At 47.9% G+C, this 57,671-nt stretch carries 55 protein-coding genes and 2 riboswitches (2 of these 57 only partly in view); of the genes, 9 read left to right on the top strand and 46 right to left on the bottom strand.

Going from position 1 to position 57,671, the window contains the following annotated elements; translation table 11 throughout:
- The 24 genes from nrfD to SATMO3_RS08120 all read right to left on the bottom strand — a co-directional run.
- Positions 1-269: the 5' end (the start) of an NrfD/PsrC family molybdoenzyme membrane anchor subunit gene (nrfD, locus tag SATMO3_RS08235; protein WP_371379946.1), read on the bottom strand. 697 nt of this gene lie to the left of the window's left edge; 269 of the gene's 966 nt are visible here — the first part of the coding sequence; it begins with the start codon at positions 267-269; its stop codon lies beyond the left edge, outside the window.
- An 11-nt stretch (positions 270-280) separates the two neighbouring features.
- Positions 281-823: a 4Fe-4S dicluster domain-containing protein gene (locus SATMO3_RS08230; protein WP_371379944.1), complete on the bottom strand. Its 543-nt coding sequence runs from the start codon at positions 821-823 to the stop codon at positions 281-283.
- Positions 823-3,018, bottom strand: coding sequence for a molybdopterin-dependent oxidoreductase (locus SATMO3_RS08225; protein ID WP_371379942.1), 2,196 nt, complete (start codon positions 3,016-3,018; stop codon positions 823-825). Before SATMO3_RS08225 ends, SATMO3_RS08230 begins: the two co-directional genes overlap by 1 nt.
- A gap of 35 nt (positions 3,019-3,053) precedes the next feature.
- Positions 3,054-4,004, bottom strand: a complete 951-nt coding sequence (locus SATMO3_RS08220; protein WP_371379940.1) for a DUF169 domain-containing protein — start codon at positions 4,002-4,004, stop codon at positions 3,054-3,056.
- A gap of 19 nt (positions 4,005-4,023) precedes the next feature.
- Positions 4,024-5,112, bottom strand: a complete 1,089-nt coding sequence (locus SATMO3_RS08215; RefSeq protein ID WP_371379939.1) for a (Fe-S)-binding protein — start codon at positions 5,110-5,112, stop codon at positions 4,024-4,026.
- A 40-nt stretch (positions 5,113-5,152) separates the two neighbouring features.
- The gene (locus SATMO3_RS08210; protein ID WP_371379937.1) at positions 5,153-5,983 is read right to left on the bottom strand and encodes a DUF2064 domain-containing protein; all 831 of its coding nucleotides are present in this window, start codon (positions 5,981-5,983) and stop codon (positions 5,153-5,155) included.
- 470 nt (positions 5,984-6,453) lie between these two features.
- Positions 6,454-7,527, bottom strand: coding sequence for a DUF362 domain-containing protein (locus SATMO3_RS08205; protein WP_371379935.1), 1,074 nt, complete (start codon positions 7,525-7,527; stop codon positions 6,454-6,456).
- Between the two features lie 66 nt (positions 7,528-7,593).
- Positions 7,594-8,919: an MFS transporter gene (locus SATMO3_RS08200; protein WP_371379933.1), complete on the bottom strand. Its 1,326-nt coding sequence runs from the start codon at positions 8,917-8,919 to the stop codon at positions 7,594-7,596.
- Between the two features lie 276 nt (positions 8,920-9,195).
- The gene (locus tag SATMO3_RS08195) at positions 9,196-10,449 is read right to left on the bottom strand and encodes an OFA family MFS transporter (protein ID WP_371379931.1); all 1,254 of its coding nucleotides are present in this window, start codon (positions 10,447-10,449) and stop codon (positions 9,196-9,198) included.
- 613 nt (positions 10,450-11,062) lie between these two features.
- Positions 11,063-12,439: a hypothetical protein gene (locus SATMO3_RS08190; RefSeq protein WP_371379929.1), complete on the bottom strand. Its 1,377-nt coding sequence runs from the start codon at positions 12,437-12,439 to the stop codon at positions 11,063-11,065.
- 139 nt (positions 12,440-12,578) lie between these two features.
- The gene (locus SATMO3_RS08185; protein WP_371379927.1) at positions 12,579-12,914 is read right to left on the bottom strand and encodes a hypothetical protein; all 336 of its coding nucleotides are present in this window, start codon (positions 12,912-12,914) and stop codon (positions 12,579-12,581) included.
- A gap of 29 nt (positions 12,915-12,943) precedes the next feature.
- Positions 12,944-15,184 (bottom strand): molybdopterin-dependent oxidoreductase, encoded by a 2,241-nt coding sequence (locus tag SATMO3_RS08180; protein WP_371379925.1) that lies wholly within the window; start codon positions 15,182-15,184, stop codon positions 12,944-12,946.
- 752 nt (positions 15,185-15,936) lie between these two features.
- Positions 15,937-16,077 carry a hypothetical protein gene (locus SATMO3_RS08175; protein WP_371379923.1) on the bottom strand — a complete coding sequence of 47 codons (141 nt, stop codon included), beginning with the start codon at positions 16,075-16,077 and terminating at the stop codon, positions 15,937-15,939.
- 369 nt (positions 16,078-16,446) lie between these two features.
- Positions 16,447-18,591, bottom strand: coding sequence for a sigma-54 interaction domain-containing protein (locus SATMO3_RS08170; protein WP_371381688.1), 2,145 nt, complete (start codon positions 18,589-18,591; stop codon positions 16,447-16,449).
- A gap of 333 nt (positions 18,592-18,924) precedes the next feature.
- The gene (locus SATMO3_RS08165) at positions 18,925-19,107 is read right to left on the bottom strand and encodes a hypothetical protein (protein ID WP_371379922.1); all 183 of its coding nucleotides are present in this window, start codon (positions 19,105-19,107) and stop codon (positions 18,925-18,927) included.
- A 384-nt stretch (positions 19,108-19,491) separates the two neighbouring features.
- On the bottom strand, positions 19,492-19,743 hold the full coding sequence (locus tag SATMO3_RS08160) for a hypothetical protein (protein ID WP_371379920.1): 252 nt from the start codon (positions 19,741-19,743) through the stop codon (positions 19,492-19,494).
- A gap of 257 nt (positions 19,744-20,000) precedes the next feature.
- A complete protein-coding gene (locus SATMO3_RS08155) occupies positions 20,001-20,834 on the bottom strand; it encodes a replication initiation protein (RefSeq protein WP_371379918.1) in 834 nt (277 codons plus the stop codon).
- A 72-nt stretch (positions 20,835-20,906) separates the two neighbouring features.
- Positions 20,907-21,026, bottom strand: a complete 120-nt coding sequence (locus SATMO3_RS08150; protein WP_371381687.1) for a rhodanese-like domain-containing protein — start codon at positions 21,024-21,026, stop codon at positions 20,907-20,909.
- A 151-nt stretch (positions 21,027-21,177) separates the two neighbouring features.
- Complete coding sequence (locus tag SATMO3_RS08145) at positions 21,178-22,278, bottom strand: GTP-binding protein (RefSeq protein WP_371379916.1); 1,101 nt, start codon at positions 22,276-22,278, stop codon at positions 21,178-21,180.
- Positions 22,279-22,358: 80 nt separating this feature from the next.
- Positions 22,359-23,165: an MIP/aquaporin family protein gene (locus tag SATMO3_RS08140; RefSeq protein ID WP_371379914.1), complete on the bottom strand. Its 807-nt coding sequence runs from the start codon at positions 23,163-23,165 to the stop codon at positions 22,359-22,361.
- 58 nt (positions 23,166-23,223) lie between these two features.
- Positions 23,224-24,192: an arsenosugar biosynthesis arsenite methyltransferase ArsM gene (gene arsM / locus SATMO3_RS08135; protein WP_371379913.1), complete on the bottom strand. Its 969-nt coding sequence runs from the start codon at positions 24,190-24,192 to the stop codon at positions 23,224-23,226.
- A complete protein-coding gene (locus SATMO3_RS08130) occupies positions 24,189-24,980 on the bottom strand; it encodes a molecular chaperone (protein WP_371379911.1) in 792 nt (263 codons plus the stop codon). The genes arsM and SATMO3_RS08130 overlap by 4 nt, the downstream gene beginning before the upstream one ends.
- Complete coding sequence (locus tag SATMO3_RS08125) at positions 24,917-25,462, bottom strand: 4Fe-4S dicluster domain-containing protein (protein ID WP_371379909.1); 546 nt, start codon at positions 25,460-25,462, stop codon at positions 24,917-24,919. Before SATMO3_RS08125 ends, SATMO3_RS08130 begins: the two co-directional genes overlap by 64 nt.
- 27 nt (positions 25,463-25,489) lie before the next feature.
- Positions 25,490-27,691: a molybdopterin-dependent oxidoreductase gene (locus SATMO3_RS08120; protein WP_371379907.1), complete on the bottom strand. Its 2,202-nt coding sequence runs from the start codon at positions 27,689-27,691 to the stop codon at positions 25,490-25,492.
- A 423-nt stretch (positions 27,692-28,114) separates the two neighbouring features.
- Positions 28,115-28,200, top strand: a riboswitch (cyclic di-GMP riboswitch).
- A 109-nt stretch (positions 28,201-28,309) separates the two neighbouring features.
- Between SATMO3_RS08120 and SATMO3_RS08115 the strand changes: the two genes are divergently transcribed.
- From SATMO3_RS08115 to SATMO3_RS08100, 4 genes are all read left to right on the top strand, one after another.
- The gene (locus SATMO3_RS08115) at positions 28,310-28,447 is read left to right on the top strand and encodes a hypothetical protein (RefSeq protein WP_371379905.1); all 138 of its coding nucleotides are present in this window, start codon (positions 28,310-28,312) and stop codon (positions 28,445-28,447) included.
- 230 nt (positions 28,448-28,677) lie between these two features.
- Positions 28,678-29,589, top strand: coding sequence for a LysR family transcriptional regulator (locus SATMO3_RS08110; RefSeq protein ID WP_371379904.1), 912 nt, complete (start codon positions 28,678-28,680; stop codon positions 29,587-29,589).
- Between the two features lie 299 nt (positions 29,590-29,888).
- Positions 29,889-30,893, top strand: a complete 1,005-nt coding sequence (locus tag SATMO3_RS08105; protein WP_371379903.1) for a methyl-accepting chemotaxis protein — start codon at positions 29,889-29,891, stop codon at positions 30,891-30,893.
- A gap of 204 nt (positions 30,894-31,097) precedes the next feature.
- Positions 31,098-32,342, top strand: coding sequence for an EAL domain-containing protein (locus tag SATMO3_RS08100; RefSeq protein WP_371379901.1), 1,245 nt, complete (start codon positions 31,098-31,100; stop codon positions 32,340-32,342).
- Positions 32,343-32,349: 7 nt separating this feature from the next.
- Here the strand turns inward: SATMO3_RS08100 and SATMO3_RS08095 are convergent, their stop codons facing one another.
- Positions 32,350-32,976: a LysE family translocator gene (locus SATMO3_RS08095; protein ID WP_371379900.1), complete on the bottom strand. Its 627-nt coding sequence runs from the start codon at positions 32,974-32,976 to the stop codon at positions 32,350-32,352.
- 16 nt (positions 32,977-32,992) lie between these two features.
- The gene (locus SATMO3_RS08090; RefSeq protein WP_371379899.1) at positions 32,993-33,907 is read right to left on the bottom strand and encodes a DMT family transporter; all 915 of its coding nucleotides are present in this window, start codon (positions 33,905-33,907) and stop codon (positions 32,993-32,995) included.
- A gap of 303 nt (positions 33,908-34,210) precedes the next feature.
- Here SATMO3_RS08090 and SATMO3_RS08085 point away from each other — a divergent pair, with 303 nt between their 5' ends.
- Positions 34,211-35,071, top strand: a complete 861-nt coding sequence (locus SATMO3_RS08085; RefSeq protein ID WP_371379898.1) for a helix-turn-helix domain-containing protein — start codon at positions 34,211-34,213, stop codon at positions 35,069-35,071.
- 23 nt (positions 35,072-35,094) lie between these two features.
- On the opposite strand, the gene SATMO3_RS08080 is transcribed toward SATMO3_RS08085, so the two are convergent.
- Complete coding sequence (locus SATMO3_RS08080) at positions 35,095-36,507, bottom strand: PLP-dependent aminotransferase family protein (RefSeq protein WP_371379896.1); 1,413 nt, start codon at positions 36,505-36,507, stop codon at positions 35,095-35,097.
- A gap of 172 nt (positions 36,508-36,679) precedes the next feature.
- Here SATMO3_RS08080 and pdxK point away from each other — a divergent pair, with 172 nt between their 5' ends.
- Positions 36,680-37,489 carry a pyridoxine/pyridoxal/pyridoxamine kinase gene (gene pdxK, locus SATMO3_RS08075; RefSeq protein ID WP_371379894.1) on the top strand — a complete coding sequence of 270 codons (810 nt, stop codon included), beginning with the start codon at positions 36,680-36,682 and terminating at the stop codon, positions 37,487-37,489.
- 86 nt (positions 37,490-37,575) lie between these two features.
- On the opposite strand, the gene SATMO3_RS08070 is transcribed toward pdxK, so the two are convergent.
- On the bottom strand, positions 37,576-38,409 hold the full coding sequence (locus SATMO3_RS08070) for a Cof-type HAD-IIB family hydrolase (protein WP_371379892.1): 834 nt from the start codon (positions 38,407-38,409) through the stop codon (positions 37,576-37,578).
- A 172-nt stretch (positions 38,410-38,581) separates the two neighbouring features.
- On the opposite strand from SATMO3_RS08070, the gene SATMO3_RS08065 reads away from it, so the two are divergent.
- Positions 38,582-39,037, top strand: a complete 456-nt coding sequence (locus SATMO3_RS08065; protein WP_371379890.1) for a chemotaxis protein CheX — start codon at positions 38,582-38,584, stop codon at positions 39,035-39,037.
- Here SATMO3_RS08065 and SATMO3_RS08060 read toward each other — a convergent pair.
- On the bottom strand, positions 39,029-39,604 hold the full coding sequence (locus SATMO3_RS08060; protein WP_371379889.1) for a flavodoxin family protein: 576 nt from the start codon (positions 39,602-39,604) through the stop codon (positions 39,029-39,031). The genes SATMO3_RS08065 and SATMO3_RS08060 overlap by 9 nt on opposite strands.
- A 313-nt stretch (positions 39,605-39,917) precedes the next feature.
- Here SATMO3_RS08060 and SATMO3_RS08055 point away from each other — a divergent pair, with 313 nt between their 5' ends.
- A complete protein-coding gene (locus tag SATMO3_RS08055) occupies positions 39,918-40,118 on the top strand; it encodes a hypothetical protein (RefSeq protein WP_371379887.1) in 201 nt (66 codons plus the stop codon).
- Positions 40,119-40,192: 74 nt separating this feature from the next.
- Complete coding sequence (locus tag SATMO3_RS08050) at positions 40,193-41,233, top strand: EFR1 family ferrodoxin (protein WP_371381686.1); 1,041 nt, start codon at positions 40,193-40,195, stop codon at positions 41,231-41,233.
- Between the two features lie 25 nt (positions 41,234-41,258).
- Here the strand turns inward: SATMO3_RS08050 and SATMO3_RS08045 are convergent, their stop codons facing one another.
- From SATMO3_RS08045 to SATMO3_RS07965, 17 genes are all read right to left on the bottom strand, one after another.
- On the bottom strand, positions 41,259-41,951 hold the full coding sequence (locus tag SATMO3_RS08045; protein ID WP_371379885.1) for an HAD family hydrolase: 693 nt from the start codon (positions 41,949-41,951) through the stop codon (positions 41,259-41,261).
- Between the two features lie 240 nt (positions 41,952-42,191).
- Positions 42,192-44,033, bottom strand: coding sequence for an APC family permease (locus SATMO3_RS08040; RefSeq protein ID WP_371381685.1), 1,842 nt, complete (start codon positions 44,031-44,033; stop codon positions 42,192-42,194).
- A gap of 344 nt (positions 44,034-44,377) precedes the next feature.
- Positions 44,378-44,513, bottom strand: a riboswitch (cyclic di-AMP (ydaO/yuaA leader).
- Positions 44,514-45,172: 659 nt separating this feature from the next.
- On the bottom strand, positions 45,173-45,745 hold the full coding sequence (locus tag SATMO3_RS08035) for a nitroreductase family protein (protein WP_371379884.1): 573 nt from the start codon (positions 45,743-45,745) through the stop codon (positions 45,173-45,175).
- A 43-nt stretch (positions 45,746-45,788) separates the two neighbouring features.
- Positions 45,789-46,964 carry a CaiB/BaiF CoA transferase family protein gene (locus SATMO3_RS08030; protein WP_371379882.1) on the bottom strand — a complete coding sequence of 392 codons (1,176 nt, stop codon included), beginning with the start codon at positions 46,962-46,964 and terminating at the stop codon, positions 45,789-45,791.
- A gap of 109 nt (positions 46,965-47,073) precedes the next feature.
- A complete protein-coding gene (locus SATMO3_RS08025; protein ID WP_371379880.1) occupies positions 47,074-47,526 on the bottom strand; it encodes a HutP family protein in 453 nt (150 codons plus the stop codon).
- 403 nt (positions 47,527-47,929) lie between these two features.
- Positions 47,930-48,703, bottom strand: a complete 774-nt coding sequence (locus tag SATMO3_RS08020; RefSeq protein ID WP_371379878.1) for a hypothetical protein — start codon at positions 48,701-48,703, stop codon at positions 47,930-47,932.
- Between the two features lie 42 nt (positions 48,704-48,745).
- The gene (locus SATMO3_RS08015; RefSeq protein ID WP_371379877.1) at positions 48,746-49,297 is read right to left on the bottom strand and encodes a BMC domain-containing protein; all 552 of its coding nucleotides are present in this window, start codon (positions 49,295-49,297) and stop codon (positions 48,746-48,748) included.
- Positions 49,298-49,318: 21 nt separating this feature from the next.
- Positions 49,319-50,650 carry an SLBB domain-containing protein gene (locus tag SATMO3_RS08010; protein ID WP_371379875.1) on the bottom strand — a complete coding sequence of 444 codons (1,332 nt, stop codon included), beginning with the start codon at positions 50,648-50,650 and terminating at the stop codon, positions 49,319-49,321.
- A 31-nt stretch (positions 50,651-50,681) separates the two neighbouring features.
- Entirely contained in the window at positions 50,682-52,121 is a 1,440-nt protein-coding gene (locus SATMO3_RS08005) for an aldehyde dehydrogenase family protein (protein WP_371379873.1), read from the bottom strand.
- A gap of 32 nt (positions 52,122-52,153) precedes the next feature.
- On the bottom strand, positions 52,154-53,131 hold the full coding sequence (locus SATMO3_RS08000) for a cob(I)yrinic acid a,c-diamide adenosyltransferase (RefSeq protein ID WP_371379871.1): 978 nt from the start codon (positions 53,129-53,131) through the stop codon (positions 52,154-52,156).
- Positions 53,132-53,137: 6 nt separating this feature from the next.
- Complete coding sequence (locus SATMO3_RS07995) at positions 53,138-53,422, bottom strand: EutN/CcmL family microcompartment protein (RefSeq protein ID WP_371379869.1); 285 nt, start codon at positions 53,420-53,422, stop codon at positions 53,138-53,140.
- Positions 53,423-53,557: 135 nt separating this feature from the next.
- Positions 53,558-54,358 (bottom strand): flavoprotein, encoded by an 801-nt coding sequence (locus SATMO3_RS07990; protein WP_371379867.1) that lies wholly within the window; start codon positions 54,356-54,358, stop codon positions 53,558-53,560.
- A 12-nt stretch (positions 54,359-54,370) separates the two neighbouring features.
- Positions 54,371-55,021 carry a phosphate propanoyltransferase gene (gene pduL, locus SATMO3_RS07985; protein WP_371379865.1) on the bottom strand — a complete coding sequence of 217 codons (651 nt, stop codon included), beginning with the start codon at positions 55,019-55,021 and terminating at the stop codon, positions 54,371-54,373.
- Between the two features lie 190 nt (positions 55,022-55,211).
- A complete protein-coding gene (gene eutM, locus SATMO3_RS07980; protein ID WP_371379863.1) occupies positions 55,212-55,493 on the bottom strand; it encodes an ethanolamine utilization microcompartment protein EutM in 282 nt (93 codons plus the stop codon).
- 2 nt (positions 55,494-55,495) lie between these two features.
- Positions 55,496-56,086, bottom strand: coding sequence for a BMC domain-containing protein (locus tag SATMO3_RS07975; RefSeq protein ID WP_371379862.1), 591 nt, complete (start codon positions 56,084-56,086; stop codon positions 55,496-55,498).
- A complete protein-coding gene (locus tag SATMO3_RS07970) occupies positions 56,068-56,559 on the bottom strand; it encodes a glycerol dehydratase reactivase beta/small subunit family protein (protein WP_371379860.1) in 492 nt (163 codons plus the stop codon). Before SATMO3_RS07970 ends, SATMO3_RS07975 begins: the two co-directional genes overlap by 19 nt.
- A 5-nt stretch (positions 56,560-56,564) precedes the next feature.
- A protein-coding gene (locus tag SATMO3_RS07965) for a diol dehydratase reactivase subunit alpha (protein ID WP_371379858.1) crosses the window boundary here: on the bottom strand, positions 56,565-57,671 show its 3' portion. The gene runs 717 nt beyond the window's last position; only the last 1,107 of its 1,824 coding nucleotides appear in the window; its start codon lies off the right edge, out of view; the stop codon is at positions 56,565-56,567.

Here is a 57,671-nt window from a genome sequence, read left to right as displayed (position 1 = left end):
ACTAACGAACCAAAACTCATGACCGAGGCAAAGGGGCGTGCGTTTACCAAATGCCCTCTGCTCTTATGGGTCAGTTCCACCAATAATAGCAGCGCGCCAAAAGCGGCCATAACAAAAGCTACGATACTTACCCAGCCGTTAATTTGTCCGGCGATGGGATTTCCCAATAAATCGGTCACTGCAGCTGTGACAAACATCATGGCCCCCATTGCGGCCAGGAAAAAATACCACGCCGGCAGACTTGCCCAATATTCTTGCTGCTTTTCCATGCTAACCCCTCCTATGGCATGATATAGTAAACTGATGGTTTCGTTCCTAAATGCGGGTACAACGGCTGCGCATTATTTTTGCGGATCAGCTTGACAATTTCACTGTCCGGATCATCGAGATCACCGACATGCCGGGCCTTTAACTGGCAGGTTTCCACACAGCGTGTGACCATGCCCTCCTCCAGCCGGCTGAAGCACATGGTGCACTTCTCCACAACGCCGTTTTCCTCATTTAACTGCCGTACGCCGTAAGGGCAAACCACCATACAGAACAGACAACCGACGCATTTTTCCGGATCAATAGACACTATGCCATCTTCCCGGTGATGGCTGGCACCTGTGGGGCAGCCATCAACACAAGGAGCCTCCTGACAATGCATACAGCCTAAGGTAATATTGTAGGACGTTAAATTCGGGTACTCCCCAATTGGCCCGACTTTGGCAACCTTGCAATATTTCATATCAAAAGGTAAATTGTTTTCATTTTGACACGCAATCGTGCAGGCATAGCAACCAGCACATTTTTTTAAATCAATTAGCATTCCCCAATGCATTAGTCGTTCCCCTCCACTTTCGAAATCCGGCACATAACGCCGCGAGAGCAAAAGCTGCCGCAAAGCTCATCTAAAGTGTCCGGATCGTCATCCACACATACGTTTATATTGGATTCAAATACACCCATTAAGCTGGGAGCTTTCATTTCCTTTTCAGGGAACCACCAACCACGTTCTGCCTGAATAACATTAGGGGCTACGGCTGTGGTAATAAAAGCGGTCTGCTTAACCTTGCCGATTGGCGTTTCAATCCAAACCCACTCGCCTTCCTGGATGTTCATCTTTTGGGCCAGCGCCGGATTAATGGCCACCCGTGGATAGGGCCGTAATAGTCTGATCCTTGTTATTTCCCGGTGTTCCGAATGGAAGAAAGGCATAAAACCACCGCCGGCCACGAGAGTTACCGGATACTCTTTGGCTAACTCCGGCTTGGCTTCTGCACTAAACGGCGGCTCAACATAATGAGGCAATGGATCATAACCGAGTTGCTCAAAAAGGGAAATTTTTAATTCAATTTTGCCTGAAGCCGTAGCTACGCCACGAGTTTCAAATTTGCGGTAATCACGCTCAGCAAAATGCATCCGATAGCATTGAACAAATTCTTCATAGCTATCAACTTCTAAGCCGATCGGATCAATACGGTATTTAAATATTTCTTCATCCGATTTCCAGGGCCAATATTCGCCTTGCCCCATTCTATGCCCAAGTTCAGCCCAGAAATCGGTGTCAGACTTACGTTCATACATCGGCTCAATGGCTTTCTCAGAGGCAATCAACCAGTCAGAAACCCCATACGTTGTAGTCATAACCGGTCTTTCCAACCAGCCTGCAGCCGGCAAAACATAGTCAGCCAGCATAGCCGACGGAGTCATCCAATACTCCATCACAACGTAAAAATCAAGATTCTTTAAGCCTTCATAAACGAGTTTGGAGTTAGCGTACGATACAAGCGGGTTATTGGCCAAGGTGATACAGGCCTTTACCGGATAGGGATCACCTGTCGCCATGGCTCTAAACAGTGACGAAGGGTTGGCTTCACAGAACCATTCCGCCGGGATACTTTTACCCCATACACGGAGCATATTCTCGGTTAAGAGTTTATAGCCCGGCCAGGAATTCAGTTTAAACCGATCTGACCCCAATTGTTTCGCCCGCTGCTCTTCCGGCAGCATATCGTTTAATTCCATTTCCCAGTCAGTAATAAAGGTCGGGTGAGGGCCGGGCATGACATCGCCGCCCGGAACATCTAAATTACCGCAAATAATCCGCAGAGCTACGCGTGTTTGCGCTGAAGCCGCACTACCTCTTCCCAGTTGGTCAGCAGCAACTCCCCAAACGATACAAGCCGGCTTGCTCATCGCATACATTCTGGCAGTTTCAATAATCAATTCGGGCGAAAGACCGGTTTTTTCGGCTGCCCACTCGGGCGTGTATTCCTGTACCCTGTCACTTAATTCTTCAAAGCCCTCGGTCCAATTGTAAACAAAATCATAATCACATAAGCCTTCATTAATAATAACGTTCAGCCAGGCAAGTCCCAGAGCGTTGTCCGAACCTGGTTTTAACGGCAGCCAGATATCCGCTTTCGAAGCTGACTCAGTAAAGTTAGGATCAACGACGATAATTTTGGCTCCGTTAGCTTTAGCCGCTAACAAGCCGCGCATTTCCGGCAAGTAAGAAGAGCCGGGATTATGGCCCCAAAAAACAATACATTTTGCGCCGGCTATTTCGGGTTCAGAAGCGCACCAGCCGTAGGATGAGGCCTCGGTGAGAAAGGTAGGGATCCAACATACAGGCGCTGTATGCACAACATTAGGACTGCCTAAAAGATTGAAAAAACGTCTCCGGGCAAAATCGTCGGTTCGGTTGGTTCCCCCGGTAGTAGCAATGGTCTCGGCGCCATGTTGCTCTTTTAAAACTGTTAAACGTGCCGCAATATCATCTAAGGCCTCTTCCCAGGATACACGTTTAAACTGGCCTGAACCCCGCTCGCCTACCCGTTTCAGCGGGTAGTTAATCCGGTTCGGATGATTCAAATGATCTAAGGCCGAAGCTCCCCGGGGACACTGCGCCCCGGCATTAAAAGGATGCTCCGGGTCTCCCACTACTTTGGTAACTGCTCCATTTTCGACTGTTGCCAACATACCGCAATTCATGTGGCAGAAATGGCATGCCGCTTTTTTGATTTCGCTCATCCTCTATCCTCCATTTTTTTGAATGTTCTTTGTTTTTATCTGACAGTCAGCTGTATGGCTTTTTGCGGACATTGACCGACACAGGTATAACAGGCGCAGCAGTTCTTGGCTGTCGGCGCACTTGCCTTGGCTGCATCATTGACCGTGGTCATTTTAATTACGGCTTCCGGGCAAAATGCCTCACATAACCCGCAGCCGGTACAACGCTCTTCATCGATGCGAAGCTCGACTTGGTTAGCCGCTGTATCGCCCGGAGTGGCTGTTTTATCTATAACCGGCGGCATATAAATCTTGCGCCGGGCTTCGGGAATGCTTTTGACAGCCAGTTTCTTTAGCGCCTCCACCAATGTGCTCAATTGCTTAAAGGGCACTGACATATAGGCTTCAAAATCACTAAGATCACTTATTGCTCTGGCTCCATAACAGCCAAAGGAGATATTCATCTCTTGGTTTTTCATAACTTGCACCGTCAGATCGGCACAGGTTGAATTGTAGCCGGAGGTATGAAAGGTATGCCGCTCGCCGGTGGCGTAGCTGGCCGCACAACACAGCCACATCATCTGCTCAGGGTAAATAGTAAAGATAACTACATCCGGTTCAAATTCCGCCTCTTCCAGCGGCGCCAGCACAGTGGCATGATAAATACCCGGTTCGAATTCCTGACGGGAGGCAATCATTTTTTGCGCACATTCAATCGTCGGTAACTTTTTAAATAATAAGTACAGTTCACCTGACCTGAGTTTCGGCGACATCGGGATCAAACCCATAATGGCCGCGCCGTCCGGGCAGGCGTGTTTGCGGGGCGGCATATACAGACTGTTGCCCCGCCTGGCAATCGTAATGGCCTGACAATGCCTCAGCGGCACGGAAGGCTCATATACATTCGCCGGGACTTCTTCGCCCGGTTTTAACAGTTTTACCGCCACCGGCGACCACCTGAGTGTCAGCATTTTGTTTAGTACAGCAGCTAGTTCTTTGTACTTCAATGTCGCGATCTCCCTTCCGTCAATCTGCCATAATTTCTCGCCAAATTTTTTCCCCGTCAGTGCCGCTGAGCATCCTGGCAACCCGGTCTTTGGCTCCCCGGTAATCTTCACTTTCGTTCAGCAACAAATTCAAGGCATGAGTCACGGGAATGGGCGAACCATGGTTATCAAACTTCAAAACACAGCTAAGACAATAACCTACCAGTACTTCGGCAGCCGACTCCCGGACTTCAGCTAATCTTACCTGCACAAGCTGCTCGGTAAAATCAGGCCGGAAATGAGAGATTTGACCGCCACTGCCACAGCAAATGGCCTTTTCTTTGTTGTGCTTCATTTCCGCAAGCCTGAAGCCGCAGTGCTTCAATGCCTGCCGCACCTGACTGCCAAATTTGCCGGTAAACCGGTCTGGACAGGAATCATGGATTGTGCATATCTTTTTACCGGACAAAGCCCGCCGGGTAAAGTCCAAAGCTTCATATACTGTCTGAATGATTAGCTCACTCTCTTTGAAGACTTCCTGCAATTCATAATAACAGCCGGGACAGGCGGTAATAAGTCTGTCGATCTTATGTGCCTGCCGGAATTTTTGCAAACTTTCCCGCATACTATCATGCCTGCGCTTTAGCCCCAGCTGTTGTAGCGGCTTGCCGCAGCAGTCGGTCCATATTCCGCCGCAGTCCAAGCTCTCCTGCAAGCGGCAAAAGACAGCCCGGGTTAATTGCGGCGAATATGTCAGCAGGGTGCAGCCGGGGAAAAACCATGTCCCGGCACCTTCCTGCCCCTGCACGTCCTGGTAGTCAATGCCGAATTGACGGCGATATGTATTCATAATATTGTTTGTGCGGTCCGGAAACAGATAACGGTAATCAGCTATGTCAACTTCGCCATGCTCTACCGCTTCATAACGGCGGGCGGCAAACAAATTCCCCGGATTTAACCTTTGCGGACAGGCGGCTTCACAGGCACCGCACAAGGAGCAGCTAAATGCCGCCATCACGTCAACGCCCTGCCGCGCTAATTGCAGCGGCGACTGCCCCAGTTCAGCCAGCAAAGGGCAACTCTCGGCGCATTGCCCGCATTCCAGGCAGCTGTCGTCTATTGCTTTCATCCAATACTCACCATCGATTCAGATTGTTAAAGTCACGCAATTAACGGTTTGGCGGCAAAGCTGAGCTTTCCAGGCCGATTTGCGTTAAGACGGCTAACGTGTTTACCGGCACCTGGATGCTTTTCTCATAGCGTGCTGCCAGCTCAAGCGCCCTAATAACCGGAATCATACTGGCCAGATCCACCGGAATATCAACATCCGGCGCGGCTTCTACCACACCAAAAGGAATTTCTTCTTGTACAGCTTTCATAACTAACATATCCAGCGCCGTTATCCCATCCATGTTGTAAAATACCCGGTCAAAACCAAACGGTGTTGTACAGGTATAGGCAATAAGGGAAAAACCGCCTTCCTGACAAGCGCCCTCTACTAAGGCGGCACCAATGTCCGCGGCTGGAACTGCCGACTTTTGGGCTACTTTCTGACCGACAGCAGTAGCTGCCAGATATTCCATTTTCCGGGCAGCGTCCTGCAGAATCGAAGGCTGCAAACTGGGAAGATCACCACCGACAATCATAACACTGTCAGCCAAACGATCTACGCCTCCCTTCTGCAAAATATAATCAGCGGCATATTGCATACATTGATCAAAATTACCGCCCTGGTCGGCATACACTTCTTTAATCATGGACCGGTCCGAAGACTTGCTGAGTAAGTGTTCAAGATAATCGCGGTCACCATCGTGGTTATAACAAACATAAATTTCACCAATGTTAGCCGTCAGACAAACATTAATGACATCAAGTACACAGCCTTCATAAAAAATCATAGCCTCTTCCGGGGTCAAAACACCGCCCCGATTGGTTGTAAGACGTGTTTTCGTCTCTCCTGCCTTGGGAACTTTCGTAAAAACAACTACTGCGTTGCGCATTATAACTGCCTCCCATAAGTTAATGTTAAGTAATGGTAACAAATACCGGCAGCGATTAGCTCAGCTTGCACCGGTCCGCCGGTAGCCTCTCAGTAATTTTATTAAATTCTGAACATATATCCTCTTGCCATAAATAGTTATTGCATAATCCGTGCCAACATTTCGATCTGCAAAGCAAAGCTGCAAACCCTTATAAATCAAGCATTTATAATTCATGGTAAATACTGGTATCGAAGTTTTATTTTTTCATTTTGGGAACGGTTCGGTTTGTTTCGTCTCATTTTAAAATTGCACTTAGTTTTCCCCTAAGCTAATTGATGTATCGAAGCTGGATTTGACTGTGCCACTGCGGCAAAAAATCAGCCCGCACAGCAAAAAAATGACTGGCAATGTTAAAAAAACACTGTCAGTCAGCAAAAATTGAAGTCCAATATCCATATACTCATAAATTCTATAAAAAAATACTGCTATTATATCTCAATTAATTCATAATCAAGTAAACCCATCCCAATTTGCGCCGCATGTTCAATCTGAATACCGGAATTCCGTTCCGGGAAAGCCAGTCGTCCTAAAGTTGAACCATAAGCGGCTGCCGTCAAATCCTGTGTCGCCTTATCAATGGCAACAGGGTCGCTGGACGCGAGAATACCAAGATCAGGGACCAACTTTACAGCCGGATGTTTCACAAGGCAGTCACAGTTTTTTGTCATGTTCATCAATACATTGAAATAAAAACATTTGCCCGGCTTGCCAATAACTGCCCCATAAGCATGTTCTGCCATACTCTTCTGCAGAAACCCTTCATCAGCACCAAAATCATATTTTACAGCATCAAAACGGCAAGTGGCAATACACTCTCCACAGCCAACACATTTGCTCTCTACAATACTGGCTTTGCCATTTTGTTCAACAATAGCGTCTGCCGGACACCACTTCCGGCATTTTTGGCAGTTTGTACACAAGGTGTTCTCAATTGCAGGCAGTACAGCCGAATGCTGCCGCCGTTTTCCTTTACGGCTGGCTAAACCCATACCAAGGTTTTTAATACAGGCCCCCAGTCCGGTGGAAATACAGCCGGTAGCATGAGAAATGACGAGTAGTACGTCAGTTGCAACAATTTCTCTGGCAACATGCACTGTTTTATGGAGTTCGCCCGGAATCGCCACCTCAAACTCGGTATTGCCCAATAATCCGTCAGCCATCAAAAAAGGCGCCCCGACATTCTCAATGCCAAAGCCTTGGCGGTGAGCCTGCAGGAGATGTTTGACCGCATTATGCCGTTCTCCCTTGTACAATGTTGAAGTTTCGGTCAAAAAGGGCAGGCCGTTTCCGGCTTTAACCCTTTCCACCAATTCACGTATTAACTCCGGCTTAATGCGGGTATTATTCGTCCCTTCGCCAACATGTAACTTAATGGCCACAAAATCATTTGCTGAAAGGATTGCAGAAGCGTGTGCGGCGTCATAGACCCGTCTTAAAGCTTCTGCCTGTTGCCCGGCTGCGGCATCGTCCGCCAATTTTACAAAATAGACGCTGGCCTTCAAAGCTCTCTCCCCTTGTATCGCATAGTAGCTGCCATACTTATCCAATGTCGAAGCACACACGAATGTTCACACTTTCCTTAGCCACAGCATAATCATGGCCACAGCACCCAGCAAACAAAAAAGCACCAGACACATCAGGCCCCCCATAAAGCTGCCGGTTGCATTGATAAAGTAACCGACAACCATCGGCGTTATAGCCCCGCCAAGACTGCCCAGGCAACTTTCAAAGCCGCTTCCGGCCCCCAATGCACTAACTGGCACAACCTTTTGGATAATAGACCAGTGACCCGGTTGTCCAATAAGCAGTGAGGCAACAGCCAGAACAAGCCACAAAGCCGCTTCCACCTGTCCGGTGGCATGAGCCGCAAAATAAATACCTACGGCCGCCCCCAGCATATGTAAGATGCCAAAAGTAGACTTTCGCTCAATTTTATCGGTCAGATAGCCGGCAATAATGAGGGCAATTATGCCGGCAGCATAGGGAGCATTAGCCCAAAAACCCATACTCTTCCAGGAGAAGCCCATAGCCTGTTTTAGATAGGATGGAATCCACGTTGCTAACCCCCACCAGGCAGATGTGCTGAATACATAGAAAATAACACATAGCCAGTAGTCAAAATTTAGTAAAAAGCCTTTCCAGTTAGCCCAATTTGAAACAGGAGCGGCCACATCCCCGGTGGCCACGGCCTCTGCCTCTACGCGTAAGCCGCTCTCAATATACTCCAGTTCCAGATGGTTAATTTTTTTGCTCTCACGGGGATAGTCGGTCGTAAAAAACCAAATCAGCGCCAATGGTATAAGCCCAATAGCCGCTAAGGCAAAGAAGCTGATCCGCCAGCCCCATTCACCAATGATCCAGACCATAAAGGGCATAGCCAGCGCCGGCCCTGCCGTCAGACCAATGAGCCAGGTCGAATTGGCCCGGGCCCGCTCCCCTGGCGGAAACCAGTTCTTTACATACTTCATTTGCATCGGCCAGTGCATGCCTTCTCCCAGTCCTAAAATACACCGGGCGGCTATCATGCCGGCAAAAGTGGATACCACGCCGCCATATGCACAGGATATAATCCAGAACACTATTGCCAGCGCCATGACCTTACGCGGTCCCCATAAATCACCCAAAGGGCTTAATAAGGCATTGGTAACAGCATACGTTAATAAAAACATCGACATCAAAGAGCCTATGGCTACCGCATCCCCTTTGATGCCCATATCCTGAAGAAAGGTGTCATCGGCAACCAATACAGAAATATTAACCCTGTCAAGATACGCAACTAATAATGTTACCAGCAGAATAAGGATCACAACTACCCGCTGCTTAGTCGGCTTTTCTCCGGCTATTGTCCGCCAAGCTAAGCAAGCCTCATTTTGTGGTGGTCTATTCTCACCCATTCAAACTCTCCTTCAAGCTGAACTTGTCAATTTTTCAATAACGAGATATTGTTTTTTTCTTGGGTGTTACCAACTTCCAGAACCGTATGGTAGGCCACGGACTTTTATGGCATTGGTAATTGCGTACATCGCAGTGAAGGCCCCTCATAAGCAGCCAGCACTGCGACAACAGCATGAGTAAATCTAAACCAGCCAGTCAATCATATAAAGATACGCAATTAACAATGTCATTACACCGATGCATCTGGTCTGTACATATTTGCCCGCCTGTAATCTCTAAACAGTTTTGTCACCGGCATTCACGGTAACCGTCACTCGCCGGCGCTGATCCCTGGCTCTAAAAATGAAGGCGAAAATTAAGCCCAGCACATTTAATCCTAAAGCAATCCAAAATGCCTGTTCATAATTACCAGTAGCCTGTCTTACCGTTGCTGCAGTCATAGGACCGAAGATAGCGGCCAAACTGAACCCAATAAAGGTAATTCCGTAGTTAACGCCAAAATTTTTTAAACCATACCTTTCACTGATAATGGATGGCATAGTACTCATAAACCCGCCGAAAACAGCCCCGACGCCAATCCCGGAAACAGCAAATCCGATCACTGAACCGGTCATCGCCAGGTTTAGCATCGCCAGCGCGGAGATAACATACATGACCATGATGGTGTTGGATCGACCAATTTTATCCGAAATAGCGCCAAAAGCTACCCTGCCCAAGGCATTTGATATTGCCACCAGGCTAACAAAGAGAGCTGCATCCATCGGACTCAATTTAAACATTTGCTGGCCGATTGGCGAGGCAAACGCAGTAATCATCAAACCTGACATGGCCCCACAGGTAAGCATGACCAAAACAATCCACCAGGTAGCATCCTTAAGCATTTGGGTCCAAACCAGGTCAACAATGGCCGGTTTGGACGAATCAACTGCCACCGGCGGATTCCAGCCTGCCGGTTTGTAGCCTGCCGGCGCTTTTTTGATAACTAAAGAACATACCATGATAACCACAAAGAAAACGGCGCCCAGGACTTTAAACGTATTTAATACACCCATGCTCACAATCATCGAACTGGCGATTGGCGCAACAATGGTAGCGCCCGACCCATACCCGGCTGCGACCAGACCGGAAGCCAAACCGCGCTTATCCGGAAAAAACTTTACAGTATTGCCCAGTGTCCCGGCATACACAACCCCGCCGCCAATGCCGGCTAAAACACTGTAGGTAAAGTAGAGCATTTCCACACTGGTAACAAAGCCGGTAATAAATAAACCCACGCTAAACATAATTCCGCCAATAACAACATTGGCCTTTGACCCTAACCGGTCTTGAATATACCCGCCGCCAATCATGGCTACCGGACTTAACGCATGATTAATAGTAAAAGCCAAAGCAATTGCGGTTGCCGCCCAGCCAAAAGTCTTGCCCAGCGGCAAAGCAAACACACTCCATGCGTACAATGTCCCGATACAGATATTTGTTATGACTGCAGCGACAAGAATTAACCAGCGATTATATTTTTGCTCCTGCATTTTTTCGACCCCTTTCGTTATGTTGCATTTTTACTTGTCTGTTTTTCAGGAAAAACCTTTTTACACCTGCACATTATGCAATGCGTGGTATAAAGGCAGGCCATTAAATACCAGGCCTGCCTCTACTCAACCTAAAAATTTTTATCCAAGCACTGCCCATAAAACACAATGCTTTTACTTTTTATCTGTATTATCGGTTGGTAACTCCGTCCCACAGAAAGGGCATTTTTTTTGCTTAATACCAGCCATCGCTGCAATCTTCTTTTTACAATTTGGGCATTCGACCGGTTTGGATAATGATGCAGGTCTAAAACACATGCTAGCGTACCTCCTTTTATATATTTTACGTAATAAAGAAGACAGAACAATCCCTAAATAAGTTAAGGCTTACCCTATCATACATTTATGGCATGCAATAAATATGCCAAGTCATCTTTTTATTTAAAAACCTGCGAATTTACTGGGCTGGAAAACTTTTCGCCCATCTAAGCCAGCATGTACTCAATCTCAAAAAGAGATTAATCGGTTAGCATATTTAGCAGTTTCCAAAAAGGAAAACCATCGCCGGTGGGCAGCTCCGGTTTTGCGATTCCAGTGTCAAATTGGGACTATACTATAAGGCCAACCGCCCCCAGAAATAAATAAAGGCCAGCCCCTCCAAGAAGAATAACAAACAGTACACCCAATTCCAGTTCAGCGCAACATCGGTAGGCCGGCAATTAAGAAATTTGGCCAAAGTAAGTACGATGCCGGCAAAGGGAGAAAGAATATATGCAACACTGCCGCCCAAAGCCAGCGAAAGAGCTACCGCTACAGTCGTTACCGGCAAATTAAGGTTCATGAGCACCTGCCCAAACATAACGATAGAAATAAACGGATGGATGCCGATCACTGCGCAAACTATCAATATCAACGGCATGCAGACCAGAGCCAGATCGCCGGTTATATTTGCCAGCTGTTGCAACTCGGGTTGAATTAAAGTAAGTAAGCCCGATTTTTGAATCGCGGTAGAAAAAATACCCATGGATACAAATAAAGGGGCCAAATCAACCGTTTTCAACAGTCCATGCTGCCAATACGCCGATACGGCAGCAGAGAAATCAGGCTGTCGGACAAGAAACGCCGACCATACACCAACCACAACAACTCCTGCCCACATAATCCGGCTGGCGGTTGTGGCAGCCAGGTCAAACTGCTCCAGGATAATGGTAAGCAACACCAGACTGATCACAACAAGCCCAATGTGGCCGGCCTTGGCACGAGCTTCCGTGCTGGTGAGTGTGCTGCACTCAACCGGCTGACCTGACCAGTTAACTTGTGAAGAAAAATGCACTTTGCTCTCAAGGGCGTACGAAGTTACAATACCAAGCAAACTCAAAAGAAATCCCGGCATAAATAATTCCAGCCACCTTACACCTGTCGCCTGGGCCACCAATAGAAGATTGATGGCTCCCGGCGCCCACAAAACGGCTAAGGCATATCCTCTGGCGATGGCGGTGGCGATAAACCGTTTATAATTACCTACCGTATTTTGACAGGTAGCACCAACTAGCGAGAACATGACCGGAATAGTGCCAAACGATAAAAAACTGGCAAAAACGTTGGTGAGAATGGTGGCAAAGAGAAAAAGACCTGCCTCTCCCTGGAAAGATTTCATCAGCCAGTAATGCATCATGCTTTGGTAATTGCCGGCTTTAATAGGAATGGAAAAGAGCTGCATAACAACGAGCAACGAAATTACATTAGCCATCGAATTCGTTGCCGCAACCCACACAGAGAAATCCTGGCGAAAGTAAAGCAGCAAGCTGCAACCCATGCAGAGAAACAGCAAAGTAACTTTCCTAAAGCCCTTGCCCATCAGCACAGTACCGGCTACCAAAACAACAGTCGTAATCAAAAAGGCCGGTACAGACAAATCAATACTCATCCATGAAGCCGCAAGATGCAGTATAGCTAACATGACCATAGCAATTTTGCAGACAAACGGCACGCGTTACACTTCCTTTGGCTCCAGCATTAGCGAGTTATAAATAGTTAATGCCACAACGGCCCCAACACTAAGAAGGGACCCGTCATGGCACTCTAACTTACATGCAATAATTAAAACCTACTGACAAATCTCGCAAAAATCAGGGCACAAACAAGGCCATCTTAGTGCCTTTGTCCGTCATTTTTTTTGCCAGTTCTTCCACAGGTCCCACTTCCATGCATTGCCCCAGGCAGTGCAGGGCACACGCCGGTTTTTCTCCTTTAGCCACCCGGTCTTCGCATAAATCACAAAGCTGGGTAGGAACAGGCACATAATTCCATTCCCATTTATCGCCTTCTACATTCCAGGGACCAACTTCAGTCATTTTGATCCCCCATTTGTCTTTAGACAGGTTTTTTTCATTTTTACAGGAAACCTCACAGCTATGGCAGCCTGTGCAATATTCATAATCAATCAACAAACCGTTACGTGACATCCTTTTCCCTCCAATCGATTTTTATATTCTTAATCTTCCGCCTTATAAACCTTGCAGATAATAGCCTTAAACGGAGCGCCGAAACCAAGTTTACCAATGTGTTTATGAGGGATCAGGGTGTTGATATTTGATTTCCATACTCCATAGAGGCTAGGCTCTTCGGCTTTTTCTTCCGGAAACCACCAGCCGTGGGTACAATGAACAACATTGGGTTTTATGGCAGGCATATATTGTGCTTTGGCTTTACATTTGCCGAACTGATTTTCAAGATAAGCCCAGTCGCCATCTTTAATACCAAGATTCTTAGCCGTTTCCGGATGAATTTCCATAACCGGATCAGGATCAATAGCGCGCAAGGACTTAATTTGTCTATGCTCGGAGTGGAAGGATGTAACTTTTCTGGCGCCGGTGGTAAGTACTAACGGATATTCTTTAGCAAGATCCGGAGTACTTACAGGGCTGTACGGCGGCTCTTTGTAGTACGGCAGCGGGTCTTCGCCCCACTCTTCAAAGAGTGTCGAATAAAGCTCAACTCTACCGGTTACGGTATTAAAACCAGGCTCACCGTCAAATCTCAGTTTACCGGTCTCGTGTTTCCGGTAATCGTAGCCTGGTTGGAAAACACCGGCTTCTCTCAAGCCGTTGAAATCAATGCCAAGCTCTGGTTTAAGCTGATCGCTGAAGAAATCTTCAACACTTTCCCACGGCCAGTTTTCTGGATTGAGGCGTTTGCCCAATTCCATACAAACTTCAATATCAGACTTACATTCGCCAACCGAGAAGGCTTTATTCATAGCACCCGCAAAAATAGCATTCCGGCCGAAGTGAGTCAATACTACGCCGTCATGCTCAGCAAATGTCGGCAATGGCAGGAATACATCACCAAAAGCCATTGCGGTCGGTGTCATGAAGCAATCCTGCACCACGTTGAATTCCAGAGTCTTAAGAGCCTCATACCATCTTTGCGGCGCAGCCGAGTTGGTAGGAGTAATAAAGTTGCTGCTGTTGAACCAGCCCATTCTCAGCCGGTAAGGTTTGCCGCTTTCCAGTGTATCAAGCGTTTCATCCGGATGCGTTGTAGCCAAAGCTGTGCTAAGTGCAGGCCATTCCTGGGCTCCAATCCGCTTTTCCCAAAGTTCTTCAGAGATCTGAGACCGGGTTTCCACACGCCATTTGCCAAGCAGCGCAGCGGGTGGTCCTAAGGTAATGCCGCCAGGCACATCGAGGTTGCCGGTGATGGCTGAAAGTGAAAGAATAGCATGACCAAGCTGAACGCCGTTCGGATTCTCGTCAACAGCCAGTCCCCATTGGATGGCAGTTGGCTTGGCAGTTGCCATAACTCTGGCACATTCAATAATCTTTTCTGCCGGTATGCCGGTAATTTCGGCCACTTTTTCCGGCGGATACTGTTGTACACGTTCTTTAAGCTGGTCGAAGCCGTAGCACCAGTCTTCAACAAATTTGTGATCATAAAGGTCTTCGTTGATGATAACATTCAGGAATGCGAGAGCCAGCGCAGTATCAGTGCCAGGCCTTAACTGCATCCAGTAAGCGGCCCTGGAAGAAAGCCAATTCAAACGTGGATCGATAGAGATGATTTTGGTACCCCGTTTCATCATATCAACAATAGAGTGACCATAGAAACCGTCCGGATTTGACCATAAAGGCATTTTGCCCCAGAGTACTAAATATTCCGGAACTTTATAGCCGGGGTGATCATAGCGGTCCGGATAATGGCCGGCAAAGTCAATTTCCGGATAGCCTGCGCCCAGGATGTAGTCGGTAATTGCGCAACGAGGTCCGTAGCAAGACCAGCCGCTAAGCGGATAACAAACATTCGGGGTTTGCAGTGAAGAAAAACCCAGTGGATAATAGTACAAGCAGGCTTCCCGGCCAGTACCGCCGAATACGATGATGGACTCGGCACCATGATTCTTCTTAAAGCCATTGACTTTCTCAACGATAATATCCCAGGCTTCATCCCAGGTAATCTTTACCCACTTGTCTTTGCCGCGATCTTCCGGAGCCCGCTTCATAGGATAAATAATGCGGTCAGGATGATGTACGAATTCGGGCAAAGTTAAGCATCTCACGCACAGACGGCCTTGGCTGATAGGATGTTCCGGATCGCCCTCAACTTTTACAAGTTTGCCGTCTTTTACGTGCAATTTCATGCCGCAGCCTACCGGATGGTCTCCAGGGGGGGACCAGCCACAAGTACGCACTGTATAACTACCATCGGCGTGTTTTTCCATCCATTCTTTTTTCATTATCTCACCAACCCTTTCAAAAACTTTCTTATTGCTTTGACAAACCTCGCATTTGTTCTGTCTCGCAACACCTCCATCAGGCCTTGGCAAATGTGATCAGCCATTAAAGGCGGATTATCCCTTACCAGCAAGCTACAGCCCTGTCCGCTATTGCTGCGAACTTACGTAGCGCCCGACTATCAGTATTGCAACAAACATGCCAACTTTCTTAATAAAGTAAGAAAGTGCCTGGCTGCTGGGGTTTATCCCGTTTTTTCGTCTTGTCAATAAGCCGTGCTTGTTCTTTTTTTGAGAATGGTAAATATGTGTTTTTTCCTTAATAAGGCAGGTAAAACAGCAGCAGCTCCACTAATCTTCTTTTGCGATCAAAGTGTCATTATAAGATGATATCTAAGCACTACTGCTTTCCAGCACCGCTTATCTTGCTGCACATCAAAATTATTCAGCCAGTAGGCACGGCTTGCGCCGAGCTCTCCAGAAAGGACGCCGCTGCTGCCCTTATCCAGCATAAAAATTATACTTTTGGCAGGATCAGAAAGACGGCTGCCTCAAATTCCGGGGACGCAGCCGTCTTTCTCATTACCGCGCGCGAGCAACATAGGCCCTAAATTTCTATTTGCTATCACTTTACAAACAGCACCATGCCAATTAGAATTTGCTTTATGCAAAGACATTCCGGCAACAATTGACGTAATGTAAGTCATGCATACTGGCTGTCATTATGATACAGCAGACGAAAAACAAAACCGGAATTATTTCTTGAATTTGCTACTGGCATAGTTCTGTCCCGGTTTACGGGCTGATGCAGGAAGTTGAGGTTTAGCAGCAGGTTGCTCTTTCGCCGCTTCACCTGACTCTGGAGCTTTCTCTTCAGCCTTTTTATCTTCCGCCATGCATATCACCTCCCTTGTACAAAATGTAAATAGCAATAATCATGCCAGAATATTTAAAACTCCATCAACCCTTGCAATTCCTGCCTTTTCGGCACCTCCGGCCGTTTTAGGCGCAAGCGGGGTTATCTCTTTTTGAGATGCCATAAAATCCGCTAGCAGGCGTAGAATGCTGAATCTGTATGGAATGCTCGTCAATCTATTTTTAGGAGCACAGTTTCATTTTAAGATTACTGTGCCAGTAGAAAGAAACCGCTTTAACTCATAGGATAGAAAACGAAAAATTTCTGTCTCCAATTTATTAATGTTCTTGGCAAAAAGAAAAAAGACCTCACGCAGGAGGTCTAAATATACTTCGCCTATCTAAACTTATCAGTATTCAATATCGTAATCTTTCAATTTCCGATATAGGGTAGAACGGCTTATACCCAGTATCTCGGCGGCATCAGGCACGTAATTGTTGGCATGCAAGAGAGCTGTTTCAATAGCCGCTTTTTCAAGATTCTCCAGACACAACATGTCACCCACATGTTTATTACCATTTTTAATATCCTCGACTTTAAGCGGACAGGTTTCCATAAGAATGAAGTCGGGAAGGTTCTCCGGTTTAATTACATCTCCCTGCACCGTGTTGACCGCATAAATCATAGTATTCTGCAATTGGCGCACATTACCCGGCCACTGGTACTCGGTAATTTTTTTCTGCGCTGCCGGACTAAGGCGCGGAATATTCCAGCCATGTTTGCGGCAATAATTTTCAATAAAATGCTCACTCAGCAGTTTAATATCATTACCCCGTTCGCGCAGAGGCGGAATGGTAAGCGTCAATACAGACAGACGGTAATAGAGATCTTCACGAAATAAGTTTTCTTTCACCATTTGATACAGGTTTTTATTTGTGGCGGCAATTAAGTAAAAGTCAACTTTCTTATACCGACTGCCGCCAACGCGCATGATTTGTTTATCTTCCAGTGTTCTAAGCAGTACGGCCTGAAGTTCAAGCGGCATATCACCGATCTCATCAAGAAATAACGTCCCGCCATGCGCCAATTCTATTTTACCCGGCCTGCCGCTTCGTTCAGCACCGGTAAAACTGCCGCCTTCGTAACCAAACAGTTCACTCTCAATTAGTTCCCTGGGCATGGCCGCACAGTTGACGGCCATAAACGGCCCTTGCGGACAGCGCACATTATGAATAGCCTGAGCATAAAGTTCCTTACCGGTGCCGCTTTCGCCTGTCACCAGAATATTTTCCGGTGAACGGGCAAAACGCTTGGCTAATTCCAGCCCTTTTATGAAATCTTTATTCTCACTGACAATTCCCTCAAACGTGCAAACAGCCATACTGCCGGATTTATTATTTTGTTGCGCCGACACTTTTTCTGAAGAAAATTTTAACACAGCCAATTCTAAGTCTTGGGTAGATTGCTGAACAACAGGACGAATATTTATGTGATAAAAATACCTGTCATTGCCAACCAGCAACCGCTCTTCAACAGTGATGTTCTCGCCCTTTTTGGCTAAGAGCATTAAACAGGAATTGCTCCCCAGGAATTCATTAATATTACGGCTACTGACTTCATCCGGTCTTAACTTCAAAATCCGCATACCTGCCGGATTGATATGAAGAATTTGCCCGTTGGGGTCAATGGTTACAACCCCTTCGTCCATACAGTTCAAAGCAGTGTCCAGTGCACTGTGAATAGTAATGAATTTATCGTTAGCAATTTGAATCTGTCTTTGGTATATTGACACCTGTTCGTTAGCTTCACTTAACAGATTGCCAGCCATATTAAGCCGGAGCTGGGTCTCTAAGACCACCGCCAGAGCTGTTACCAAACCTAAGCTATGCGGCCCTATTTTTCTGAGAGTTTCCTCCTCTGGTGTGTTTAGCAAAGGCTGGCTTACAAATACCAGCGCAGCCTGGATTTGGCCATTATTATTCTTTATTGGTGCCGCCGAAGCAATGCTGTTTTGAAACGCCACGCAATAATGCTCCGGTCCTAATAATTGCACAGGGCGTTTAAGACGCAAACATAATTCATGGGCAGTGGTCCCCTCTGAATCTTCATTAACCAAAAGTCCGGTCCGGGAATCAAATTCCGGTAGTGACGCAAAGCTTTCCAAACTGCCTTCATTCAGCAAGATAACTCCGTTTTTATCGAACAGATATAGTATATAGCCACAAGCCATAATTATCTCTTTAAATGAGTCTGCAAGAGAACGGGTAGCATCAATTAGGCGACGGTTCTTATTTAAAATTCCGGCTAATTCTTCCGGGGTCAAATTTGAATTTGTCACTACCGAATAAGGGTTAACGCCCCGCCTGCGGGATCTAATCCAGGAAGCGGCCACTTCCTGATCCATATACGGGTATTTGCTGGGATCTTCAGCTTCATTCTGTAAAAAATCCTGTTTACAGCGAAGTATAGCTTGCCATCGTTCACGAGATAGTAGTTCTCTGTTAATTGTACAGTAAATTTCCTGTATCCCGGAGGTCCCCTGATCGTGCTTCATGAAAGTCACCTACATTCCCTCCTCATATTCCTAATCAAATTTTTCGCAAACCGGCCTGCCCCATAACGCTACGTCCCATTAGGCAAATAAAAAAAGGCAGTCTGAAATAAACAGACTCCCTTTGCACAATCTGGGCAGGGGTAAAAATTACTTTTTGCCCCCTTCGGTTATTACTTCCTGGCAGGAGGTAATAACTCGGAACTCATCTTAAAATTAATTATTCTGTTAATACCTTTATAATCCTCTTTAGGAAATGATTATAATTTTATAATATTTAGATAATTTATGCGATATTTCAATACTGTCTTGACTTTTTTCCGTTATGACTGTAGATTACGGAATCTGATAAGCCAAATGCTCTCTGTTTAGTTGTTTAAGCCTGACTTTTGCTTCTTCTGCTGTTTTTCCAAGTAAATATCTGCTTTTATCTACCATATCCCAAAGTACATAGCCGTCTTCTGAAATAATAATGGTTTCATTGCCAAAACCTGAATTGGTGAAAGAAGGATATTCCATCTCACCACTCTCCTTCCTGTAAACTTGTCAGCCCATGCAGTTTCATTCATTCTCCGAGTCATTCTGCGCTTTGGGAGGAGTATGCCATTTACAAGTCTTGCTAATACCGTCCTGTGGTGCTTTTTTATGTTTATTACAAGGATTTGCACACATCTGATCAATGTATAAGCACATTACGGTTGGCCGCGCTGGCGGCGGTGGCAGTTCTCCCCCACATTTTTTGCAAATTTTGCGTTCCGGGAAATTATAAGTTCCGCACTGAAGGCATGGAGCAGGTTTTTCCTTCGGTGGCTTACATCCCCCACAATACGGATTACAGGACCAACACATGGCTGCCTCCTTCAGTACCCGGCGTCTCAATTTAGGACAGTTTCATCGGTATAATTATTTTGTCTTCAGCTTGCTGAGTGCGGTCAACATGGTGGTTCTCAGATGCAATACATGCGTTTTTTCCGGATATTCCACACCGGCGCGCTGAAAAATCTCGCGCAATGTTTTTTCCATGTCCGCATTGGATTGATAACCGGCCATATCCATCGCCCAATTTCCTTTTAGTACGGAAACCGGAGTAGTGGAATTTTGGTCTGGCTGGATATTCTCCCAGACCATAGCCGCGTCCTGTAATGTAAAAGCCATACTGTCCGCCTCCTTTCCTTGCTTTTCCAGTATTATTACAACACTAAAACCATATACCGTCAAGTTTCAAAAAAAGACGGGTTATAAGCCGCCAGTCTCATTTTGAGACTGGCGCAATTATTGTATCAGCCAATTTATATTATGCGCCTCCCGGGTAAACTCCTGATACATTGATTTCCTCTTTTATTCCTCTTTAACATTCATTAATAGCAAAAAAAAACGATTGCGATTTAAATATAGATCGCAACCGTTTTTTCTTACTTATCCAAATGCGGCTTGTATTCCGGTGGCGCAAATTTAAACTCCGGTTCATTTTCCCGCAGCTTTTCAGCTTCTTCGCCGGTTATTACCTCAAACCAAATGCCCTCCACCCGTCGTCCGGAAAAAGTTGGTCCAAACCGGACAAAGATGGATCGGTCCCAATCATAGATTTCTTGCAGGGAGGGTTCTAAAACCCGCAGTTTTAGTTGTCCATAGGAGTATCTCGTATTTTCCAAGGAGAGTTGCTTCATCAGTTCAGGAATGCTGTATTCTGTAATGCCGCTTGCCTGCGAAGACCAGATAAGATCGAAAACCGCTGAGGTATGTTTACCCCGGTATTGAATTCCTCTGATTAACTGGCATTCGATATCGTCAGTAGCCATGGTGGAAAGCAACTGCAAAATTTTATCCGTAAATTGAAAAGTTATTTCTTTTTCCGTATATTCGATCGCCTGAAACCAGTGGGTCCGGCTCAGTTTTTGACTATTTTTTTCATACAGCCATATACCTTTCCCGGATATTTTTTCGAGTTCACTAACTAAGTAGGCGTACATTCTGTCCGGGTTGCTGCTTACGATTTTCAGAAAATCGCTAAACGGCATGCTATATACTGTACGCACGGATTTTTCGTCCCTGGCAGATTGCATGCGGGAAATGACCGCAGTCACTATTTTTTGCTGCAGTTCAGTAAGCTGGTCACGGCGGCCAACGGCCTGTTCCACGCTGATAATCTGATTAGGCTTGGTTTTAAGCCCCTCCGGATGAAGTGCCGAGGCTATGAATTCCTTGCTGTCAAAAGCTGAAGGAGCCTTTTTTAGAATGATTTCCATTTGTTCACCTCACCTTCCTAATCATATTATTCGTTACTCTGCCGGCAGGTCCTGCCGGTGACTCCCCTCCTGTCACGAGCCGGAATAGTTGCTGACAGGAGGGTATCCCACAAGTTCACTCAGTGCAAATACAGTAAGAGCCGCACGCACACCGGCCTGGCAATAGACAATGACCTTCTTTTCGCGGGTAATTCCTGGGTCTTAAAGCCCCGGTCATCCCTGTAAGCAGTCAGCCAGGTATTGGCTGCTCCGGGCCAAACGCCGGACTGCTGCTAAATCAATCAGAATTCTGCAGCTCGTTATGATCCTTATTGTTGCCGTTAGTACTCTTAGCCGTTTCCCGCTAGCGACTTGGGACTACGACATGGTCGTAACGGTAAGTGGGCTTAGGCCGTCCCGGTTGCAGGCATTTTAAAGCGGTATACTCGGCCGTGATATTGCTGCCGGCAGCCTGGGAAATCTCTTCTTCAACAATGGCTTGCAGTGCCGCCGGCGTCATCTGGGCCCGGGCGTTCAGGGTCAGCTTCGCCGTCTGCCCCGCCCCGGCGGCCCCGCGGATACTCAGGACGTTGCGGGCACCGGTGAGATTGCCGCATACCAGGCCGTCACCGGCTTTGACCAGCAATTTTACATGGCCGATCGCCGCCTGCAGCTTTTCAAACCGCTGCTGCAAAGCACTCAGCAGGTTTTGGGCGAAAATATTCCAGTCGGCGGCCCCGCTGTTCAGCATGACGGTAGTATTCAGCCAGCCAAGCACGGCTTCTCCTTCGGCATAAATATCGTAGTCAACCTCAGCCAGGCGTGTTCCGGCCGTCGCGCGCTGCAGAACTTCGTTCAGCCAGTTGTCCACACCCACGCCGCTAATGGCGCTGACAGTATGGATGTTGGCCCACGGCCACTCCGCCGCCGCACGTTCTTTCAGGCTGGCGACGGCTTCCGGGCTAAGCAGGTCTGTTTTATTAATAACAATCAGATCGGCCTCTTCCAGTTGCTTCCGGAGAATATAAACCGCACTCGGGTGAAGTCCTGTCACCTTCCCGGCCAGAATATCCTCAAGCTGCTGCGGGTCGGCAAGCACCGAAAGCGGCGCAACGCTCAAGCTTTCGGCAAACTTATGTTTCAGCGGCTGTACGATGGTCGCGGAGAGGTCGGTGCAGCTGCCAACCGGTTCAGCAATTATGACCTCCATAGGCTGCTTAGCATTAATATGCGCAATCGCACCGGTAAAGCCGGAAAAATTGCAGCAGAAACAGCTTCCGCTCACTTCAGCGACAGCCGTGCCGGTATTTTCCAAAAATACTGTGTCTACCAGTTCGGCGGCCTGATCATTGGTAATCAGACCGACGTTTTTACCTGCTTGCGCCAGGGTGCGGGCAACCTCCCCCAGCAGTGTTGTTTTGCCGGCGCCCAGGAAGCCACCGACCAGAATCAGTCTTGTCTTCATAACTACATCTTCCTCTCATGTTTTTATATTTGATTTGCTCAGTAGCTTGTCAGCTCTAAAACAGTAGAACAATGGCACTATTAGCGGCATTCGCATTCCGTTCTCTTCATCAAGGGCTCGATGATGCCGGTGAACAGCCAGCCTGCCGCCAAAGCCCCCAGCACCGGGGCGAGTATGTATACAAAGAAAAAACCGCCCGACTGATCAGGAAAAGCAGCCGCCCCCCAGCCAAAAATCCAAGTAACAAGCCGGGGGCCGAAATCACGGGCGGGATTCAGCCCGGCCTGGGTCAGGGGCGCAATCAGGCAGATCACGGAACTTACGGACAGCCCGATAAATAAGGGCGCCAGATTATTATCCGGCCGGCCAAGATTGCAGCCTTCGGTCAGGGAAAATATCATAATCACCAGTAAGAAGGTGCCAATCGCTTCCGCGCCGATGGCTAAAGGCAGGGAAACCACCGTTGCGCTGCCCGGAAGCTGATAATATTCCCCAAACATTTTTGCAATTTTCATGGAATCAGGGGTGCCGCGCACAATACTTTGCGCCGTCTCAAAGGCAGCAATAGAGGGCTCAAATAAGACGTACAGGATGAGCCCCGCAACAAAAGCGCCGGCAAACTGCGCCGTAAGATAAGCCGGCATTTTTTTAAGCGGCATTCTTTTGCTTGCCACCATGGCGATGGTTACGGCGGGGTTGAGATGGGCGCAGGACAAATGACGGGTGGCGTAGATCGCCAGACTAACCCCGACGCCCCAGATCAGGGCAATTTGAAACAGGCCGCTATGGGATTTAAATAAGACATCCACTGCAACCGATCCACACCCGAATAAGACTAACAAAAAGGTTCCCAGGAATTCACCAATAAAATCACGCTGATAATTCACGGTCAAACATCCCCTACTCATTTTTTCTGCACAGTACTATCTGTTGACATTTATACCTTCAACAGCAGCCGCCGGCGCCGCTGCAGTGATAGGTTGGCGCGGTAACAATCAAATCGTCCCTGTTTAGCTTGCGAAAATAATCGGCCGATTTCTGGCATACAGGGTGCGGAATATCCCGCGGTATAATGCAGCCCGCTTCATCACGCAGCCTTTCCCTGCCAAAATAGATAACGGTTTCCCCGGCAAAGACGCGGGCGCCGTCTGCAGGCACCGGCGCTTTATAGGCCACGATCTCCAGCGATTCCAGCAGGATATTGTATTCTAGGGAATAGCGCTCTTTATCCAGTACCCGGTAAGGCCGGCGGGCCCTTACTTCAATTCTGCCGAACCCCGCGCCGCTGATCCGGTCCAGATATTCACCGTATTCCAGGGCTCCTGACAGGCACATCGCCCGTAAACGTTCATTTTGGCGCAACTGCTCAGGTATGGGCAGCGTGGTTATCGGGTCGGAAATGTACACGCGTCCTCCCGGCTTTAACACCCGGTGAATTTCCCGCAGAGCATTCATTAAATCTTCACCTTCAAAAATATTGAAGAGGCAGTTCTGAGCAGCCACATCCACACTCTCATCATTCACGGGAAGCCGGCGGGCGTCCCCTTCCTTTACATCAATAAATTCGGAACAAAACCACGGGTTTAATTTTTCCGCTGCAATAAAGTTTTCCCGGGCTTTTTTAAGCATTTCCGGTACGCGGTCCACGGCAATTACCGAATGAGGCCGGCGGGTGAAATAGGCGAACTGTAGCGCTTCCAGGCCGCCGCCCACACCGACGTAAAGAATAGTTTCCCGGGAGTTAAGCTCGCCGAAATGAACCGTCGTGCCACAGCCATAATTCATTTCGCTCATGACATCAGGGATAATAAGTCCCGGCAAAAAGCGGTTTTGTTGCGAAATACAGCAAAGTGAAGCTTGCGGCGTCAATGCCGCCTCCTTGTATACCTCATGGACTGTTGTCAAATAACTCATAAATTCCCTTCCTTTATCTTCTTAGCATTTTGCAGCATTTGTTTCAGTTGCACACAGTCTGTCATAATGAAACCATTTAGAAACTCAGCCAGGCAACAGTAAAATTCCTGGCGTGTGTTGGCCGCTATGTCATCACAGAAAGCAGTTGTCCACCGGCCGAGATGCCGGGCAAGAAAGTTCTCCTGCCGCTCAAGGGCGGCCAGCAGCGCCGGCCCAGTCTGCGTCATCAAGGCGGCAGACGCCTGATGGTTCAAGTAGTACATAAACTCCAGTTCCAGCCCGATATGATCGTCAGGTTCCCGGTTGAGTCTTTTTACGGCAAGACCGGCGTTACGATATTGCTCCCGTACTTCCAGAGCCGATGCCTGCAGCAGAACACGCTCCGGCGAACGGTAACACGATTCATACGGCGGCGCCGGCACCTGCCGGGGTCCGATAAACAGACGGGTAAATTCAGGCTTAAGCTGCCGGCTTACGGTTTTGATTGCTGTCAGGCGCATTATCTGCAGTTGGCTGCTAAACCGTCTTTCCCATGAGTAACAGGCGGCTTCATCAATCTCCCGGTAGGCGGTGGCCAGTACAAAAAAATCCGATATGATGTGTTCCTCCGGTCCCAGCAAAAACAGCCGACGTAACAAGTCATAGACACAACCGCGCATCACCAGTATTTCCGCCAGCTCCGTGGCGGTATCTTCCACACTCTCGCCAGCGGCGTGTACTGCTTTTATCTTTTTTCCGGTGCAAACCGTATTGACGGACCTGTTGCTGCTTTTAAAAATCCCTGGCATTCTTTTACCACGCCCTTTACCTCCATCTCCCGCAGGTCCCCCGCCTTCAGTACCTGCAACGGACAACCGCGTACGCAGGCCGGTTCCTCACCTTGCCGCAGTTCATCGATACATAAATCACATTTGCTTGCTTTGACTGCCTGGTTGCTAAAGGCGACCGCTTTATAAGGACAGGCGTGAACGCAAGCACGACAACCGATACATTTCTCCCGGTCCTGTACTACAATCCCGTCTTCCGGTCTTTTCCGAAAGGCTTTGACCGGGCACACAGCCGCGCAGGCCGGCTGCTTGCAATGCATGCAGGACCGCGAAATATACCTGTCCACTTGCCGGTCATTGTTTTCATTCTTTGTTTCAAAATGATCAACCTGACGCCAGTGAATACCGACAGGCAGCTTATTTTTATTTTTGCAGGCCGTTTCGCAGGCTTGGCAGCCAATACAGTAATTGGAATTGTAATAAAAGCCCAGTTGCTTTCCCATCCTTTTATCCTCCAAACAATTCATTTATCAGACTTTGGCAATTTGTACCAGGTTGGTGTGATAGGTTGAAACACCACCCATATCACCCAGCCGGTCGGGCGCCAGCGCGTTGATATTGCTGCCGCCCGGACTCAGCTTGTGCCACGGCGCCTTGGGTGACATGACCACTCCCGGCTTGACGGCTTCGGTCACCGCTGCTTTGAGTCTGACCTGGCCGCGGTCATTAAAGACCTGCACCCAATCGCCGGCCTCAATCCCCCGGCTGCCGGCATCCTGCGGATTGATAAAGATCACGGGGCCATCGTAGATTTCCTGAATATAGGGTAAATTGTGGAATTGCGTCGTTATAAAATGTTTGGTAGCCGGAGTCAAAAACCGCAGGGGATACCGGATAAATAATGCCGGTGTTGCTTCCGGCCCCTCCGCCGGCGGGACATGCTCGGCCACCGGATCAAAGCCAGCTTTGGCCAGGCTTTCCGAATAAAATTCTATTTTGCCGCTCGGCGTTTTGAATTTCTTGTCGGCAAAGGGCGTGCCCAGATTAAGTTTCAGCCAGTGCTTAGCCTGCAGCGCCTCATAGGTAATCCCCGCAAACAGCGGACTGCCTGAATTGAGAGCGGCTTTAATGACAGCGGACGCCGCTTCCTGGAAACATGCTTCGTCATAACCCATGCGTTTGGCCAGTTCGGCGAAAATCTCCAGGTTGGATTTACTTTCGCCCAATGGCGGTATCGCTGGCTGGTTTAGGCGGACATACCAGCCAAGATAGTCGGAATTGATGTCTTCATATTCAAAAAAGGTAGCCGCAGGCAATATGAGGTCTGCATAGTCGGCCGTATCGGTCATGAACGGATCAACAACCACGGTAAACAGGTCTTCCCGCTCCAGTCCCTGTTTGATCAGGTTGGTATTGGTGGCCATGGCCAGTGGATTGCTGTTGTACACGAACAGAGCTTTAATCGGCTTGTCTTTGGTTTCGACTGTTTGCCCTTTCAACGCTTTGCCGATTTCATTCATATTTATTGACCGCACCTGTTGGTTTGCCAGTAGGTCGGGACGTTGCAACGCTTTCCAGTCATAGGCCCAATAATCACCATTGATGTAGACATAACCGCCGCCCTCCACCCCGACCATCCCGACCAATGCCGGCAACAGGGATATGGCCCGGACCATTTGGCCGCCGTTGGAATTACGCTGCATGCCGTAACCCACCCGGAGGATAGATGGCTTGACAGCCGCATACATGCGGGCAAATTCAACAATAGCTGCCGCCGGTACGCCGGTAATCGACTCTACCCTCTCAACCGGATAGCTCTGGACTTTGGCGACAAGCCTGTCAAACCCAACGGTATAGGTCTCCACAAAGCTTTGGTCATACAGTCCTTCGTTAATAATGACGTGCATAATTCCCAAAGCCAGGGCCGCATCGGTTCCGGGCCGCAGCTGAATGTGCAGGTCGGCCTGCGAGGCCAGCGGGGTACGCACCGGATTGATTTCCACGAGTTTGGCCCCATTGTCCCGCGCCCGATTAATGAATTTGATAATATGCACATTGGTCGCGGCATGATTGACACCCCAGGATACAAATAACTGAGTCCTGGCATATGTTTCAGGATCAATACCGCCCACCTGTCCATAGGTGTATTTGGTCGCCGGCTTACCGGCATCAGAGCATACAGCCCTTTCCAGTTTACTGGCCCCCAGCTTGTTCCAGAAGCGGAAGGGTACCCCGTAATTGTTAACAATGCCAAGATTGCCCGAGTAGCTGTAAGGCAGAATGGTTTCAGCACCTTCACTGGCAATAAGGTGTTTAAATTTGTCGGTAATCGTGGTATAGGCTTCATCCCAGGAAATCCGTTCCCAGTCGCCGCCGCCTTTTTTACCGGCCCGTTTGAGCGGGTAGAGAATCCTCTCCGGGTGATACACCCAGGTTGGATAGCAGTGCCCTTTCACGCAGGGTGTGCCGGCGGTAATCGGATGAGTGGGATCACCGGTAACATGTACAATCCGCCCGTTCACAACTTTTGAGATCAGGGTGCAGGTATCATGACAATTGCGGGGACACGCCTGGTAAAAATAACTTGCCGGTTCCGGGGATTTTACACCGGCAGCCTCCACTGTCATACGCTCAGCCAGACTAATCAGGGAAAACCCGGCCCCCATGGCCGCCGACCAAGCCAAAAAGGACCGGCGGGTCATTTTCATTTCCGGTTTGAATTTATTGCCCATATAATCGCGCTCCTTTACAGATTTTGCCCTGCCTCATTTCTTTTCCGTCATTCGAAGCTTTGTAATAACCCGAACTATCGGCGTATTCAAGCTACCTAGCTCCTTTTTAAATTCACAACTTTTTCAAAAAGTTCCACTATTTTACTTGCAACTTCATTATATAGCGATTCTTTTATCGATTGCAAGTTAAATTTAATATGCAATTGATAAAAATAAAAAATCCCTCCTGGGGGATTTTTATTTTATCGCCAACTATACTTCTACGCCTAAACGGTGCTGATACGATCTACTCCGCAATGAACTCTTACTTATTACCTGTTAACATATCGTAATTTTAAGTGTCCTCTATTTTAAAAAGTATGATCTTAAATAGTAGTCCCTAACAGAGGAATTTGTAAATTTATGTAGAAGCAATTATTTAATAAATATTCTTGGCAAACCTTCCGAAAGGTTGGGACGCAAAGCCATGGGTCTAACGACACTGAGTCTATGACTGCCAGGTTGCATATATCAATGCAGCCTGGCAGTTTTTTTTGTGCAGCCTGCTACTTTTGAACGCCTTAGCGCATGCAGTAAACATCTAAAATGCAACTTATGACAGGGGTGTGAAACCAGCTTATGGACAACGAGAATAAATCCACTGATGCCTCTACAGAAACTGATATTGATTCAAGAGACCTGGAGGAACTGCTTGCGAACTTACCGCAGATTATTAAAGAACTGGAAGCAGAACAACCATTACAGGATACTAAATAATAAGAACAGGCGGCTGCAAATTCTACCACAAAAACTAAAAAGCTCATGCCAATCCCTTTGTACGTTTGGCATGAGTTTTTATTTAAAATTATATATATTGAACGCGTGAACATTGAGTTATCATCTTACTGCCATTTTTCACTCGCCCAACCTATATGCATAACATAAGGATAAAATCAGCTGCTATATCCATCCTGAATAGATAGCTCATAATCCCTGGAGGCTTACTTATGGAAATCATTCATCTTAAATACTTTCTTGAAGTCGCCCGCCATAAAAGTTTCAGCAAGGCGGCAACGGCATCGCATGTGTCGCAATCTGTTATAAGCAAACTAATAAAAGATCTGGAACTGGAATTTGGTGTCGTTTTATTCGACCGTACTTCCAAACACGTGGCGCTGACTGAAGCCGGCGCCATCTTTCTCACGGATGCGGATCAGGTGGTTACATTATTCAACAATCTGTCCAGCAAATTTGACAGCAACTGTAAAATCCCCAGGGGGAAGGTTAGTATTGGTATACCGCTTATGGCCGAAGCCATAACTTTTGCTCAGCTGCTGGGAGACTTCCGGGAAAAGTATCCGAAAGTCGCCACCGAGTTATACGAGTCCGGTTCTAAGAAGATTGAAGTTGCCGTCCAGGACGGAATGCTGGATATCGGCATCATCTGCCGTTTGCCGGGAAATCCGGATATATATGACGCTTTTACCTTCTCCCATGATCCACTGCAGGTAGTTGTCCACCCGCAGCATGCTTTGGCGGAAGCACAAACGCTACGCCTGGCAGACCTCGCGCAGGAATCCTTCATTCTCTCCAGCAGCGACTTCAGTTTGCATGATGCAATTGTAAAAAGATGCAAACAGGCCGGCTTTATTCCTAAAATTGTCCTTGAAACCTCACAGCGTGAACTCATGATCGAGACTGTCGCCGTTAACCTGGGGATTGCCTTAATCCCCAAAAATGTCTGTGATGGCTTAAATCATAAACTTGTCCGCGCAATTCCACTGGCAGACCCGGAAATTATCCATAGTATGTCCCTGATCTGGAAGCACGGACGAATCTTATCCCATCCTGCCAGACTATTTCTTGATTTCGCCGGGGAGTATTTGTTGGGTAACCCGCAAGAAAACACTAAATCATAAAATACCTTTCAGGCTAATCGGCAGTTTGCCGCTCCGCCGTGGCCGGAGGAGCGGCTTGCTTTGACTACTCATCGAGATAACGTCGCCATAAGCAAAAGCTTTTAGTATCGCAGTAAAGTGATATAGAAATATTCGCGGCATACCAGCAAAAGTACATTTTTTACCCACAGCGTATTCTACCGGAGAATATTTTTGGCATAACTTGACTAAGCTAGTAAGTTATTACTATAATTAGACATATGAGTGGTAAGAGGCCTTCTGCTATCCAGATGGCCTTTTTCGTACATTTTGGAGGTACTATGTCAGATCAAACAACTACTACAGATGCATCGGTTCTGTTAAATGACCTTAAACAAGCCAATAATGAGATGAGCAAAGTCATTAATACCATCCAGCAAATTGCCCAGCAAACCAATCTCTTATCCTTAAATTCGGCTATTGAAGCGGCAAGAGCCGGTGAGGCCGGACGGGGATTTGGCGTTGTGGCGGACGAAATTAAAAAACTGGCTACCCGCAGTTTTGCAACAACCAAAGAAAGTACGAAAATCATTGAAAATATTCAATCAAAAGCTAACGAAGTAATGGCCTCCCGCACGGCGGACGTAGCCTATGATACCATTGACAAGATTGACCGCAACCTCTTTGAGCGTAATTGCGACGCTCAGGCCTGGGCAGGTTTTTCCCAGGTAAAAAATGCCTTGTGCTCCACTGCATCTGACCGGATCGAGCAGGCAAACAACCTGCTAAAGACACTTGTTGAAATTTACGAAGTATACTTTGATCTTTATGTATTTGATACCGAAGGTATTGTCGTCGCAGCCGGCATCCATCGTGAGCTTATTGGCAAAAGCATGGCCGATAAAGGCTGGTTCCAGGAGGTTAAAGCAGCTAATACCATCTGTGTAACCGATTTATATTTTTCACCCATCGAGAATCGTCACACAGTGGCTTATTCCTGTCCGATAAAAAGCGACTCAGGCCAGATTGTCGGCTATTTCTCTTCCCGTTTCAACTGGGAATATATTTATGATATTCTTGATTCAGCCCGCATCGGTAAAAAAGGCGACATCGCAATCATTAATAAAGACGGTTATGTGATTGCCTGCCCCAGCCGCAAGGGCATACTGGAAGACAATATAAACAGCCTGAAAGCTGCCCAGAATGCTATGAAGGGCGAGACATACGGCTACACTCTGGAACAGGATAACCGTGGCAATACCAAAATTTACGGTTACGCGCACACCCGCGGCTATAACGCCTATAAGGGTAAAAACTGGTCTGCCATAGTCAGCGAAACTATATAGCATAAAGTAGACTTAGCTTGAGGTGGGACTTTAACCCCATCTGAAGGTTAGTCGCCCTTAGCCAGGGACTTAGCCGATCTAAGACTCCCACTTGTAGAAGTGAGAGTCTTAGATCAGGTTAGTCGTCGGATAAAAAGAGAGTCAATGACGACCTCTTACACAACGGTGTAGAGGTCGTATTTTTATGCGGAAAGGACATGTGCCATGACCCTTAGTAATGATGCCAAATGTGCAGCTTCAGATAAACTGTCATGTCTGTTACTAAACCGGTCGGTAACAACTTATTTCCAGCCCATTATCTCCATCCGCCAGCATACCGTGACCGGCTATGAAGCACTGTCACGCGGCATAGACGCCTATACCGGCGCTACAATCATGCCCAATATCCTGTTTCCGCTCGCAGCAGAAAGCAGTCGGCTTGTCGCCTTAGACAGGCTGTGCCGGGAAAAAGCGTTTGAAACCTTCAACATGAGCGCTGCCAAGCATGAACGCGCCATATTGTTTCTTAATCTGGAGACTTCAATTATTGACAGCGGTGTCGTCGGCTCCGGGCATCTCATAAACAGCTGCCTAAAGAACGGTATCAATCCCGCCTCTGTGGCAATAGAAATCAATGAATCCAAGGTTCATGATCTTAAAGCACTGGAAACTTTTATTCAGAGTCATAAGCAATACGGTTTTCTGTTTGCGCTCGACGACGTCGGCAACGGACACTCCAATTTAGACAGAATTCTCCAGGTTAAACCTGACATTATCAAAATTGACCGCTGTTTGGTCAGCAATATAAATCAAGATTATTATAAGCAGGAGATTTTTAAATGCCTGGCTCATTTAGGAAAAAAAGTAGGTTCACAAATTGTCGCCGAGGGTATTGAAACAGAGGACGAGGCGTTAACAGCCCTCCAGTTAGGCGCCGATATGCTCCAGGGATACTATTTTGCCAAACCTGTTCCGGTAACCGATATACTGCCCCAATCCCTGGAAAGCAAAATACGTTTAATTGCCTCGTTGTTTAAAACTTGTCGATTGGCCGCTATAAAAAATCAATTCCAAAAGAAAACTCAATCCTCCAGCACATTTCTGCACCTGCTTGAAGAGCTTAGCAAAACTACTGCCAGCCGGTTTGACGGCAGGTTATACGAATTGATGGCCGAACATCCCCGGATACAATACTTGTATATTTTGAATATGGCCGGTGTCCAAATTACCGACACCGTAGGCTCATCGAATACCTTAAACGAATATGCCGCTGTTTTATATCAGAGCGATCAAAAAGGCACCGATCAGTCATTAAAAGACTATTGCCTGATTATACAGGCCGGTATGGATCAGTACATATCTGAACCATATATGTCAATGGCTAACGGCAGGCTCTGTGTGACGTATTCCAAGATATTCAGAGACGCCGCCGGCAACTCCTATATTTTGTGCGCTGATTTTGATCCTTAAGACTGAGCTAGCTTTCAACACCCAGCAGTTTTATCCCTAGCAGCAGATAAATGCAGCCGCAGACTTTATTCATCCAATTGGCCGCCGTATCGTTGGCGCGGAGAAAAGCAGTCACCCGGGCTGAAAAGAGTACCAGGCCCAAACACCAAATGGTGCCGGTCGTCAAAAAGGTAATTCCCAGGATCATAAACGGCACAGTCCCGTAGCTATTGTGCGGATCAATAAACTGCGGCATGAAAGACAGAAAGAAAAGAGCCACTTTCGGATTCAGCACATTTGTCAGCAGTCCCTGCACGTATATTTTTTCGCCGGACATAACATTCTCACTGAGTGGAGCTAAACTGTTATTTTTAGAAAGCAGTGTGGTTACCCCCAGATAACCGAGATAGAGAGCACCGGCCAGCTTAACCAGCATAAACGCCAGCGCCGACTTAGCCAGTATAACGGATAAGCCCAGCGCGGCCAACAGGGTATGGACAGCACAGCCGGAGATAATACCCAGAACTGAGTAAATGCCGGCAGTGCGTCCCTGTGAAATACTGCGGCTTAAGATATAAATAGTGTCTGATCCGGGTGTAATATTAAGAAGAATACCTGCAATTAGAAACATCTCGTAGTGAACGATACCGAACATAATGATCACCCCTTATTCATGATACTTTTTGGCTTTGCTGCCACGGCCAGCCAATAACTCCCGTCCCAAGACTTACACCTAAGATAACAAGGCCCAGCGCCACCAAATGAGTCCACTCCAACTGTTCAGTCAAAAAGACCGCCGAGGCAAAGACCCCTGTTACGGGTATGACATTTTGAAAAAGAGACGCTTTGGATGCACCTATCCTTTGTATGCCCATATTCCACCAGAGGGCGCCCAAGGCGGTATTGACCAGACTGGAAAACAAAAGTACACCCAGAGGCCATAACTCCCAGGCCCCTTCATAAGCCCATACCGGATTGACAAAAAAGCCGAACACGACTAAAGAAAGGGAAGCAGCCATATGGGTATAAGCCGTTACTACCAGCGGCGCAGCCTGAACCGTACTCTTCTTTACGAAGATATAACCGAAAACGGCGGCTGCCATGGATATAAACATTACTGCATCGCCTATTAAAGTAGCTGTTCCCTGCACTTTGCCGGATACAACCAGTAAGACGCCGCTAAACCCCAGGATAACGCCCACCCCCTTCGACCAGCTTAACGGCTCGTCAGCCAACCGGCTGGCCAAAAGGATTGTTAATAAAGGATTTAGCCCCAGAATAAGAGCCGCATGCGTACCGCTGGTAGCCGCCACTCCCCAGGATAATGTGATGTGGTGTAGAAAAATACCGAAAAACGCCACTCCAGCCATAGGCACCCATATGGTACGGGGTGGTTTTTCAATGCCATATTGGGAAATCACGGCCGGTACCAGCAGGCAAGTAGCTAACAAAAGCCGGATAGGCGCAAGGGCAAGCGGCGGAAAAAAATTAGTAAGGTATTTTATCATTACCACATTAATGCCCCAAAGTATAACAACTAATAATAATAAAGCAAAAGTAGTCCGGTGCCGGTTATTTTCAATCATTGTTACTGCGACTAGTCGTAATCATTTATTCACCTCAGTTATTATCCCTGTAACTCGCAAAACTACGGCTATAAGAGTATCCTTGCCGGTTCAAAGAATGCGTAGATTCTTTCGCAATGCAAGGCGGCGCCAGCGAGGCATTGCGGGAAAAGATGCAAACCATCCTTGGTTTTAGGAGAGATGAAGTACTAGCATTAAGTTGTTGTAAAAGCACTTGATTATGATACTATTGTATAGAGAAACAACAAACAGGTCATGGACAAAGTTGCTGGAATATAGCACAAAATTGACAAAGGTGGTCATATGAACATCAACAAAAACAGCTGGCGCTGTGAACACAGCATAAGTCATGATTTCCCGGTAGATATCCACCGCAGTGAGCACACCCGGCAGGGTACGGTTATTGAGTGCCACTGGCACGAAAATTTTGAAATACTCTATTTCGAAAAAGGTGAAGCGTTAATCTACTGCAACTCCCGCCCTATCCGGGTCGGACCCGGCGAATTAGTCATCATCAACAGTAACGATATCCATTACGGCGAAAATATCTCTCCCCAGCTTATTTATTACGTGGTGGAATTTGACCTTTCCTTCATTGACAGCAGCCAGGTTGATCTCTGCCAAACCAAATATCTGACACCCTTAGTGCAAAACCGCATCCTTTTCCGCAACCAGATTGACCGTAACCGGGAACTTTTAGAGCAGGTACGAAATCTCCTTGCTGAATTCTACCGTCAGGAACTGGGCTATGAACTGGCAGTAAAAGCTGCTATCTACCGAATCCTGGTTTTACTGCTGCGCACTTATGCCGAGCAGACGATCAGCGAAAATGAAAAAGACCGGCAACGCCGGACCTTAGATCGCCTTAGCCCTGTACTGGAATACATAGACTGCCATTATACGGAAAAGCTCAGTCTTGGACAACTTGCCGCCATGGCCAATATGAGCCTTCATTACTTTTGCCGGCTGTTCAAAAGCCTCACCGGCAAATCGCCGACTGAGTATATTAATCAGCTGCGGATAAACAAAGCGATAATCCTATTGCGCGAAAGCAATCTTAACATCACTGAGATTGCCCTGACTGTTGGCTTTAATGACAGCAACTACTTTAGCCGTATATTTAAAAAATACAAACACGTGTCACCGTCCTGCCTGCTAAAATAGCCTGCATAGTATCCAATAAGGAATTACCGGCCTGTTTCCCCAAACCACGCAGCTTTGAGCAGGGCAACAGCCGTTTCGATTTCGGCGGCAGGAATTTTAGAAAAATTAAGGATAATGCGGGATGTGTTTTCCGGGGTATTCTGTAAATAATAATCTTGGACCGAAGCTACCCGGCAGCCTTTAGCCAAGGCCTTTTCCACCAGTTCATTCGCCGGCGCCTCTGCTTTGACATTAAGAATAGCGTGCACGCCGGAGTCTGTGGCCTCAATTTCCACATGCTTGCCGAAGATTTTCTGCACCGCCTCAAACAGCAGTACTTTTTTCCCATAGTACAATTTACGCAGCCGGCGGATCTGGCGTTCCAGACAGCCATCGGCCATAAACTGGGCCAGCGCCAGTTGTTCCAGCAGGGAAGCCGCCTGGTTATACAATGCGGCATTTTGCTGAAATTCTGTTAACAACTTCTCCGGCAGCACCATATAACTGATACGTATCGACGGCGGCATAATCTTAGAGAGTGAGCCCAGGTAAACTACGGCTTGCCCGCCGCCAAGCCCTTTAAGCGCCGGAATCGGCCGTCCGAAATAACGAAATTCACTGTCATAGTCATCCTCAATAATGGTGCCTTGCACACTTTCCGCCCAATTCAGCAGTTGGGTTCTCTTGCCTACAGGCATAATATAGCCTGTGGGAAACTGATGGGACGGGCTGACATAGACAAGCCTGGCGCCGCTCTTAGACAACCGGTCTATACTGATGCCGTCTTTGTTCATAGGTATAGCGTGTATGGTAAATGAATTGTCGGCAAACACACGTCGGCCATGTTTAAAGCCCGGGTCTTCAAAGGCTATACTGGTGAATTCGTTTTTCAGCAAACTGCATAGTGTGTTAAGGAGACTCTGCACCCCCGGACCAATAATAATCTCTTCAGGCTGAGCATTCCCTCCCCGGGAACCGTGGATATACCGCGCGATCTCCTGCCTTAGCTCCAGCTCGCCCTGTACATGGCCGTAACCGACTAGCCGCTCCTTATTGGCAAAGGCTTTGTTAATATACCGTTTCCATAGCGAAAAATCAAATCCTTCCATATCCATGCCGCCGCTGGCAAAATCATAAAGGACGGACGTCTTGTCTGCCGGCGTTTTTGCCTTGTAATCCGCACTAAGAACTATACCTTTTTTTATAGCCATGCCATCAAACGTACTCACAAGGTATCTTGAACGGTTGCAATTAGTAATATAGCCCTCGCTCATGAGCTGCTGGTACGCTTTTTCAACTGTTATTTTGCTGATAGAAAGACTGGCAGACAGCCCGCGAATGGACGGTAGCTTTTCTCCCTCGGTCAGGCGGTTTTGCTCAATTTCCTGTTTAAAATAGGTATAGAGCTGCATGTACAAAGGTTCCCGGCTACTGGTGTCAAGCATTATTAAATCCATATCATCCTCCATCTGTCCCTATTGATTTTATCAATTCTGTATATTTTAAAGAGTTCATTTGTGTTCTATAATACACTTATGCTTTTTAAAAAGCCATAGCAACTACATATATTTTTTCACTCAGTATTTTGCTTCTACCAAACAGACCACCAGATTAGAGGAGGAATTACTCATGACAATATGTAAGGCACTTGCGGTTGCAGGTTCAGATACTAGCGGCGGTGCAGGCTTACAGGCCGACTTAAAGACATTTCAGGAATTAGGCGTCTATGGCATGACGGCTATTACCGTCATCGTTGCCCAAAACCCTAACAATGATTGGTCTCACGATATCTATCCCCTGCCGCTCACAGCCCTGGAGGCCCAGCTGGAAACCGTACTAGGCGGCATCGGCGTAGACGCATTGAAAACAGGTATGCTGGCAACTACCGAAGTAATCTCACTTGTTGCCAAAAAGATTGATCAGTACGCTGTTAAAAATGTGGTAATTGATCCGGTTATGGCCTGCAAAGGCACCGATGAAGTACTGCATCCGGAATGCACTGTCGGCATCCGCGAAATACTGGCACCCCGGGCTACCATCATAACACCCAACGTCTTTGAAGCTACCCAGTTAAGCGGGATTCGGTCCATTCGCACTGTCGAAGATATGAAGGCAGCGGCCGCCGCAATCCACAAATTAGGTCCAAAAAATGTTTTGATAAAGGGCGGGGCCAAGCTGGATACCGACGAGGCCATCGACATTCTGTACGACGGTCAGGAATTTACCGTTTTACGCTCGCCTAAGTTTAACACCACCTACACACATGGCGCAGGCTGCACTTACGGCGCCGCTATTACGGCCGGACTTGCCAAAGGCTTGCCAGTGCCGGCAGCAGTTAAACAGGCCAAAGAATTTATTACTGCCGCCATTCAAGCCGGGTTTCCTCTTAACAGTTATGTAGGCCCGACATACCATGCCGCTCATCGTTTGAACAAATAGAAGATAACGGATCAACAAAAAGCCTTGCACTTATTGTCCATATACCGACAAAAGTGCAAGGCTTTTTTGTCCCTTACTACCGTCTCTTACTGCTCCAGAATAAACTTAGTTATGGCATTGGCCACGCCATCCTCGTCATTGGTATTTGTTATATAATCCGCCGTTTGCTTAACCCGGTCTGAGGCATTTCCCATGGCAATGCCCAGGCCGGCGTACTCAATCATGGACACATCATTTTGACTGTCCCCAATAGAAATAATTTCCTCCCGTCTGAGGCCATAGAACTCCGCCAGCACGGCAACCGCTTTACCTTTGGAAATCCCGGCACGGGTAATCTCGATATTATATTGGGATGAATCCACAATTTCCAATTGCTTCATATGCAGTAGTTCCTCCCGCAAATCTGCAATTAAAGCGTTGTCTCTATAGATAATTTCACATTTTACAATATTGTCTTTTTCGCCGCGCAGCACTTTCTGCCACCGCGGCCAGGAAAAAACATATTCCATATCAATACTGTTGCTGCGGGCACCCAAAAGTCTTGTCCCCACATAAAACAACTTAAACATAATATTGCCGTAATAAAACTTATCCGGCGTGCAAAAGTATGGCTTAATCTTATGTTTGCGGAACATCTGCAGTAATTCTAAAGCTAGGCCTTCACCGAGAATATCCTTAAAAATCACCTGATCGTTGTCTTTTTCTTTTATGAAAGCTCCGTTTGAAGCGATCACCGGCGACTTTACGCCGATAAGATTAGAAAAATATTCGGCATCCGTATACATTCGTCCGGTACATACTACAATTTGAACGCCTTTTTTATGAGCTTTTATCAAAACTTCCCTGGTTCGCGGCGTAATTTTGTGTTTACTGTTTAACAATGTCCCATCCACATCAATACAGACAAGTTTATAAGCCATAAACATCCTTTCTGCGGTTAAGATGCGAAATATAATTGGTTTTTATGTTTTCAGGACCAAAGGCCCACGAAATTAGTTCCATAGACTGATAATTATATATGCTTTTTTTAACGAAGAATAAGATAGGTAATATTTTACTTTCGGCCGGTAATGACCCAAGGAGGAATCGTCTGTGGACGCACGTTTTGTCAATCCATTCATTGTGGCGTTAACAACTGTACTGCCGCAGCTTGGATTTAAAAGTATAGTACGGGGAAAACTCTACGCCAAAGAACAGTTTATCGACAGTCAGGGTGTACTCGTAAATGTTCAGCTAACCAATCAGGTCTCGGGAAATGTGGCTTTTACCATGTCACAGGATTCCGCCAAGCGGATCTCGTCTGTCATGATGATGGGAATGGCCGTAGAAAGTTTTGATGATGTAGCGCAGAGCGCCTTATGTGAAATGATAAATATGGTTACATCCAATGCTGTAAATTCACTAAACAAGGAAGGCCTCGCGGTGGGCTTGGTGCCGCCGGCATTATCGCAGGACAGCGCGCCTTTAAAAATTTGCAACTCTAGCTTTATCGGTATCGAAATGATTATTGACGAGCTGCCTCTGCAAATAGGCATTGGCCTAAACTAGCGTTAGCTTTTGGCCAAGAGCAAAGATGCGCGACAAATCATCCGGGCGCTGCGCCAACGGCTGCGCATCCAGGTCCGGCAAGGTAATGCTGCCAAGATTTTTCACGCCAATCATTTTAGAGAATAAATTAACCACATGGAGTGAGCCGATAAACTGCCCTTCATAGGACGGTTGTCCGCCTGTTGCTATAAACAGACCCGGACGGAGCTTGCCGCTAAAAACCTCCCGGCGCAGTACATATTTTGCCGCCCAGAACGGCTGGCAGCGGTCAATCACAAGTTTTGCCTGCGCGCTCATACCGCTGAAATAAATAGGAGCAGCTAAAATAAAGGCATCCATAACCATAATATTGTCATATATCATTCCCATATCGTCCTTTATACAGCAGTGTCCGGTTTGTAGACAACTGTCACACGACTGGCACGGAGCAATCTTCAGCTGATGCAGGAACACCTTATGTACTTCTACCTTCCCATTCACCGCCGCGCCCCGCACTGCATCGTCAATAGCCATGCTATTGGTGCCGTTTGCTCGCGGACTCCCCTGCAGCGCCAATATTCGAAACATTAGTTTCCCCCCTTTGTTAGTTTTCAAACATGCCTGTCTAGTAATCTTCAATGCGATTATACCTGGCATGGAAAATTCAGTCAACTATCTCTTGATTTAATAATAACTTGACATTTATGAAAAACAGCGCTATACTGAAGTGGTTATTTACCATTGCGTTTTATATAAGCAACAACCATTAGAATAAGTAAATTCTGCCCTAATTTCTCTTTAGTCTAATGTGTACTTGGTAATATCACCGGTAATAGCGGCTGTGAACGTACTATTGCGTTCAATTACCATCTTTAATTAGATTACGGAGGATAAAAAGAATATGAGCTATCGTATCAAGCAACTAACAAGCCGGTTAGCCCTTTTTGGCTACTGCCGCTTTGAAATTGAAGCAATTATTAAGGATGCAATAGGCATTGTGTGTGTCGACAATCTTGATATTGCCCAGAGTGCAGCAGTAATAAACCACTTGGAAAAATACGAACAACTTGGATTACACTATTTAAAAACATACAGTAAATAGACATTAAAACGAGGGTGTTGAACTCTCGTTTTTTGTTTCACACTTTAGTCCAGGCGCTGTATAATAATGACGAGGTGATAAACTTGTACAGTAACATTGCCGCCTTCTTTATGACTGGAACAGGCAACTCCTATAAAGTGGCCGGCTGGTTTTTGGCAGCCTTTTCTTCAGCCCGGACAGTCTTGCGGCAGGTTAAAGAGAATCAGCCTGCCGGCATTCCTGCTGATACCGACCTCGTGATTTTCAGCTATCCTACCCATGGTTTTACAGCTCCCTGGCTGATGATAAAATATATTTTTCGTCTGCCGGCAGGCAGCGGTACCCATGCTGTCGTACTGCCTACGCGGGCCGGTACAAGGATTCTAGGCTATGCATTCCCAGGCATGGAAGGAACCGCAGGTTATCTTATAGCCCTGCTCCTATGGCTGAGGGGGTATAAGGTAAAAGCAGTCTCAGCCGTAGATATGCCATCGAACTGGACGGCCGTCCACTGGGGATTAAATGACGAGAATGTACAGGCCATCGTAACTAAAGCCCGGAACACGGTGCAAACCATTGCCCGGAGAGTTTCCGCCGGACACTCTTATTATAACGGCTTTATCCCGCTGCTCCTCGGGCTTGGGTTGGCCCGGATCTCTTTTATGTATATAATCCTGGCGCAATTTATCCTGGCCAAACTTTTTTTCGCCTCGGACCAATGCAACGGCTGTGCCCTCTGCCGGCGGATTTGCCCCAAGCAAGCACTGTCAATGACAGGGAATAAACCCCATTGGAGTTATTCCTGCGACAGTTGCATGGCCTGTATGAACTACTGCCCGCAAAAAGCTATCCAGGTCAGCCCCCTGATCGTTTTTCTGTTTGCTTATGTGTTGTCTTTGCCCGTAGCAGCCTGGCTGTCCGGTAAGCTAGGTTATGTATTTATGGACCTGCCGCAAATCCTTCAGTTTGTCTTACAGTACATGTATACGCTGCTAAGTGTTGCCGCCGTATACTGGCTGCTGCACCTCATTTTACGCATAAAACCGGTTGCGGCAGTACTGGCGAGTTTGTCCCATACCAAATACTTCCGCCGTTACCGGGCTCCGGGAGTATCTCTTAAGGATATTCACAAATAAACAACATGTTTAAACAGCCGCAAGGTTATACCCTGGCGGCTGTTATTTTATCTACGAAACTTTCCGGACTAGGCAGACTCTCAATCTCCCACCACGGCAAACAATCTTTAAGCTGCGCCACTGAATAGGTGCCTGTAGCCACACCGATAGTATAGGCATTAATGGCTTTTCCGCACTCAATATCATGGGGTGTATCGCCAATTACATAGATTTTATGCTGACTGGGATCGCCCCAATTCAGGCAAACGGATGACAAAGCCTGACGGGCTATATCTACCCGTTTCTCGTACTTACCGGCAAACGCACTGCAGGCAAAATCGAAATACCCGGCCAGTTCAAAGTATTTAAGTTTTACCGCGGCACCCTCGTGACTATTGCCTGTTAACAAGAGCAGCCTGTAATCCGCGTTCGCGTTCAGACAGGACAATATGTCGCGCACCCCCGGTAAAACCAGGCCCTTTCTGACTGCCAGGTGCTCAGGCAGTAACCTTTCGTAACTGCGGCACAGCGTATCTATTTCTTCGCAACTGGCCTCGCGCCCGAGTACCGATTCAATGATTTGTCTGGCAATATAATTATCAGTCATACCTGCTGCCATGATATTGTCAAAATTGACAGCCTTGCCCCACAATTCCTCTGCCGCCTGAGCAAAAGCAAACAGTCCGGCCTTAGATGTTCTAATCAAAGTTCCGTCGATATCCCAAAATAATATATGCACCTGACGACCTCCTGTTAACATATTAATATCCAGATAAAGATTTACAAACAGGGTATTGCTAAGCTAAAAGCAGACACGAAATTTACCCGTGTCTGCTTTAAACCATTTTTTCACCCGCTACCTGTGCAGTCTGACCGCATTAGATAGAGATACGATATAAATAAAATTATAATGCCAACTAGTGGAATTTACAAGAGCTATATATTTTGCAATGAAACCGTTCTTGCCAACCTTCATTCGTTACTTTTGTAAGTGGTAAGGTATTGTAGTTACAATTACGTTGTCCTTCAAAATAAGCACAGTCCTCAATATCCAGCCGGTCTGGTTATGTAGCAGGCGGTGCCACCAGCGCTTGGTCTCAAATTCCGGTATAATCACGGTGATGTAGTCTTCAGGCGCTTTCTTTTCTTCCATTTCCTCTATATAGTTGAGCAATGGCTGCATAACCAGCCGGTAGGGGGATTGAATAGTAACTAACTCTACTCCCGGATCCCAGCATTTCCACTTGGCAGCCACCCGCGCCGCCGATTCATCATCACTGGCAATATGAAGGGCAATTAAATTGTCACCGATAGTTTTCGCATATTCGATTGTCTCAAATACAACCCTGGTCGGACTTGAAACCGGTACAATCACCGTATTTTTCCGCCGGGCAACCGGCTTAATGGTATCCAGCTCCGCCAAGGGTAAATGCAACTGTTCGGCCATATCGTTGTAATGAGCTTTTATTTGCTTAAAAACATAGATCATAACCGGGATAAACACCAAAATAATCCAGGCGCCGTGAGAAAACTTAGTAATGGTAATAATCAGTACAACAAGTCCGGTAACACAGGCTCCCAAACCATTCACAATTACACGCAGCTGCCAGCCGCGCGGCCTTTCCCGCCGCCAATGAACGATCATCCCGGACTGAGCAATGGTAAAGGATACAAAAACACCAATTGCATACAGCGAAATTAGATTATCGGTATTGCCGTGGTAACCGACGATCAGAAACGCAGCCGCTATTGTTAATAAAATAATGCCATTTGAATAGGTAAGGCGCTCGCCCCTGACAGCCAGATAACGCGGCATATAACCGTCCCTAGCAACAATTGACAGAAGAATCGGCAAGCCGTTATAGGCTGTGTTGGCTGCCAAATATAATACTAGCATAGTAGTGACCTGAATATAAAAGTACAACGGCGTACGGCCGAAAATAGATTCTGCCAATTGCGATAAGGCAGTTACGCTTTCAATCGGCAGAATATGATGACCGAGAATAAGAAAGGTTATGCCGCTAAACATAAAGCCGAGGATACCTGCCATCCAATACGTTGTGGTTACCGCATTGCGGGCTTCAGGACTTTTGAACATGGGCACACTGTCGGCAATAGCCTCAATGCCGGTCATGGAACTGCAGCCGTTGGCAAACGCCCTGAGTATAAGAAACATCATGCCCCAGTCCAATTGTTGCCTGGCCAGCGATTCCTGGGGCAAAATAGCGCCTGACTGGGTTACAGCCTGATAAATGCCTGTCAGTAATAGACATAATATCCCTAATAAAAATGCATACGTTGGATAGACGAACGCGTTAGACGATTCTCTGACACCGCGCAAATTAATTAACATAAGAATCCCAAACAGAATGCAAAGATCAATAGTTACCTCTTTGCCAATAAGCGCCGGGAAAGCCGATACAATGGCCGCCGTCCCCGCCGATACACTTACGGCGGCAGTCAGAACATAGTCGGCAAAAATAGATGCGGCGGCAATGAGAGCCGGTAATTCCCCCAGATTTTTTTTGGCAACGGCATAGGCGCCGCCGCCGCCGGGATTTGCCTTTGCCACCTGAACATAAGATATAGCCACAATTCCTAGTAGCATGAGAATGGATATAGCGGTCGGTCCGATATAGCCATAGGCTAAAATCTGACCTGCCGCCAGGACAAGCATAATTTGCTCCGGTCCATAAGCTACCGACGACAAAGCATCAGATGAAAAGATGGACAGCGCTTTCCATTTTGGCAATCGCTCATGCGCTAATTCCGTATTATGCAGCGGTCTACCGATCAAAAACCGCCTGAGTTCTCTCATCAACGTAATCATTCCTCCAAGATGATCTGAAACTTCTCTGTAATTCTATTTTTGTGATAAAGTAAGCTGTCCCTATAGCGTTGTTCTCTTACCTCCCCTGTAACGCTGCCTGGTTTAACCGAAAATAAAAAACCGGTACAAAAAACCAAAGGTCCAGCCAATTGCTAACCTCTTAGTTTTCCGTACCGGCCTACTTTGCACCCGGACCGCAGTCCCTGTGTTTTGTCAACCAGACGTTACTTATAACCACACAATGAAACCCACTCCCCGGTTTTCCAAGGATAAGGCGTCCCTGTATGGTAAGATAATTTGATTTTGTGCAATAAAAAAAGACCCTAAGGTCATAAATGACCTCTTGCTTTAGCCTACGAAGTTAGCTGACGGGTAGGATGGCAAGAGCTACAACATCCCTTCTGTTTCATAACAGAATTAACCCCAAAGGTGGGTCCTCCGCTTCCAATCGGAACTCGGCCTGTTCAATTACTTAAATAGTAGCAAATGTATAATTCTAAGTCAAGTCCTTTATTGGTGGGCATTCAAGGCCGCTCGGCAACACCATTTATTTACATTAATGAAGTAAATACCGGTTTGCAGCGAGCTTGAGAAAAAAGCGCAGAAGAAGTACAAAACTAAGGGGGAGGCTACCCTCCCCCTTTTTCCAGAGCACCCATCCCTATAGCAGTCAGTCACTGTACATAATACATCTTAACCTTATACAAACTAGCTTGCGAACGGGAACGAGACAATTCTTTGTACAACACGAAACCTGGTAATCAAATGACCTTTGGGTAAAGCAAAAAACACTATCCTGCCAGATAATTAACCTATTTGCAACAAACGGAAAACGGGAAAGTTTCCTACCTACTGCAGACTGGTTTAAATCTTTGGCGCTATAAGGATGGTGCTTACTTAGATAATAACATAAGGACGGCTCATTTGCAAGCCTATTTATCAGAAATTTTTTTAAAAAAAATATCCTGTCCTATTAAAATGCTCCAGACTGGGAGAATTAAACTTGGGCCAAACCGCGCATTGCTCTTACGCCTCGGGGCAATTTGACAGTACCGGTAATAAAAATAACAGAAACTCCCGGGCTTCACTGGCGACTCGGGAGTTTCTGTTTATTGTAGCTCAGTACAGAACTAATCCAGGAAAGTGGCCTTGTCCTCAACAGACTTGCGCACAGGCGCTTTCCCAATGAATTCAGGGTAACCTACGCAAAGGATAGCAATCGGATCTTTATCTTGACTAATGTTAAAAATATCACGGACGTCACTCTTTTCAAACAGCGAAAACCAAAGTGTCCCTAATCCTTGCGACTGGGCCGCCAGCTGCATATTTTGCACAGCGGCGCTGCAAGCCTCCAAATACCCGGGACTCGGCTCGTCAAGAAACTGTTCAGCCCCATTACGCGCCGGATCCCCCACAATCACAATCAATATCGGCGCCTGCACCAAAAATTCCAGGCTGAATGCCGGGAGCCATTTCCACCCGCTGCGATCGGCCAGCTTGTCTTTCGTCAGATCGGCAACACTCTTCAATCTGGTGTTATATTTGGCGTTTTGCGTTACAATAAACTCCCAGGGCTGTTTATTGGCCGGCGAAGGCGCATAGATGGCCGCCTCTAAAATCCGGTTAAGTTTTTCCCGCTCAACAGGCTGACTTTTGAAATTGCGACAACTCCGTCTTGTAACAATAGCTTCAAAGCAATCCATGTAACCTCCTCGCAGTTTCCCGCTTTTCAACTAACTCACATTCCTATTTTTTAAAAAACGAGTCGGTCTTATCCTGATCCCAGCCAAGAATTTCTTGCAAAATCTCACCAGTATGCTGCCCTAACAGCGGGGCATGCTGTTCAACCTCCCCGGGAGTAGCCGACAGCTTAACAGGTACACCCGGCATCTTTAATTTCCCCGCCACCGGATGGTCAAGCTCCACAATCATATTACGGGCGGCAATGTGCGGGTCATTGACAATCTTGTCAACAGTATTAATCGGTGCGCAGGGCAGTCCGGCCTCTTCGAGAATACCCAGCCATTCTTGAATGGACTTGGCTTTAAAAACTGCATCCAGGATAGCGCCCAGCTCTTTGGAGTTGGCGGTACGGTTGGCGTTGGTGTCAAAGCGGGCATCCTTTATCAGGTCCGGACGCTCCAGGATATTGCACAGGCGTTCCCAAAGGCGGTCGTTGCCTGCGCCTACAATGATATAGCCATCCTTAGCTGTAAAGGAAGAAAACGGAGTAATCGAGGGATGACGGTTGCCAAGCGGTCCGGGAACAACTCCCGAAGTAACATAGCGGGAAATTGCATTTTCCAGTACGGCTACCTGGCAGTCCAGCATCCCTACATCCACTTTTTGACCTTCGCCGGTCCGGGCCCGGTGAAACAGGGCAGTCATAACACCATATGCGGTAAACATACCGGCAATAATATCACCAACCGATGCGCCAATACGGGTTGGCTCCCCGTTCTCGGCGCCGGTAATGCTCATAATACCGCCCATGGCCTGGACGATAATATCATAGGCCGGTTTATCACGATAGGGGCCGGTATGGCCAAAGCCGGAGCAAGCGGCATAAATCAGCTTGGGGTTGATCTTCTTTAACTCTTCATAGCCGAGGCCAAACTTTTCCATAGTACCGGGGCGGTAGTTTTCTACAACTACGTCAGCATGCAGTACCATTTCTTTAAACAGCTCGCATTCTTCCTGACGTTTAAAATTCAGCGTCATCGAGCGTTTATTGCGGTTCAGGCTCATAAAGTACGCGCTTTCCTTACCGACAAACGGACCAAAGGCCCGTGAATCATCCCCTACTCCGGGTGGTTCTATCTTTATAATATCGGCCCCAAAGTCGGCCAACATCATCGTGCAGTAAGGACCGGCCAAAACCCGGCTTAAATCCAGTACCCGTATTCCTTCAAGAGCTTTCATTGTCAATCTCTCCTTTGTTTTTTATTAGATGTAATAGAGGGTTAAGAAATAAAAAAGGACAGAATGAAATAAATCTTCACTCTGTCCCTCATACTCTAACTATCAAAATTTATCTGCCTAAATGCATTAATCCCAAACCGGCCCGTTCATGATTGGTCAACGGATGAATAGCCGACTCCCCGAACAAAGCTACCGCAATCCAGGCCTCGTCTCTCACTATGGCTATTTTGACGGCTATGCTGGCGCTACTGGCGACATTGACTAAAATTCCCCGTTTGGCTTCATCGGTAGCATGCAGTAAAGCGTGATAATTCGTTGGCGTCTTAGAAATAATGCCGCTGTTTAAAGCTGCGCCAAGCACCGATTTGGTGACTTTTCCCTGGAATTCAGACACAGCCGAATTCCCGCCTACTTCTGTCACAACAAAGCGAAACCCCTGGCCGGTCAGCATCCTTTTCACAGCCTCTTCATCGGCCATGGTACGGGTTAACGCCAATAGCATGGCAGCAGTGCCAACGCTGCGGACACTGTCTTGCATAAAAGCTTGATTACAATCTTTCATTACTCTATCCCTCTATCTCACTATATACTAATTTTACATTATTCGTTATATTTCGTCAAGATACACCATGCAATCCACCCCTGCAAAACGATGTTAAAGTAAACTTGAGCTTTCTTTCAGCACAATAAAGAAAACACGGCCTCAGCCGAGCCTTTGGCGAAAGCGGAAGCCGATGTTGCCCTTATCCAGGCGAAAATTATACTTTCTATCAGGATAAAAAAAGGCTCTACACTAGCAGTGCAGAGCACAGGGTCAGTACTTTATTAAAGCGCAACCGGCAGCAATTCCACTTCGCCGCAGGCCAGCAGTTTGCAACAGCCAGCATAATAACAAGGCGCTCGTCTATTTTACCAATACCAGTCATGCTCTGGGTGACAGCTTTTTTGCTGAAGGCAGGTGCCGCTTATTTTAGAAACAAAACTACGACCAAGGTTAATGTAGCAATAGTCAGAGCCGGCGGGTCAACATGAGTATCGCTGCTATTCATAACCTTACCATAGAGATCGCCAAGTAAAGCTCCTAAAATTCCAAACAATGCGCCCATCCAGATGTTGCCGGTAGCTGCCGCCGCCAGTGCCGCCGGCAGTGCGACATGGTGGGTTACAGGCCCTACTCCCATAAATTGTACAAGTATTAAGGTGGTAGCGGCAACCCCAAAGCCTAGAACAACATTTTTAGTCACAATGGCTGCATAGCCGGATATTAAGCCAACACCCAGGCCTAATGCGATCAAGAAGAGAGCTGTCTTACCGTCCGGCAGTGAGTAGCCTTGAAATACTTTTCTGCTGCCAAACAGAAGCTGTGCAACAACACCGGAAAGGCCAACGGTAAGAGCTACCGTATCGGTTGGAGTACCTACACCGGCAAATAGCTTCTGTGCCATAAGACCGGCTGCACCAAATATTCCACCTACCAGAAGAACATAGCCGTCATTTAATTTTGCCAACGGCGTCAAAATATCTTTACCTGATTCTAAACTGCCGCGTTTTGCGGCAAATGCCGCCGCTGCTACCCCCCCGGCAAAAGAAATATGAGGTCCAAAATAGGGGCCGAAAGCCATGTCAGTCATGTTAGCAAGAACCAAAACACCTGTCATGATGAAAGCAGGTAAAGCTCCAAGGGCTGCGCCGAGGATACCGCCTCCGAAGGCTGCAGCGATTTCCACAATCGGAAACATAGATAATTCCCACCTTTCGGAATTTTTTATCGAAAAAAAATTTTAGAATAAAGCCTGATGGAGACTATGGTGCGGTGCGGCAATAACCAACTGATCCACAAGGAACCCGCTGTCTTCGATGGCATTGCTGCCGGCGCGCACCGCCGCCGTTACGGCGCCGACTTCGCCGGTCAACGATACTAGGGCTTTTCCGCCCATCCCGCGGGCCAGGCGAACTTCCAGAATCTGCACAGCCGCCGCTTTAGCGGCTGTATCGGCAGCCACAATAGCCGAAGCTACTGAATAGCTTTCAATAATCCCCAGTGATTTGATCTGTTTAACTTCTGTACAACCCGATAGCGCCTGGAAAATATCAGGATGAATATTGGGCAGCACGAATTCATCGACTATGTTTTCCGACCCGCCAACACTTTTACCGCTGCGCACGGCGCTTTGTACGGCGCCAACATCACCGCCGACCATAACAACATACTTACCCGGGCACAGGGGTTGCGACAAAAAGAGTTCAACATTGGCCGCTTTCAGCATGGCATCAGCCACTAAAATGCCTTTAGTAATGTTTTTTATTTCCAATAAGCCTATGGCACGTTTCATTTTCATTCTCCCCCTGCTGCATTACACGCTTTTAATCCCGATTGCTTGGTCCACAGCATAAACTTGTCCTGATATACTGGCATGCAGGCTAACGCCTACCGCAGCCCCTTCCGGAATGACGGCAATCACGTCCCCTTTGGCAACCTGATCGCCAACATTTACAACCGGTTTGGCCGGAGCACCGATATGCTGAGATAGCAGTATTCTGACATCTTTGGCTATAGCAGCCTCCATATTCAAGGGTGCTTTGACATCATATTTTTCGAGGCCCAGACGATATAAGAGACGCTTGGTGGGGATGAGCCGGTACTGCCGGTTGGTACGGGGGCTTTGCGGTTTGGCATTATGAGGATTTTTCAGGCGCGCCTGGCCAAACTGCCGTTTTAATTCCGCATTTACCCGGCGCGGCGACAGGCCCATAGTACAGCCAAAAGTATCACATGCGCCGCATTCAGAGCATAACAGTGCCCTGGTAACAACATCGGCCTCATTATATTGCCCGCGGCCGATAGCCTGCATAATGCGGTGCGGTTCCAGGCTATGACCTAAGAGATTGCGCGGACAGACGTCGGTACAGGCCCGGCAATTACAGCATACGGCTTTGGCCCGGTTGGCAATCGCCGCCCAGGTTGTGCTTTTCTGACTAATGAGCGAATGTTCTTTCGGCAACACGATGATGCCGCCGGTCGTCTTGGTCACCGGCTGATCATCGGTTGTCAGTTTCCCCATCATAGGCCCCCCGTCGATTAGGGCATAATCACGAGCAGTAGCCCCGCCTGCCAGGGCAATCAGTTCCCGGATGGCCATCCCAATAGGGACTTTCAGGGTTACCGGTTTACTTACAGCGCCCGTTACCGTGACATATTTCTCTGTTACCGGCTTACCGGCAAGCGCTTCGGCAACGTTTATGAGAGTTTCCACATTGGCTACCACAACCCCCACATGCAGCGGAATACCGCCCTCCGGAACAATTCTGCCTGTCACTTCATGCACCAGTACTTGTTCGTCGCCTGCCGGATAAATATCTGTCAGAAAAGCCAGTTCAATTTCCTTTTCATTGGTTTGCTTTAATTCGGCCTCAAGCTTGGTTACGGCTTCCGCGTATTTGCGTTTCAGACCAATGACGCCGCGCCTTGCGCCGGTAGCCAGCATGACAGTTTTTAGTCCTATGATCAGCTTGGAACTTTCACTGGCCATAAGGAGCTGGTGGGCTCGTAAGAGCGGCTCGCACTCGGCTCCGTTGACAATTACTGTATCGACACTGGCGTTAATTTTTACGTGAGTGGGGAAACCGGCGCCGCCGGCTCCCACTACGCCAGCTGCCTTGACGGCAGCAATAATTTCTTCCCGCATACTTCACCTACTCCCTTTACCTATCCTGTACTCACACAATGGACAGTGCATCCACCAGAACGCAACGACGCTGGCGGGTAAAGCTGCGTGCAGAGGTAAGCCCTTCGCCGGTCGGTCCGGCGATCGTAAAAGTAGTAAACCCTTCGCCGCCAACGCCGATACCGGCGTAAGACGGAGCGTTTTTTACAAAAATCGTTGTTTCGATAGCTTTGGCCAAGCGGGTTAAGTTATCGACATTCTTAGAGTGCATGATGGCGGTATGACGATTGCCATGCTCGACCTTTACAGCCAATTCGATGGCTGCATCGATATCTTTCACCTGCACAACCGGCAGCACCGGCATCATAAGTTCCTCAATAACAAAGGGGTGGTCGGCCTCAGTCTCACATATGACGGCTTTAATGCTGTCAGGCACATTGATACCAATTTGGCTCAAAATGTATTTGGCGTCTTTGCCGACAAAGTTTTTATTGACGGCATACGATTTTTTCGGTTTTTCCGTGCAGCCGGCAGCCGCCAGTTCTTCCTGCTCGGTTAAAATCACTTTGGCCAGCCTGTCAATATCCTGCCCGGAAATTAAATAGGCGCCATAGCGCTGCATATAAGACATCAGCTTATCGGCTACACTCCCGACGACAATAACTTCTTTCTCAGCAATGCAAGGCAGGTTATTATCAAAGGAGCAGCCGTCAATGATGTCTTTGGCGGCCTTTTCAATATCCGCGGTTTCATCAACCACGGCCGGCGGATTGCCCGCCCCGGCGCCGATGGCCTTCTTGCCGCAGGACATAACGGCTTTTACAACCGCCGGACCGCCGGTTGCTACCAGCATGTTAATGCCCGGATGATTCATCATGGCATTTGTGGCGGAAAGAGATGGCTCCGCCACTGCCGTCAGCAGGTTGGCCGGACCGCCGGCTTTTACAATAGCTTCGTTTAGTAATTTGATTGTTAACAGTGAAGTGTTTTTGGCCGTGGGATGCGGGCTGAACACAACCGCATTGCCGGCGGCAACCATCCCGATACCGTTACAGATTACGGTTTCAGACGGGTTGGTTGTCGGCGTAATAGAGCCAATAACCCCATAAGGTCCCATCTCAATCAGGGTTAAGCCGCGGTCACCGCTCCAGGCTTCACTCTTTAAGTCCTCTGTTCCCGGACTTTTGGCGGCGGCCAGCTTATTTTTTAAAACTTTATCGGCGACCCGTCCCATACCGGATTCTTTCACGGCCATTTCGGCCAGTTTTTCCGCGTTTTCACAAACCGCTTTGCGCATACCGGCAATAAGTTCTTCCCGCTTCTCAATCGACAGTTTTTTAAGCTGTTTCTGGGCAGCACGGGCAGCAGACACAGCGTCATCTATAGTTTGAAAAATACCGCCATCACCGTGTGCGGATTCGGGCTCTAGCCCCTGAACTCTGGCCATTACTTCAGCTGTAATTTTTGCAATTAAATTCTGATCAATAGTCATGTATTTTCCTCCTCCGTTCCTGGGCATCCTTTTTAAAAGGCAGCCAGACCGGCTTTGGCTACAGTCATATCTTCGTCGACTGATCCGCCGCTTACACCGATTCCACCAACCAAAACGCCATTTTCCCACAGGGGGAAGCCGCCGCCGAATACAACCATCCGGCAGCCGTCGGTGGTATTTAAACCATATAACATCTGACCAGGCTGCGATACGGCAGCCGCTTGGTCTGTAGACATTTTAAGCGCAACTGCGGTATAGGCTTTATTGAGTGCTATGGAAACACTGGCGAGCAGTGCGTTGTCCATCCGTTCCTGTGCGACAAGATTACCGCCGGCATCAACAACAGCAATGACCATTGGCACGCCAATCTCAATTGCTTTTTTCTCGGCAGCTTCAATCATCCTCTTGGCTCTGTCCAGCATATCAGTCGTCCCCCCGTCAAATTGCTCGCGTTCCTTAAGAACCTGCATTACAGCCCGGGTTACCTTAGCAATCAAATCTTCCTGTTCAACACACCTTGCCAGCACAAACAAAAGGTCGGATAACCGGTTCAAGTAGAGTGCAACCGGTGTGTGGACGGTTTCGGTACGCCTTAGTCTGACAATACAGCGTTCGGCGCGCCTGACAATGGTTCGTGCCAGATCAAGCGCTGCACTGGCTGATGTTTCTCCCGGGGTAACAAAGTAGCGTTGCGGAATACGCTGCTGTTCCAGCTTGTCAATTATATTTTCCAATCTTTCTACATGACCGGGAGTAATCCGGTACTGGTTGCTGTCAGTCACAGAGCCGTCGGTTGCCAGGTCGGCATTTAAGGAAATAAGTTCCTTTTGAATGCCATGAATAATATCAACGGCCCACTCCTTATCGGTAAGGGATTTGGCCAGGCCCATAGCGGCATTGGCCTCGTCCACCGTACCATAAGCGTGTACCCGGACGCTGTCTTTAAAGACCCGTTCTTTGCTCAGCAGGCTGGTTTTACCTTCGTCGCCTGTTTTGGTATACACTTTCATGGCAGACTACTCCTCGAGTAAACTTTTATTTATCTCGATGCTGTCAATAATCCCCACAATGGCTGCATCTACTGCCGACTGGGGGTTACCGGTTACATGACGGGCAGAGCTGCCATCGACCACCAGCACCGTCTCACCGGTACCGGATCCGATAGTGTCTACCGCCACGACCGGTTCACCGGCCGGACGATTGCCAAACCTGAGCGGTTGTACAATTAAGAGCTTGCTGCCCGTCAGGCTGTCATCCTTAGGGGTAGCCACAAGTGTGCCGATGATTTTTCCTACCCACATGTTTTTTCATCCCCTCATAAATTCGAGTAATGAAATTGCCACGCTATCGTCCGCAATAACTTGAGTGATTAGGCCATTGCGAGAAAGTATGACGAAGCAATCTCACTTTTTTGTCGGTTATTGTTTTTCCAGGAGTCATGAATTAACTATATCGATTCCACATTCTCTGGCAATATCGCGCGCCAACGGAGTAATAAGCGTCCCCTGCGCCACACGAATGCTCTTAATTCCGTTCTGCGCAGTACGTCTAACACGATCTGCATCAAGCACCTGCTTTCCGGCAGATTTCTCAGAGACTCCCGGCAACGCGGGCTGCTCTTCCCGCAGGAGTATTTGTTTGGCTGCAGCAGCCAGACTCGCTACAGGAACAAGCTCTATTCCAAAGGTTTCTATTTTTTTCAGGTTGGCTTCCAGCGCCGCTCTCAATGCCGGCGCCGCTTTGGCCATACTTTTCCGTACCCGCCAGTCATCCTGCGGGTCTGCTGCATTAGCGGCCGCAATCACAGGTTTACCAAGCATCAAGGCCTGAAGAATCAGGGTAGGGACCATGCTGTCAGACAGGGTGTGCGCCAGCTTAGCCGCCGTGTTCTGCGTTAACACAGGTACCAGGACAATATCGGCCAGCCGCAAATGGGTTCCTGGATAAGGGGACTGGCTAGTAACAACCTGTATGTGACTACCCAGTTTTTCCCTGATCCAATTTTCGCCGACAATCGTTTCAGCGGCTGCTGAAAGCACAACCGTAATTTCCGTGCCTATGGCCTGTAGTAGTTTCAACTCTTCCAGGCTCGCCTCAAGACCAATGGTGCCACCCGTGAATATAGCCAGCGCTTTGTGCAGCAAGCCTGCCGGCTGCACCGGTACCGGAGCTTCCATTTGTTTAAGCCTTCTCAGTACTTCCACGGTAATTAACTCCACAAGTTTTTCATTGTCCACAGTAGTTCTCTCCTACTTGCACAGGGTGACCATGTCGCCGTTTTTAAGCTCGGCGGCATTGGCTTCATCTGTGTCAATATGAAATTCCAGCCGGAAGGACGGGTTCACCCGGACAAGAACGTTATCAAAAGTACCACCTCTGGCGCCATGTACTTTAACTGTAACACGGTCACCGTCCTTTACCTCAAGCTTTTGGGCATCGGCCTCCTCCATATGGATATGCCGTGCAGCGCAAATGACGCCTTCTGTGAGCGTAACCGCGCCTTTGGGGCCGACAACAACAATACCGGGCGAGCCGGCAATTTTGCCTGAATCCCTAAGCGGCGGCACTACCCCCAGGCTGAAACCATCTGTACGGGCTATCTCAATTTGGGTAAAGGCGCGTACCGGACCTAATACTCTTACATTACGCATAACCCCTTTAGGCCCTACCAGGGTTACCGTCTCTTTTGCGGCATATTCGCCTGTCTGTTTAAGATCCTTGTCTTTCGTCAGGGAATAGCCAGAGCCAAACAGAATGTCAATGTGCTCAGCAGAGAGGTGGATGTGGCGGTTGGATACGCCTACAGGTATACCGTTATCAGCCTTCTCGTCCTGCGTAAGCGCAGGCATGGATGCCAATACCTGGCTTACTATTTGTTCAATAATCTTTTGGTCCATCATCTCACCCCCGGATTTTTCTGTATAGTATCCAATCAGGATTTCTAAACAGGGTGTTAGTACAAGCGTAGAGTAAGCGCCAGCAGCAAAGCGTTACTAACACCCTGCTTAGAAGAAAATCTTTATTGGATTTCCTAGGTTTATGCCGGTGAGATTGCCGCGCTGACGCGGCAATCTCACCTTCTACGCTGGCTTATTCAGAAACTTTGGGCAGAATTTTTTCAATGTCTGCATGAGGACGGGGAATTACATGAATAGATACCAGTTCGCCAACCCGTTGGGCAGCAGCAGCGCCGCTGTCGGTAGCTGCTTTTACAGCGCCGACATCGCCCCGTACCATAACGGTTACCAAACCGGAACCAATCTTCTCATAACCTACTAAAACGACGTTGGCAGCCTTAACCATGGCGTCAGCAGCTTCAATTGCACCTACCAAGCCCTTGGTTTCTACCATTCCTAATGCCTCTCCGCGCATATTTATTCATCCTCCTTGTTGTTTTTATCATAATGGATGCAAGTTATCCTGGGATCACCCTTTTTTCTTGAACATGCCGGATCACCGCATAAATTGCAGATCTCCGCAGGGTTAACCGGCTCTTGTTTTGCCGTCTGGAGCGATTCGGCCTGAACGGCTTCCATCTCCGCTTCGGCTTCTTGCTGAACAGAATCGTTTACTGTGATTTGCGTTTCGGTTTGAACAGGCGCATCTTCCGGGTCGGGCGAAATGATCGCCTGAGCAGGAGGCTCTGCATCCGCCGGCGCGGTTTTAGCCGGCATGAGACCTACAGTTTCCTTGGTGATTATAATTTTGCCTACTTCATTGTGCGGACGCGGTATAACATGTTTGGCGACCACTTTATTAATTTTGGCCGCCGCCATTGAGCCGGCATCAACAGCCGCCTTGACCGCGCCTACATCACCAGACAGCTTTATTACAACCATTCCGCCGCCTTTGGCAAGTTCGTAGCCAATTAACTCAACATTAGCCGCTTTTATCGCCGCGTCGGCCGCTGCCATACCGGCGGCCAAACCAACTACTTCAATCAAACCTAAAGCGTTTTTGACCATGTATTCACCTCCCCATGGCCTTGAGCACTTTCCTGCAATATTTTCAGGACAATCTCACGGACACTTGCGTAAAGTTGGGCTGTGGCATCTTCGGCAGCTGCCGTTTCCGCTTCCGCCGGATCTGCTTTAAAAGGCAAACCCTTAACAAGCCGTGCGGCATTGTAGCCAAAGTTCCGCCACTCTGGCAGCGAGCCTTCCCCGGCTAGGACAAATAGCGGCTGTCGCTCCGGCAGCTTTTGGTAATGCACACACAACGCGTCCGGACTGATGCCGACGCCAACTCCCAGCGTTGAAGCCTGCGCTCCCTTATACGCCAGGGTTATCGCATCCTTGGCGTCATCGCTGACAAAAAGACAGGGCACCCCTTCTTCTTCCATACCTGCTTTAAGCTCGCGCAGCTTAGCCTCAAAGCCGGCATGCGGGCAGGCAGTAATGATTATGCTTGGTCTATTTAATGTATTATCTGATTGCATAGTCTTCACGCCTCACTGTCAAGATAAGACAGAACCAGACCGGTAGCAACTGCATTTCTCGGGCCCTCGCTGCCGCGAATATTGCCCCGCCCGCAAACAATGCCATATTCAGCCAGAGCGTCGGTTACCATGTCCGCCACTTCGAAATCCATCGCCGAACCGCCGACTAAGACCACAAACTCAATATGACGGATGTTGCCGGTTGGCGCTACCCGCGCCAAGGAACGCAGCGCATTGGTAACAAAAACGCGTTTTTTGGCTTCCCGGCGTACATGCCGGATTCTGTCAAGCGCATGATCAGACGGTATGGGAACCATGCCGCCGTCTTTTAAAATAACTACCCGGGCAAACACATGCGGCGGCAAATGGGTGTCGTAAAATTTCACTGTGCCGTCTTCCAGCCTAACGTGGTACAGGCTTTCCACCTTGGCTAACGGATACTTTTTAATATCCTCGGCTAAATCGAAATCATTCAGCCCCAGCTCGGAATTGATCAACATGGTGGTCATGTCGCCGGCTCCGCCCAGATGAATGGAATGTACCCGACCGTCTCTGGTAATGATGGCGGCATCGGTGGAGCCGCCGCCCATATCCAGGATGGCCAGCGGTTTATCCGTACCGGGAGTGGTTAAGGCTCCGCGGATGGCCATATTGGCTTCCACTCCGGCGATAACCACCCGTACGCCGAGTTCTTCATTAAGCTTATTGGCTATCTGCTGCATAGGCAGCCGGCTTGTTTTGACCATGGCCGCCAGGGCGACAGCGCTTTCCAGTGCGAACTCGCCGGCTAACCCCCCTTGTACTTTTTGCGGTACAAAGGTATCTACCGCCAATATGTCCTGGATTTTCATTTCTGTCACCGGCTGGCTGGTTAGTTCAGCCATAACCTGCCGAACCCTTTCCAGCATGCCGTTCACATTGGTGCCGGCCTCGCCCTGGACATCAATCACCGGCTGTACCCGTTCGACGGCTTCCATAATGGCGGCGGCGCCTGCTTCGACATCGATATCAGCCTTACCCTTTTGTCCCACAACGGTGACAAAACCGGCCGGAATGGACCGGGCTTTGACATCGCCCTCCGGCGTCCGGACTACAACGGCGGAACGGTTACC

Source organism: Sporomusa aerivorans, assembly GCF_041428895.1.
GTDB classification, from domain to species: domain Bacteria; phylum Bacillota; class Negativicutes; order Sporomusales; family Sporomusaceae; genus Sporomusa; species Sporomusa aerivorans.
This window is presented reverse-complemented; position numbering and strand designations above follow the sequence as displayed.

What these genes read in the sequence shown, in the direction of transcription:
- SATMO3_RS08130 (WP_371379911.1), bottom strand. Translation starts at nt 24,980, where the DNA reads ATGCCAGGGATTTTTAAAAGCAGCAACAGGTCCGTCAATACGGTTTGC.
- SATMO3_RS08105 (WP_371379903.1), top strand. Translation starts at nt 29,889, where the DNA reads ATGTCAGATCAAACAACTACTACAGATGCATCGGTTCTGTTAAATGAC.
- SATMO3_RS08180 (WP_371379925.1), bottom strand. Translation starts at nt 15,184, where the DNA reads ATGAAAAAAGAATGGATGGAAAAACACGCCGATGGTAGTTATACAGTG.
- SATMO3_RS08015 (WP_371379877.1), bottom strand. Translation starts at nt 49,297, where the DNA reads ATGAAACGTGCCATAGGCTTATTGGAAATAAAAAACATTACTAAAGGC.
- SATMO3_RS08060 (WP_371379889.1), bottom strand. Translation starts at nt 39,604, where the DNA reads ATGTTTCGAATATTGGCGCTGCAGGGGAGTCCGCGAGCAAACGGCACC.
- SATMO3_RS07995 (WP_371379869.1), bottom strand. Translation starts at nt 53,422, where the DNA reads ATGTGGGTAGGAAAAATCATCGGCACACTTGTGGCTACCCCTAAGGAT.
- SATMO3_RS08165 (WP_371379922.1), bottom strand. Translation starts at nt 19,107, where the DNA reads ATGGAATATCCTTCTTTCACCAATTCAGGTTTTGGCAATGAAACCATT.
- SATMO3_RS08005 (WP_371379873.1), bottom strand. Translation starts at nt 52,121, where the DNA reads ATGACTATTGATCAGAATTTAATTGCAAAAATTACAGCTGAAGTAATG.
- SATMO3_RS08035 (WP_371379884.1), bottom strand. Translation starts at nt 45,745, where the DNA reads ATGGATTGCTTTGAAGCTATTGTTACAAGACGGAGTTGTCGCAATTTC.
- SATMO3_RS08115 (WP_371379905.1), top strand. Translation starts at nt 28,310, where the DNA reads ATGGACAACGAGAATAAATCCACTGATGCCTCTACAGAAACTGATATT.
- SATMO3_RS08210 (WP_371379937.1), bottom strand. Translation starts at nt 5,983, where the DNA reads ATGCGCAACGCAGTAGTTGTTTTTACGAAAGTTCCCAAGGCAGGAGAG.
- SATMO3_RS08215 (WP_371379939.1), bottom strand. Translation starts at nt 5,112, where the DNA reads ATGAAAGCAATAGACGACAGCTGCCTGGAATGCGGGCAATGCGCCGAG.
- SATMO3_RS07970 (WP_371379860.1), bottom strand. Translation starts at nt 56,559, where the DNA reads ATGCAATCAGATAATACATTAAATAGACCAAGCATAATCATTACTGCC.
- pdxK (WP_371379894.1), top strand. Translation starts at nt 36,680, where the DNA reads ATGACAATATGTAAGGCACTTGCGGTTGCAGGTTCAGATACTAGCGGC.
- SATMO3_RS08080 (WP_371379896.1), bottom strand. Translation starts at nt 36,507, where the DNA reads ATGGATTTAATAATGCTTGACACCAGTAGCCGGGAACCTTTGTACATG.
- SATMO3_RS08090 (WP_371379899.1), bottom strand. Translation starts at nt 33,907, where the DNA reads ATGATTGAAAATAACCGGCACCGGACTACTTTTGCTTTATTATTATTA.
- SATMO3_RS08010 (WP_371379875.1), bottom strand. Translation starts at nt 50,650, where the DNA reads ATGCGGGAAGAAATTATTGCTGCCGTCAAGGCAGCTGGCGTAGTGGGA.
- eutM (WP_371379863.1), bottom strand. Translation starts at nt 55,493, where the DNA reads ATGCGCGGAGAGGCATTAGGAATGGTAGAAACCAAGGGCTTGGTAGGT.
- SATMO3_RS08070 (WP_371379892.1), bottom strand. Translation starts at nt 38,409, where the DNA reads ATGGCTTATAAACTTGTCTGTATTGATGTGGATGGGACATTGTTAAAC.
- SATMO3_RS08125 (WP_371379909.1), bottom strand. Translation starts at nt 25,462, where the DNA reads ATGGGAAAGCAACTGGGCTTTTATTACAATTCCAATTACTGTATTGGC.
- SATMO3_RS08170 (WP_371381688.1), bottom strand. Translation starts at nt 18,591, where the DNA reads ATGAAGCACGATCAGGGGACCTCCGGGATACAGGAAATTTACTGTACA.
- arsM (WP_371379913.1), bottom strand. Translation starts at nt 24,192, where the DNA reads ATGAGTTATTTGACAACAGTCCATGAGGTATACAAGGAGGCGGCATTG.
- SATMO3_RS08145 (WP_371379916.1), bottom strand. Translation starts at nt 22,278, where the DNA reads ATGAAGACAAGACTGATTCTGGTCGGTGGCTTCCTGGGCGCCGGCAAA.
- pduL (WP_371379865.1), bottom strand. Translation starts at nt 55,021, where the DNA reads ATGATGGACCAAAAGATTATTGAACAAATAGTAAGCCAGGTATTGGCA.
- SATMO3_RS08120 (WP_371379907.1), bottom strand. Translation starts at nt 27,691, where the DNA reads ATGGGCAATAAATTCAAACCGGAAATGAAAATGACCCGCCGGTCCTTT.
- SATMO3_RS08095 (WP_371379900.1), bottom strand. Translation starts at nt 32,976, where the DNA reads ATGTTCGGTATCGTTCACTACGAGATGTTTCTAATTGCAGGTATTCTT.
- SATMO3_RS07975 (WP_371379862.1), bottom strand. Translation starts at nt 56,086, where the DNA reads ATGGTCAAAAACGCTTTAGGTTTGATTGAAGTAGTTGGTTTGGCCGCC.
- SATMO3_RS08110 (WP_371379904.1), top strand. Translation starts at nt 28,678, where the DNA reads ATGGAAATCATTCATCTTAAATACTTTCTTGAAGTCGCCCGCCATAAA.
- SATMO3_RS08155 (WP_371379918.1), bottom strand. Translation starts at nt 20,834, where the DNA reads ATGGAAATCATTCTAAAAAAGGCTCCTTCAGCTTTTGACAGCAAGGAA.
- SATMO3_RS08175 (WP_371379923.1), bottom strand. Translation starts at nt 16,077, where the DNA reads ATGGCGGAAGATAAAAAGGCTGAAGAGAAAGCTCCAGAGTCAGGTGAA.
- SATMO3_RS08030 (WP_371379882.1), bottom strand. Translation starts at nt 46,964, where the DNA reads ATGAAAGCTCTTGAAGGAATACGGGTACTGGATTTAAGCCGGGTTTTG.
- SATMO3_RS08225 (WP_371379942.1), bottom strand. Translation starts at nt 3,018, where the DNA reads ATGAGCGAAATCAAAAAAGCGGCATGCCATTTCTGCCACATGAATTGC.
- SATMO3_RS08055 (WP_371379887.1), top strand. Translation starts at nt 39,918, where the DNA reads ATGAGCTATCGTATCAAGCAACTAACAAGCCGGTTAGCCCTTTTTGGC.
- SATMO3_RS08025 (WP_371379880.1), bottom strand. Translation starts at nt 47,526, where the DNA reads ATGAAAGATTGTAATCAAGCTTTTATGCAAGACAGTGTCCGCAGCGTT.
- SATMO3_RS08085 (WP_371379898.1), top strand. Translation starts at nt 34,211, where the DNA reads ATGAACATCAACAAAAACAGCTGGCGCTGTGAACACAGCATAAGTCAT.
- SATMO3_RS08185 (WP_371379927.1), bottom strand. Translation starts at nt 12,914, where the DNA reads ATGTCACGTAACGGTTTGTTGATTGATTATGAATATTGCACAGGCTGC.
- SATMO3_RS08160 (WP_371379920.1), bottom strand. Translation starts at nt 19,743, where the DNA reads ATGGCTTTTACATTACAGGACGCGGCTATGGTCTGGGAGAATATCCAG.
- SATMO3_RS08020 (WP_371379878.1), bottom strand. Translation starts at nt 48,703, where the DNA reads ATGTTTCCGATTGTGGAAATCGCTGCAGCCTTCGGAGGCGGTATCCTC.
- SATMO3_RS08195 (WP_371379931.1), bottom strand. Translation starts at nt 10,449, where the DNA reads ATGCAGGAGCAAAAATATAATCGCTGGTTAATTCTTGTCGCTGCAGTC.
- SATMO3_RS08100 (WP_371379901.1), top strand. Translation starts at nt 31,098, where the DNA reads ATGACCCTTAGTAATGATGCCAAATGTGCAGCTTCAGATAAACTGTCA.
- SATMO3_RS08230 (WP_371379944.1), bottom strand. Translation starts at nt 823, where the DNA reads ATGCATTGGGGAATGCTAATTGATTTAAAAAAATGTGCTGGTTGCTAT.
- SATMO3_RS08200 (WP_371379933.1), bottom strand. Translation starts at nt 8,919, where the DNA reads ATGGGTGAGAATAGACCACCACAAAATGAGGCTTGCTTAGCTTGGCGG.
- SATMO3_RS08000 (WP_371379871.1), bottom strand. Translation starts at nt 53,131, where the DNA reads ATGAAAGTGTATACCAAAACAGGCGACGAAGGTAAAACCAGCCTGCTG.